Source organism: Veillonella tobetsuensis, from assembly GCF_002959935.1.
Lineage (GTDB): Bacteria > Bacillota > Negativicutes > Veillonellales > Veillonellaceae > Veillonella > Veillonella tobetsuensis.
The window spans coordinates 1-44057 of sequence record NZ_PPDF01000011.1; the positions used below are offsets into that span (position 1 = coordinate 1).

Annotated in this window: 16 protein-coding genes and 1 pseudogene; 16 read left to right on the forward strand and 1 reads right to left on the reverse strand. The window is 38.8% G+C overall.

What is annotated here, in order from left to right; all coding sequences use genetic code 11:
• The 12 genes and pseudogenes from VTHSUH11_RS05845 to VTHSUH11_RS05900 all read left to right on the forward strand — a co-directional run.
• Positions 1-2191, forward strand: a 2191-nt coding sequence (locus VTHSUH11_RS05845) for an autotransporter outer membrane beta-barrel domain-containing protein (RefSeq protein WP_105092973.1), incomplete at its 5' end; no start/stop codon positions are given.
• A 707-nt stretch (positions 2192-2898) separates the two neighbouring features.
• Positions 2899-3978: an acyltransferase gene (locus VTHSUH11_RS05850; RefSeq protein WP_105092974.1), complete on the forward strand. Its 1080-nt coding sequence runs from the start codon at positions 2899-2901 to the stop codon at positions 3976-3978.
• 159 nt (positions 3979-4137) lie between these two features.
• Entirely contained in the window at positions 4138-5352 is a 1215-nt protein-coding gene (locus tag VTHSUH11_RS05855; protein ID WP_059360974.1) for a Fic family protein, read from the forward strand.
• A 102-nt stretch (positions 5353-5454) separates the two neighbouring features.
• Positions 5455-6045, forward strand: a complete 591-nt coding sequence (locus VTHSUH11_RS05860; RefSeq protein WP_105092975.1) for a hypothetical protein — start codon at positions 5455-5457, stop codon at positions 6043-6045.
• 361 nt (positions 6046-6406) lie between these two features.
• A complete protein-coding gene (locus tag VTHSUH11_RS05865) occupies positions 6407-7549 on the forward strand; it encodes a glycoside hydrolase family 3 N-terminal domain-containing protein (protein WP_105092976.1) in 1143 nt (380 codons plus the stop codon).
• Positions 7550-7753: 204 nt separating this feature from the next.
• The gene (locus tag VTHSUH11_RS05870) at positions 7754-8791 is read left to right on the forward strand and encodes an ATP-binding protein (protein WP_105092977.1); all 1038 of its coding nucleotides are present in this window, start codon (positions 7754-7756) and stop codon (positions 8789-8791) included.
• 243 nt (positions 8792-9034) lie between these two features.
• Positions 9035-9766 carry a sigma-70 family RNA polymerase sigma factor gene (locus VTHSUH11_RS05875; protein WP_105092978.1) on the forward strand — a complete coding sequence of 244 codons (732 nt, stop codon included), beginning with the start codon at positions 9035-9037 and terminating at the stop codon, positions 9764-9766.
• 172 nt (positions 9767-9938) lie between these two features.
• A complete protein-coding gene (locus tag VTHSUH11_RS05880) occupies positions 9939-10544 on the forward strand; it encodes a hypothetical protein (protein WP_005379131.1) in 606 nt (201 codons plus the stop codon).
• A 35-nt stretch (positions 10545-10579) separates the two neighbouring features.
• Positions 10580-11956, forward strand: coding sequence for a YadA-like family protein (locus tag VTHSUH11_RS05885; protein ID WP_105092979.1), 1377 nt, complete (start codon positions 10580-10582; stop codon positions 11954-11956).
• 262 nt (positions 11957-12218) lie between these two features.
• Positions 12219-13937: pseudogene (locus tag VTHSUH11_RS05890) on the forward strand (S-layer homology domain-containing protein).
• 182 nt (positions 13938-14119) lie between these two features.
• Positions 14120-15571: an AAA family ATPase gene (locus tag VTHSUH11_RS05895; protein WP_105092980.1), complete on the forward strand. Its 1452-nt coding sequence runs from the start codon at positions 14120-14122 to the stop codon at positions 15569-15571.
• Positions 15553-16233, forward strand: a complete 681-nt coding sequence (locus VTHSUH11_RS05900) for a toprim domain-containing protein (RefSeq protein WP_244899995.1) — start codon at positions 15553-15555, stop codon at positions 16231-16233. The genes VTHSUH11_RS05895 and VTHSUH11_RS05900 overlap by 19 nt, the downstream gene beginning before the upstream one ends.
• Positions 16234-16310: 77 nt before the next feature.
• Here VTHSUH11_RS05900 and VTHSUH11_RS05905 read toward each other — a convergent pair whose 3' ends face one another.
• Positions 16311-17939: a class I SAM-dependent methyltransferase gene (locus tag VTHSUH11_RS05905; RefSeq protein ID WP_105092981.1), complete on the reverse strand. Its 1629-nt coding sequence runs from the start codon at positions 17937-17939 to the stop codon at positions 16311-16313.
• A 683-nt stretch (positions 17940-18622) separates the two neighbouring features.
• Between VTHSUH11_RS05905 and VTHSUH11_RS05910 the strand changes: the two genes are divergently transcribed.
• From VTHSUH11_RS05910 to VTHSUH11_RS05925, 4 genes are all read left to right on the forward strand, one after another.
• A complete protein-coding gene (locus VTHSUH11_RS05910) occupies positions 18623-29320 on the forward strand; it encodes an ESPR-type extended signal peptide-containing protein (RefSeq protein ID WP_105092982.1) in 10698 nt (3565 codons plus the stop codon).
• Between the two features lie 97 nt (positions 29321-29417).
• Entirely contained in the window at positions 29418-30221 is an 804-nt protein-coding gene (locus tag VTHSUH11_RS05915) for a hypothetical protein (protein WP_105092983.1), read from the forward strand.
• Positions 30222-30913: 692 nt separating this feature from the next.
• A complete protein-coding gene (locus VTHSUH11_RS05920) occupies positions 30914-42430 on the forward strand; it encodes an ESPR-type extended signal peptide-containing protein (RefSeq protein ID WP_105092984.1) in 11517 nt (3838 codons plus the stop codon).
• A gap of 78 nt (positions 42431-42508) precedes the next feature.
• Positions 42509-43309 carry a hypothetical protein gene (locus tag VTHSUH11_RS05925; RefSeq protein WP_105092985.1) on the forward strand — a complete coding sequence of 267 codons (801 nt, stop codon included), beginning with the start codon at positions 42509-42511 and terminating at the stop codon, positions 43307-43309.
• The last annotated feature ends 748 nt before the right edge of the window (positions 43310-44057 follow it).

Below are 44057 nucleotides of genomic sequence, written 5' to 3' on the forward strand. Positions count from 1 at the left end.
GGCCTATACCGCTCCGTATACTGATAATACAGATTTTGTAGCTAACAGTGATGATATGATACGTGTATTCCCAGAATACGATAAAAATATATCTTCTATAGTAGCGAATGGTGGTATGGTTATTATTGAAGATGGATATTCTAATATTGGCTATGGTCATAGTGCATTTGCTACCAGTAAAAATGGTGGAGACATTAAATTGAAAAAAGGTGTATATAATTCTGGTAGAGTGAGTACACCTGTTGCCCTTGCTCAAGGGGGTACAATTAATATAGGTGTTCATGATCATCACGGCGAATTTACGGGTGATAAAATATTCGTTGAAGGCGATGTTATAGTTAAAAATGATCCAAATTATAGCTCAACCATTAATATCGGTATAGATGGTGAGGAATCCAATTGGTCTGGGCTAGCTTTCAATTTAGCTGATGAAAATAGGCGAAACTATAATCATATCAATGTGTTCCTTGGTGAAAGAGGGGATTGGGAGCTATTATATCAAGGTGGCCTTGATGGTACCAACCTTGATAGTAGTACTATGCCTAGCCGTGTACATCGACTCGTTGGTTCTACGAATCGCAATTTTCAAAATATGGTAGAACAAAATGAGCACAATAAACTCTATATTGATAAACTCGAAGGCCATGTGAATTTTATTTATGATCCTAATGATGAATATGCAGATACCGAGGATCCAGAATATACACCGCCAACCACAACATATAATGGTTTAACGGCTGATTCTTTCTGGGGTGGTGACATTCATATTACAAGCGCAGCCCCTAATGCTGGCGCTCATCTATACACTAGCCGCAAGGGATTAGACTTGTCTACTGAGGATAATGTAAACAAGGTTTTAGATAATCTTGCACATAAGGTGTATTACCATAACTATGTGACTGGTGAAAGAAACCTTGAAGGCACAGTAGCCATTGCTTCTGAAGGTGCTGAATCTGGCCGTTTCAAGGTAGTAACGTCTGGCTATGCTAAAGAAGGTGCTATTACATGGCAAGCGGATCAAAATGGTCAAGGTAAATATGTGTACGGTAATACAACAGTAACACCTGCACCACAACCAGTGCCAACACCAACGCCAACACCGGCACCAACGCCAACACCGGCACCGCAACCAGCGCCACAACCAACACCAGCACCGCAACCGGCGCCACAACCAACACCAGCACCGCAACCAGTTCCTACTCCAACACCGGCACCACAACCAGCACCTACTCCAACGCCGGCGCCACAACCAACACCGGCACCACAACCGGCACCAACACCAACACCTTCTCAAACAACGGCATATGATACCCCTCATATGCGTGGCGCTCGTTCTGCGATTATGAGCAATATCAACGGCTGGCGCACATTAACAAATACTTACCGTCCTCGTGCATTGCAACAAGGCGCAACAACAGGTATTTGGGCCCATATCGGTGGCGGTCAATATAGCTATGGTGCACAAGGTATTGATACGGACACAACCTATACACGCATTCAAGGTGGTTACGACGCTAAAACTAGCAGCGGTTGGACTGTAGGCGGTCAAGTATCTTATCTTCGTGGTCATGATGATTATGTATTCAATGGCTCTGGCAAAGAAAAGGCCTTTGCTGTTGGCGCCTATGGTTTGAAAGACCTCGGCCGAGATCAATATATTCAACTTGAATCCCAAGTTGGTCGTGTAACGAATACTTTCACAGCTCGTAATGAAATTGGTGAAATCCTATCTGGCGAAACGAAGGCTAATGCATACACTATTGGCGCTCGCTATGGTAAAACTGTGAAATTACAAAATGGTGTATACATCGAGCCGCAAGCGCAATTGAGCTATACCCGCTTTGGTGGAGATAGCTTTAATGCAGGCACCATGCATGTAGACCAAGCTGGCGTAAGCAGCACTGCTGGCGGTCTTGGCCTTGAAATTGGTAAGACCTTTGGCTCAGGGAGTATCTATACTCGTGTCGGCGTTAACCATGCCTTCTCTGGCTCGGTAAAAACTACATACACAAGTGGTTCTACTGTGAAATCCACAGAACAAGACCTTAAAGGGACATGGACTGACCTTGCATTCGGTGGCCGTTATGGTATCAACGCTAACAACAGTATCTACGCTGATATTAGCAAAGGTCTATCTGGCGACTATAAAGCAGGATGGTCTGTGAACGCTGGATTTACGCATAAATTCTAAGATATATTTACCTAAAGCAATCTGAGAATATAGTCGATATATAAAATAGCCCCCGAGTACTAATAGCTGTATATATTAGTACTCGGGGGCTTTCATAATTTAATTCGTATATCTGTATTTATAGATGCTTATTGATTAAAACAAAAGCTCTCTTTATAATTGAGCTAAGATAGTCGGCGAGGTTGGGCCTCTCTTCGTTAATAGAGGGAGGGGTGCTCTATGAGTGATTATGAGTTAATCATGATAATTCTAGAGGTAATGACTGTTGTCATTGCCTTTGGTGCACTTGTGGCTCTTATTTGTCTTGGAAAAGACAAATAGCCCTTCGTTATCCTAAGGTAACTAGGTAACTGAAAGGCCATTTCATCACGTTTATAATTCTTGAGATGAGCCTAACGGAACTACTCGCTTGGCTATCTTCTTTTATTATAAGGAAAATTATATATATCGTCAAATCCAAATGAACTTAATAAATTATATAGTGTCTCCAGTATGGTGTCTCAAGAATTAGAACAGGCGTGTACTAATTCTTGAGACACCATATCAACTTTATCCTAGTAATTACTACAGGTCTCTACTAATTCTTAGAAGAGGTATCAAGGGGCTTGTCCCATAGATAGTCATAAATTAATCATTTTGTTAGTATAACGTATATCGTATAAATAGTAATTTAAATTATTTTGAGAGAGTTTATGAGGTTTGAGAACATGAGAGAGCGACAGAGTAATATAGAACTTCTGCGGATTGTTGCCATGATTGGCATCGTGATGCATCATTTTTGTGTGCATGGTAGTTTTACCTTTACCCCTGATGTAACCGTTAACAAAATATTCCTTCAATTTTTCTCCCTTTTTGGCAAAGCAGGTGTGGCCGCCTTTGTCATCATAACGGGATACTTTATGATTAATGCAAAATTTAAACTGCATAAGTTTGCAAAACTAGTAGGCCAGATTTGGTTTTATAGTTTAGCTATGCTTGGGGTTGCTCTTGTTTTGGGTTTAGATACGGTGACATCAACAAATATCATCAAATCATTATTACCCATTGGTGCTATGAGTTGGTTCGGGCAGAACTTTTTAGTCCTCTATTTGTTAACGCTATTTATCAACCCTATCATACACCGTTTACAGCAGAATTACTTAAGACTACTTTTATTAATCGGCCTGGTTATTTGGTTCTTAACACCGACCATACTGAATCTATTTCCTCAATTACCACATACGACCTTTGGTTTTAAACATATATTTTCGTTTGTCTATTTTTACACCATCGGTGCTTATATTAAGTTATATGGTGAAAGCATCACCCAAAAGACAGGTGTTTTAGTAACTTCCATTGGTTTGGCAGGCTCCACACTAGGGATTATTCTAGTTGATATATTGGCGATGATAAATCCTATATATGTAACACAAACCCTTTATTTTTCGCTGAAGGACTACGGTGTATTCCTGCTCACTATAGGACTAGGTGCATTTATTCTTTTCTTGAAATCGAACATAGCTTATCGCTCTTGGATTAATACAGTAGCGGCAACGACCTTTGGTATTTACCTAATACATGACAATGGCTTATTTGCTCGTTATATGTGGGACCATATTTTTTATACCTATCAGTATTATGATTCTTTACTATTACCTATATATGCGGTATGTGTAGTAGCAATCGTCTTTGTGGTTGGTATGAGTATAGATTATTTGCGAATTCAATTTCTTGAGAAACCTCTGATGCAACACATTACACCCATACTTGAGCAAGGGCAAGAATGGGTGCAAAGGCATCTAGACTAATCTTGCATTTTTTATACACCATTGATATAATTTTGTAAACTGATGTTCAAAATTCGCTATTTTTGAACATCAAAATAAGAAAATGTGGTATGAAGTACAAAATTGCATTATTTTGAACATCATAGATTATATAGTATAGAGGCAGATAGGAGGGATAGCATGAAATTTGAACCAATGTATAAGATATATTACAGAAAAGGTGAAGATGAATGGAAACGTATACTGGATAATAGACGTTATTCTGAGAGTTCTATTGTTTTACCGATAGCTATTCATGAATATAACCGCCGTCATACTTATACAGCTTTTTTCATGTATCATCCTGAATTAGTGAATTTGCTTCTATCTATCGAACAGAAAAAACATGAATTTGTTAATTTGGCACAACGTGTGCCTCTAGTTATGTTATGGCATGTTATGAATGGCTTTTTATCTAGTGAAATTAAGGCGAGTAATGATATCGAAGGTGTACGCAGTAGTCGGCGTGAAATACAAGATGCCATACATAATATAGATAATAAGAAGTTACGTTTTTCTAGTATTATCACAAAATATAAAACCATTTTAGAGCAGCCTAGGCGTTTTATATATACCAGTAGTTCAGATATTAGGCGATTATATGATGATATTATACGTGATGAGATTTCAAAGAAGAATCAACCTGATGGAGCGATTTTTAGAAAAGATTCTGTAGATATCGTAAATCATCAAGATAAGATAATTCATCGTGGTACATTGCCTGAATCTAGTATTATTCAAGAAATAGATCAAGCTTTAATGATTCTTAATAATGATGATATACAATTACCTATACGTGTTGCGATATTTCATTATTACTTTGGCTACATTCATCCATTTTATGATGGTAATGGCCGTACAAATCGATTTATATCTACAGCTTACTTAGCAAAACATTTTCATCCTCTGATTGCATTACGCTTATCTGCTGTTATTAAAAATAATAAAAAACAATATTATGATGCTTTTAAAATGACAACAGCTGAAATTAACGGTGGGGATATAACGAATTTTGTTATGGAGTTTATATCTATTATTGAGAAAACAATTGATGATGCGATTGCTCTATTAGACAAGCGTATAAAACGTTTAGAAGATGAGCGTATAAAACTGAAAGCATTTTTTGAAAGTCATCAGATCACTGATCAAGTATTACAAAATATATACTTTTTGTTATTAGAGGCTCGTTTATTTTCCTTAGGGGCGGGTATTAGTAAAGCTGAGATTCTAAAAGCTTGTAATAAGAGTAGAGGCACAATTCATAATAGGTTCAAACAAATTCCGAATAAATACCTCGATACGGTAAAACAAGGACGTACTGAGTCTTATATGCTTAAGACGAGTATATTGGATTAGTTTTTATATATGATAAAGTGATATTTCATATTGACCTATTAAAATATGGTATAATAAGTTGTTAAATCGTATACAATCATTTTATACATATGAGGAGGCCTCATGTTACAACGTATGTGTGCAGTTATATTGTTTGTAGTAGCGCTGCTTATATCTGTTATACCTAATGCCGATGCACGTCAAGATATATATGCTTTCACCTATAATGGTAATAATTGGTACGTGGATCGTGATTCCATTGATCGCAGTAAACCGGACGGCTTGCTTCACTTTACGGTGTATACCATGATTGGTTTGCGCTATGATGTGGCGAGCGGTAGCGAATATTATAATGCTGATGTATATTACTATGATCAAAAATTATCTACCGAAGGTGGTCAATTACTATATCGTAACCCTGGAATCTTGGCGGCAGCACGGGTGGCACGTCAACAACCGGATGCGCCTAAACAAGCACCAAAGGCAGTAACTCAAATAGCACAAACAGCGCCTCCAGCTACAGTAGTAAAGGCCTTGTCTACGCCGCAAGAGGTGGCTGTACCAAAAAATGGCCCAGTACAAGTTAATACACAGGTGCCAATTACGTTCCCTGTGAAAAAGGTGGCGGCCAAAACGGTAATGACGAATCATAAAACACCGCATCAAGGACAAACTGATTCCCAAGATACTACAGATACAGAGAATCATCAGTAGGTTAAATAAAATCAACTGCAAGTCAAATAGAATTAATTGCAGGTTAAATAGAATTAATTGTAGGTTAAATAGAATCAACTGCAAGTTAGTTATATGCCAATTGAGAATAGCTTGATTGGATATACAGCTAGCTTGCAGTTTTTTTTATAGTTAGAAGGTTATCGTTCTCAAATTGTATGCATTATTTTTGGCTAGTATACAAAATTTGCAAGTCAGCATTTTAATGAGGCATTAATGAACTATATAGTATATAATAGATTAGAAATATCTGAGTGTTAGGATGGACGATTCTATAACTGGGAGGGGATAGGATCATACTACATCTATATTGAAATTGAGCTTGCAACAGAAAGAGAGAGCGATGAAGCAGTTCGTTAAAAGGTTTATATGTGGTGTATTGCTAGTAACAACGGTATGTGCTGTGGCCGGATGTTACAAAGATGAAGCAAAGACTGTAGCGGAAGAACGTACACCTACAAGTTTTAGGGCTATAGCCGCAACCAATGCATCGGTCGAGGATAAGGCGGATTTAATGGTGAAAAATATGTCTCGCGAGGACAAAATCGGCCAATTGATTCTCATGGGTCTCGACGGTACCACATTAGATGAGCCTCAAAAAGAAATGATGCGCAAATACCGTGTAGGCGGTATTTTATTAGATAATAATAATATGGAATCCAAGGAACAACTACGGGCTTTCACAAAAGGGATTCGAGATAATGCAAATATTGCGAGCCTAGCGCCTCCGTTCATCGCGATTCAGCGGGAACGGATGCCTTATCGCCCTAATGTGATGATTCCTTGGGTGGAACCTAACATTATCTCTAAAAAGGGCCTTGATGCGGTGGGTAGCCTCGCGACGCGTACCTCCATCGAGATGCGCGACCTTGGATTTAATCTAAATTTAGGGCCCATGGTAAATACACATTCCTTCTATTCCTATACACAGGATCTCGACCGGGCCGCACAGATTGGCGAATTGATTACGAAGCGATATGCGGCGAACCAAGTGTTCACGGCGTACCAATTTTTCCCAGGTGGGGCCGATTTTACCGTGCCTGGCATGCGAGTCGATGTATCGAAGGACGCACTGATGGACGATGATACGCGCGTTTTTGTGCAGCTGATCCAATCTACGGCACAGGAGCGACCTATGATTATGGTGAATTCTGTGAAAGTCACCTCTATGGATGCAAAAAATCCCGTTAGTTTGTCTAAACCGATTATCACCGATTGGCTGCGCGGTGAATTGGGCTTTACTGGCGTGGTTTTATCCGATGATATCGAAGTTGGTGCGGCCATTACCGGCATCGCCGTAGGTGATTATGCGGTACGTACCATCCAGGCTGGTGGCGATATGGTAGCCGTGTGTAAACACTCGAATCATATCAAGGAAATTCATACCGCCTTAACACAAGCCGTAGAAGATGGCACTATTACCGAAGCAGAACTCAATGCTGCGGTGCGGCGTATCATGATTATGAAATTTACCAACAATCAATAAAACTCTTTTCTCTTTTGGATATGTATCCCCTTTACTGCTTGTTCAGTGAAAGGGGGACATATCATTTGAGGAGAGAGTTTTTTTATGTGTAAATGATGAATTTATTATATATTTGTTAAAATACATAAAATATATTTTATAGATTATTTAGATTATGATATAATAGGTTCCTAAGGACTGAATTTAAGGGAGGTGAGATCTTATATGAAGTGTGTGAACCATGAGGCGGTAATTGATTCTATCATGGAACAATACGAGAAGGACTGTATGGATATGAGTGTTGTATACGGGCCTTATAGCGTAGGAAAAACCTATATTGCAAAGGAACTGCAAAATCGATTAACGTCGAATCATGTGGTTTACTTGCTAGGGCGACTAGCGAACGAATCCGTTCATATTCGATCCATTGAGAGAGGATTGGATATGCCATCTGGGTCATTTCGTACCCTAGAGGAGGCTTTGCGTAGAGTATTTCAAATGAGCGTTGATAAACATATGATGTTTATTATTGACGATTACCCGGCTCTAGTAGATACGGCACCACAGGTGCCCATCCTATTACGGGAATTGATGGAAACCTATCGGGACTATGGCAAGATGTTTGTACTCCTCATGGGGACCCATGTGGACGAATTAAAAGGGCGAATCTTGGGCGAATCTAGCTTGATTGCCCCATATATTCATAGTCACTTTAAGGTAGAACCTTTCACCCTTGATGATGTGAGAGCATTAAGGTGGAACTATACCGATGAAGATCTTGCGAAACTATACCATGTAACAGGAGGTATGCCAGGCAATCTAGTGCATATCGACCCTACTGCATCCGTAGATGATAATATTGTGCGTCTATTCTTTAGACCAGAAGGCGCCCTATATATGGAACCGCAACGACTACTCATGCGTTATATTCGTAATGCTGGGGCAGCCAATGCCATTTTATATGCATTAGCACAGCTAGATAAACCATTCTATACAGAGTTGTGCCATGCTAGCGAACTGAAAAGTGGTACCTTTGCGACCCGTATGGCCGACTTGTTAGACATGGCCATTATAGGCCGTCTCCAAGGGGGCAGCCGAGGTCCATTGCGCTATTCGGACTATCACTTTGTGAATACCATGTTCCAATTTTGGTTTGAATACGTATTCCCTTACATGGAGGACATTCATTGTGGGGATGGGCAGTATGTCTACGATACCATGGTGAAACCAGTATTCGCTAAGAATCTATCATTGGTGTACTAACTAAGTCTGGATTATCCTGTTGAAAGCTGTATATTAGCGCTAACAAAGATCATATAATCTGCGAAACAAGTAAATTCATATAATTGGCGTACTTTATTGAAAATGCGTTGAAATTTTATACAAATACATATTCGAAAACTAAAATTCCGCTGTAAATCTATGCATTTTCAGCGGAATTTCTTATTTGTCTAAATACTCACTTGGGTGTATATTTCAATTGAGCCTAGGCAGAAAGGAACGAATATGAATATGAAACATGTGGTATGTCCCCAAAAGGTATTACAAGCGGTGACAGACCTTAGTTTAGTACGCGTCTGCCAAGAACGCCGCGTATCTGTGCTCAGCACAGAACGGGCGGTGTGGCCCATCGAGGAACTCACCATCGATGCAGCACAAGTCGAGTTATGCCGGCGCTATCGGCCACTCATCATCAGCTATGCGAATCGATATAGCACCGAAGCACTGACGGACGATGTCGAATCATTTCTGTGGATTATCTTTATCGAAGCCATCTACAGCTTTCATACATCAGGTAAGGTACCCTTTTCAGGGTATGTGAAAGCCGCCGTTCGCTACGGTTATCTGAACTTTTACAAGCGGTCCGTTCAGCAATGGAAACGGGAATTGACCTTGCCGCCCTGCACGGGTGACGATGTATCTGAGCTGGCGATGGACCAATTTCCCGATGATGTAGATATCGAGCGAGACATCGTTGGCACCTCCAACGAGGACGAATTGCGCACTCGTTTGTGGACTGCATTTCAAAAACTACCGGTAGAACAACAAGAATTATTGTATGCCTTATATAAGGATGGTAAAAGCTGTGTCTCTATTGGTTGTGAATCGCACCAGTCGAGGCAGGCTGTGCAACAACGCCATCAAAAGGCCATCGACCAATTGCGATATTACATGATGGTGGCAGACAACAAAGAATTGGATATCCAAGATATGCAAAATATGCATAGTTATAAGTAGCTTTAAAAAATCTAAAATATTTTTTAATTTATATATTTACAGCTTGTAATTATAGGTATACAATTAACTCATAAGTGCTGCTAAAGCACATTTATATAACACGTGTTATTTATACAATTTTACAAGAGGAATTCCTTAGTTTTATTACTCATTAATCTTAAGAAAGGTTATAATGATGCATAATACAGCGTATCAAACGGTAAGTAATAAAGAATCAATTTCTTGTAATCCAAATGCGATATATGGCGATGTAGCTCACCATATATGTTGCTTAATCCCTGTTTACATAGATGGTGGTGACTGTACCGCATGTTACTATGTAGATGGTCGGCGTGATATCATTCACAAATCCATTAAAACGGTATTGCGAGAGATAGCACGACACGAGGGTGTTCTAGCAAACGGCATTCAATCAACAAGACGGTCAAAGCCCATGTATACGGATCCACGAACGTTAGGTCCTAACATGACATTTGCTTGTCTTAAAGCACGGAAACCAATTGCGCGCGATGTGGTGTATGGTTTATTCAATGTTATCATTCCATTTCAATACCACATTGAGCCAGGACCAGAACCACATACAACGTATATCATCATAGGAGACTTTGATCCTATACTCGTATTTCATTCCCCTGACCACGTGCAACGCAAACTACGAGATGCTTTGTTAGAGCATTTAGATTATACAAAACGGATACTTGCTAAATTGAGTACCTGCGGTAACCCTTATGTGGTGGCTGAAATCTATGGCGCATCGAGAACATTAGCGGGAGTATAGCAACACATTGTTAGAGAGTATGGGAGGGTCGTAATATGAATTACGCAACAAAATTATGTATTGTTTCAATGGTTAGTGTATTTAGTGTATCTTCTATAGGCCTAGTGCAAGCCGCCGATACACCTATCGTTTCAACTGGTGGTGCAGCCTATAATATCGGCATACCAGGAGATTCTAACTTTACTAATTCGGACAATGTATCCCTTGGTGGACAAGCGGGTACTAGTAATGGCAATCCATATCAAAAACCTAACGATCCTAATGCAAAGGGCAATAATATCGCCATTGGCCGGATATCGTTGAATGGATCCAGTGGTGGTGCCAATGTTGCACTAGGTTCAAAGACCTTTTTAAATGGTAAGGGCGATTATAATTTCCTCGGTAATTTTGCCGCTGGATTTAATTCGACTATATCCAATACGATTGCCATCGGTTCCTTCGCTGGTTCTGGTGCGACTGGTAATAAAAACGTATGGCTTGGCGCAGGCCAAGCTGGTGGCAGTAAGGGTAATAATACGGTGTTGATTGGCTCTAACTCAAACGTGAATGGTGATTTTAACTATGGCATGGGCCATGGCGTTATCTTTGAAGGTAACAAGAACTCTGCTATAGGTGCATACAATAAAATTGAGGGTAACCAATCTGGCGCCTTTGGTGTAGGTACGTATAATGTGGCTACCGTTAAGGGGGATAACTCCTATAGCGTAGGTAACAAGAATGAAATTGGTGCCAATAACACATTCGTAATGGGTAATAATGTAAAAACATCTCTAGATAATGCAGTTGTATTAGGTAATAATTCCACTGCTGAAAGTAGTGATGTGGTGAGAACCCCAAGCTACACTTATGCAGGTGGCACCGTTAACTTTGCCGGCACTGCACCGGTATCCACCGTATCCGTAGGCGCTACCGATCAAGAACGGACGATTACTCATGTAGCGGCAGGCCGTGTAAGTGCTGAATCTACAGATGCCATCAATGGTTCCCAATTATATGGTGCAAATCAACAAATCGATAATCTATATAACAAAATTAGCAACATTGGAAAAGAGGCTAATAAAGGCGATGCTCGTGCTGCGGCACTAGCTGCATTACATCCAATGCAATTTGATCCAGATAATCGAGTACAAGTGATGGGCGGTATTGGCCACTATAAAGATGCTAATGCGCTAGCTCTCGGTGTGGGGTATTATCCAAAGGAAAACTTGCTCCTCACAGCCGGTGCTACCGTTAATGACCACATCATGGCCAACCTTGGTGTATCCTATAAATTCGGTGAAAACAAAACGCTACAAAAAATCTCTCCTGCGTCCTATAATGCTCTCGAACAACGGGTTGATACATTGGAGGCTCAAAATAAAAAGTTACAAGAAACAGTAGATATGCTGGTAGAAAAATTAAATAATAGATAATATTGAGATGCTTAAATAGCTGTATAGTGTAAATAGATTTTTCATACAAACCTCAATACATAAGCGGATAGTTGGTCCATTGCGATTAGCTATCCGTTTTTATTATATTAATTATCTTATAAATCTGTTGATAAATTTAAGATAATTATAAATAAACTATTTACAAATATTTAAAAAATAATATAATTTATGTAAACATCATGAAGAAATGATGAGTGAGAGATCGTATTATGTATTTGTTTGTAAATGGAGAGGGAAGATTATGAACAAACGGAAACGCTTATTGGCGATATTGATTAATGGTATATTATTGTCTAGCTTATGTGTGGCTAGTGCAGCGGATGTTACGGTAGGATCTGGTAATGGTGTTGCTTATGGAATAGGTAGTAGTGCTCCAAAGATTGAAAATATGGCTGGTGGTGTTGAGGCTAGCTTTGCATTAGGTCAAACAATCTTTAGTGGTAGTTGGTTCTCTTCTGCAAGAATTCCTTCAGATCCAACAAAGGTAGTAGGTAGCGTAGCAATTGGTGACAATACATTTGCTCGTACTGGCAGTACCATGATTGGTTCCCATAACTATAAAGGTGATCTTGGTGATACCACAGTAGATACAGCGACTACTCGTAAAGATGCATTGAATGCGTATGCCACTACAGTAGGTGCCAATAGCTTTACTAATGGTGCATTTGCTACTAATACAGGTACTTATAATATCATTTCCAGTGGATATAATGGTGGCCGTATGGCAAATCCTGTTAAGAACTTGGAATCCACTATTAATGGTTCTTTAAATAGCATCTAATGTACAGCATTTGACTGCTATCGGTTCTAAGAACACCGTTTCTGATGCAAAGAATACAGTTATCGTTGGCAATAACCGTACCGTAACAGGTGCTAATCATGCTGTTATTATCGGCTCTAGCGACAATGGAACGACAACAGCTGTTCATGATGCAGTGGCTCTTGGTCATAACACAGACGTATCCACCGAAGGTGGTGTAGCACTTGGTAGTGGTTCTAAAGCGACAGTAGCCGCAGGTGCAGTTGGTTATGATATCCTTACTAATACGCCATCCATGGATACATCGTCTACATGGAAATCCACATCATCTGCTGTATCCGTTGGTGATGTAGCAAATGACGTAACGCGTCAAATCACATCCGTTGCAGCTGGTATAAATGATACTGATGCGGTAAACGTGGCACAACTTAAACGATTACATGACATGATATCCGTGAATGCATATAATACTGTCAACGTTCAAGGGGATGTAACGAATCTTAAAAAATATGTATCCCGCTTAGATCAACGCGTTAACAAGGCCGTAGCTGGTTCGGCTGCATTAGCGGCCCTTCATCCGCTCGACTTTGACCCTGATGCTAAATGGGACTTTGCCGCCGGCTATGGTCATTACCACAATGGCAATGCTGTTGCACTCGGTGCATTCTATCGTCCTAACGAGGACGTTCAATTGAGCGTAGGTTCTACATTGGGTAATGGGGAAACTGTTGTGAATGCCGGCCTTTCTGTGAAAGTCGTGCTCATAGCAATGTATCTCGTTCTCGCGTAGCCATCGGTAAAGAAGTGTTAGAACTTAAGAAAACAGTAGCACTTCAAAATGCACAAATCCAAAAATTGACAGCTCTCTTAAATGATGTAGCCGGTACTCGCATGAAAGCAGATCACACTACATTATTCCCTGATGTGGCTAGCAACCACTGGGCATATGAAGCAGTGAGTGACCTATCTCGTCGTGGTCTAGTAGAAGGATACCCAGATGGCACATTCGGTGGTGATCGTTTATTAACACGCTACGAATTCGCTCAAATCGTATACCGTGCTCTTCAAAACGGCGTACAAGTAGACGAACAACTGGTAACAGAATTTAGCCCAGAAATGGCTCTGTTCCGCGTTGACACAGTGGCAAGAAATAGCCAAGGTCAACCGACAATTGAACGTGTTAGAGTGAATAAAAAATAATATATAGAGAAAAAACCGATACGAACTTTAGCGATTAGTAGTAGAGTTTGTATCGGTTTTTTATTTGTGGTATTACAAAACGTAAATTAAAATAGTAAATCGTAATATAAAATATCGTTTTTGCAATTTGATTGAATATAAATGGTTGGTGTGTTACACTTAGCATACTAGGAGGTAAGTATATGAACACTACCAAATATATTCGTTTAACATCTATGACGATAGATAACCTAAAGAATATTGAACACGGGCGTATTAATTTCATAAATACCAGAAAGGACTACAAATCGAGTCTATTAGGCATATATGGTCAAAATGGTTCAGGTAAAACTGCTCTTATAGATGCGATTAGCATTTTAAAATTATTACTTACAGGCCAAAAATTGCCTTCTACAATTTGTGACTATATCAATATATCCTCTGCCTCGCATACTTGTGAATTAAATTTTGAATTGCTAATAGAGGATAATTATAAGCATGTTTTAGTAGATTACGAGGTTGAATTAGGCATTACCTCATCGATTACGGGTGAAAGCAATATAACGGATGATACTAGCGATAGAGAAAATCAAATTTGTATTACAAAAGAACGCATACAATATAAGATTGAAGGTGTAGATACCAATATTAGAAAAAGTATTTTAATTGATACTGATGTGCCTGCTAAGCAAATCTTTAAACCAAAATCAAAATTAGATCTATTAGTTGGTCGTGATATGGATGATATTACAGATTTAATCGTAAATAAGAAACAAGCGAAAGCGGAATCTCGGTCCTTTATTTTTTCTCCAGAGTTTATGAAACGTTTGTATATTCGTAATAAATTGATGAGTTCCAATAAAAATTTTGAGTTAATGTATTCGATTTTGACGGATTTGGTAAAATATGGAAATCATGATTTATTTGTAGTAACAACGGAACATAGTGGCTTAATTAGTCTCGATGCACTACCATTAGAGATTAACTATCGGGCTGATACGAGACATATTGTAGGTACGATTGGATTATCCTTAAATCAACCTAATGTATTTCCTATAGCCGTTGTACAAGATATTAGAGATAGTATAGCTATGATGAACCTGGTATTAACTCAAATTGTCCCAGGATTAACTATTGGCGTAGAAACATTGGGTAAAGAGAAACTGCAGGATAATCAGGATGGAGAACGATTTGAGTTAGTATCTTATAAATCAAATACATATATTCCTTTAAAATATGAATCTGAAGGAATACGTAAAATTATTTCTGTTTTAGGCTTATTAATTTCTGTATATAATAGAAAATCTATTACTGTTGCCATAGATGAGCTAGACTCGGGTATCTTTGAATATCTACTCGGTGAGATTTTACGTATTATTTCAGAGAAAGGTGAAGGTCAATTAATATTTACATCTCATAACTTAAGACCCTTGGAAACACTAGATAAAGGCTGTATTGCTTTCACCACAACTAATCCTAGCAATCGATATACACGAATGGTTAATGTAAAGACAAGTAATAATCTCCGTGACTTTTATTATAGAGATATCATGCTAGGAGAACAGAACGAAGAATTATATAAATCGACAAATAATGCTGAAATTTCTTATGCTTTTAGGAAAGCTGGTGCATATAAATGGCACGACGAAAAATAGTGCTTGTTATTGTTGAAGGACCCTCTGATGCGGATTCATTAGAATTGTATTTTTCTAAATTTTTTGATAGTAATACTGTACATATGAAAATTATGTATGGTGACATTACCTCCCAAAAAGGGATAAACCAATCAAATATTAAAGCACGATTATGTAATGAAATTAAGATATATGCTGAAAATAATCATTTTAAAGCTAGAGACGTTCAGCAAATTATACATTTAGTTGATATGGATGGGGCTTTTGTTAATGACTCCGCTATTATTGAGGATACGACAAAAGATAAATTTATATATACATTTGAAAATATTATAGCCCCAAATCGACAAGAGGCTATTGAGCGAAATGAGCGTAAGCGTGAGAATTTGAATGCCTTAAGTTCAAGGACCTCTGTAATGTGGAATAATATTCCTTATAAAATATATTATATGTCTTGTAACCTGGATCATGTGTTACATGATAAGCCCAATGCTACTGATGAGGAGAAAAAGGCTAACTCATTGGCTTTTACCAAAAGGTATTATGATGATATAAATGCGTTTATTAAATTTATAAGTGAGTCTACATTTTCTCAATGTACAGATTATAAAGAATCATGGGATTATATAAAACAAGATAATCACTCATTAGAACGTAATTCTAATTTAGGATTATGTTTTTAGATAAATAATGAAAAATAGCAGCTACCAACCCCCTTTAAGGGCCAGTAGCTGCTATTTTTATATGCCGAATAGGCTAATTATTTTCGAAAAAATCCCAATCCTTCAATATGTAGTAATTTTTGTTCTAAATATTCTTCGTTCGGTACGATGAATGTAGTTCCGTCACTATTGGTATGTTCTACCTTTAAATTGGAGTCCATAATAGCTATCATTGCTTCTTTAGTAGTTGGTTTTTCAAGCAATCTCATGATGAATAAGAGGCCGTGGTCCACAGTTTGATCGATTTGATTATACATATTGCCTACGGTCATATATTGTTGGCCACCACCTTCGGTGAGTGTTTCTATGTATTTAATAAATCGTTCTGGAATATATGTCTCATTTTCTATAAACGGCAATTGCTCGTATCTTTCACCAAGAACGTAAACCTGTCCCACGATAGCCAATAGGAACAATCGTTTATATATAGCATCCATATCGATATCGATATGAGGATGATGCTCTTTCACATAATTCACTACATCCTGTACATTGAATGGTTTTCTAAGGTCCATCAATTCCTTAATAGAAATAAATACGGGATTTGTCCATTCTGGTGGCGCTCCATTAAATTCATTGATGGCTGTATAGAAATAGAGTATGTTTAATGTGTCTATCGTAACGGTTTCGTTGCGAATAATTCTGTCTGCATTCTTTGGCTTAGTGAGTAAAGCCATGCGGAACTGTGTATCGTAGACATAGTCGTAATACTGCTCTTTATCCACATGATTTCCTTGGGATAAAGCGTTGATGTTTTCTACCACCGCATCGTCGAGCCATGTAATAAAGGAGCGTTGTAATGATTCGTCACCAACATAGGTACAACCTAAATGTTCGGCCCGTTCCACAAACTGTGATACGTATACAGGGTCATTGAAGGTTTCTAGATATTCGTGCCCTACATAATAGTCATTAGACTCGATTACACGGTTGATATTGTTGATCTTGTAATCAGATTGTACACGAGACCGTTCGTCCATCTTCATCGTTTCAGCGATGAGCTTTAACACATTCTTCGTATACACCGTGCGATCCTTTAAGGAATCATTAGGTGCATGTTTTTCCGAATAGAGCATGATGTCGCGCAGCTGTTCCAGACGTTTCCAACCAGGATACGTATTATAGGATATATAGGCGATACCGCGGTCAGATAGATTACGATTACAAATGGAGAGGATTTTATCCTTTACCACATCTGGTACCCAAGACCAAATGCCATGCACCAAAATGTAATCAAAGGTACCAAAATCGTCATCGATATCCATAATATTCTTTTCTAGCAATGTCACATTCGTAAGACCCATCGATTGAATGAGCTCATTACCATGCTGTACTTGCACTGGTGAAAGGTCGATGCCTGTGAAAGTCGCTTCTGGATAATATAACGCTTGGGGAATAATATTCCCACCGCAAGATGAACCTAGTTCTAACACGCGAGCCCCTTTGAGAGGTGCTGGGTTAAGCCCATATATTTTGCCCTTCGCTAGGAGTGAGTTAATATTCGTATTTGGAAAGGCTTTAGAGACATAGAGAAAATTGTCATATGAATCTTTTAACTCATCAATCCCCGCTTGCGCCTCGGTTATATCATGAGCTGGTGGTGCAATATGTTGCGCCGTAGTTGGCTCAGTTGTTTGTGTATCTAATTCTGTGTTTTTATTTTTCATATGAAAGTCCCCTTAGTACTAACCTCTTTATTTACTTAGTATACTACAAAGACAATTTTTACGCATAGGTAGGAAAGTAATTATATACTTATTATATATAGCTATGAATAGGAGCAGCAGACAGTCGATGTAATATATCGACTGTCTGCTATTTTTATGTACCAATAATTCCCTGTATATTTTATCGAAATAAACAATTTTATGAAATTTAAAAAATGAAAAAATAGCGAAATAACATAGTAACTTTGAAATTTGAAAATATGGATAATATATGAATTTTTATTATATCGATATTTTCTGAAGTAATTAAATCAATAAAAGAATAATTTATAAGTAAAACTGATACACTCATCGAAAAAAGTAGCAGTATATCGAAAATTATTGAAAAACTAATTATAAAGAACAAAAAAATACTCATAAAATGTATGTTTTTTATGTAAAAATATAAAATTAATATAAATGAAATTAAAATATTGAAAATAAGTGAGTGGAAAATGAAGAAAACTATTTACAAAAAGCCTTTTTTCTGTTATCTTATATATGACGCAAGATGAGTAAAAAATGAAATGCGGTAAAAATAATACTTTTTGCACTGCATTTTAATGTATATATAAAGACTCATCAAAAAATAAGGAATTTTTTGATTGTAATTGTGTCTAAAGAGAAAGGGGTTCATAGTTTCTATGAATAAGATTTTTAAAGTTGTTTGGAGCAAAACAAAAGAATGCTATGTAGTAGTTTCTGAAGTAGCGAAAAACAATGGTGGTAAGAAAAAAGTTTTGGCTAGCGTATTGGCTGGCTTAGCTATGGCTGGTATTGGTGCATCCGGTACACCAGTTTTGGCTTCTTATGATGATAGCGGTAGTAAAATCAATATCGCTCCAAATGCAAAAACTGGTAACTATGTTGGTACAAACTCTGTAGTAGTTGGTTATGAAAATGCAACTGATGCTGCCGCTGGCAACTTAGGTCGAATTATCTATGGTACAGCGAATATAGCGGCAGGTGATTCCACATTAGCTCTTGGTAATAGTAATGAAGCTAGAGGGACGGCAGTAGTAGCTGTTGGTCATGGCTCTGCTGCAAAAGCAAAACAATCTGTAGCGATTGGTAACGTAGCTCGTGCAGAAAAAGATGGTACAGTAGCAATTGGTACATATGTTAATGCGGAAACTGCTAATGTAGGTACTGCGGACAAACCTAAATATAATACTAAAGAAACAGGAGTATATTCTACAGCTGTAGGTGCATTTAGCTGGTCAAAAGGTGACTACTCCGCGGCTTATGGTTACCAAGCTGAAGCAACTGGTACTAATGCAGTTGCTATTGGTCGTGTGAGCAAAGCTACAGGTACTTCAGCAACAGCACTTGGTGTTAATAATAAGGCTCAAGCTGATGATTCTTCAGCAGTTGGTTCTTCTAATACTATTGCGGCAACTGCCACTCAAGCAAGTGCATTTGGTCGTGAGAATCAAATCAATCTTGCTGGTTCTTTAGCTGCAGGTTATAAAAATACTACAAACGGTGAACGTAACGTAGCCGTAGGTAGTGAGAATACAACCACTGGTGAAGATAGCATTGGTATTGGTACAAAAGTAATTGCTGGTACAGGTAAAACCATTGCTATTGGTAGTGTAGCAACTAACGATGGTACAACATTGCAAACTATTGCTCGTGGTAATGACACAATTAATAAGGCTACAGGTCAAGTAAATAATATTTTTGCACTTGCAATTGGTAATGGTGCGCAAGCAGATGGTAAAGCTAAAAGTGCATCTGGCATGATTGCTATCGGTCAAGAAGTAAAAGCTGATAATAACAATACAATTGCAATTGGTGTTAAAACTGAAGCAACAGGCAATAATGGTACAGCTATTGGTGGCTATGCACAAGCTATTGGCGCTTCCAGTGCTGCATTCGGTACACAAGCCGTTGCGAATGGTTTGGGTGCTACTGCATTCGGCCCTGGTGCAAGTGCAGGTACTGGTGATGCTGATGGAGAAGCTGAGGGTGCCGTAGCAATTGGTCGTAAAGCGTCTGTAGCGAAAGCTGCTTCTGGTGCTGCAGCTATTGGTTGGGCTTCAGAAGCAACTAAAGCTGATGCTACTGCAATCGGTCATAGTGCAACTGCTAACATTGCAGGTGGCGTAGCGCTTGGTTCTGAATCTAAAACAACTGTTGCGGCAGGTGTACAAGGTTACAATCCAGCATCTGATCGTACAGATAAATATAGCACTCAAGCTGGTGCAGTTGGTACATCCACTTTAGCAGCTGTTTCTATCGGTGATGGCTCTGCTAAAACCCGTCAATTAACAGGTCTTGCAGCAGGTACTGCAGATACTGATGCAGTTAACGTAGCTCAATTGAAAAACGTTAACTTGAAATATGCTGGTGATACTGGTAATAGTGATGTATTATTGAAAGATCATACATTAAACGTAAAAGGTAGCGATTTCATCACTACATCTGCTGATGGAACTGGTATTACAGTAAAAGCTAAAATTGGTGATGCTATTAATGCTAATGCTGCAGGTAAAGCGGTAGCTCCTACTACAAATGGTCTTGCAACAACTACAAATGTAGCTGATGCAATCAATGCTTCTGGTTGGAATGTAGTTTCTTCTAATAATGGTGGTAGTGTAACAGGTACTCAAGCAACTAAATTGGTAAATCCTGGCAGTAAAGTTACCTTGAGTGCTGGTAAAAATATTGTATTAGATCAAAATGATAAACAATTCACATATTCCTTGAATAAAGATGTTGATTTGACTAAAGATGGTTCTTTAACAATTGGCGATACTAAAATCACTAATGCTGGTATGACTATTACTGGTGGTCCATCCATTACTAAAACTGGTATCGATGCTGGTAGCAAGAAAATCACAAATGTTACAGCTGGTACAGCTGATACTGATGCAGTAAACGTAAAACAATTAAAAGATACTGAAAAACACATTAAACCTGGCACATATGCAGTAGCAAATGATGGTTCTGTAACATTAAAATATGTTGATGGTAATGGTGCTGAACAAACTGAAACAGCTAAAATTACTGGCATTGCTAAGAAGTCAAAAGTTATCAATGGTCAAAACACAACTGTTGAAGAAGGTACAGATACAACTGATAACAGCGTAACTTACAAAGTAAATGTGAAAGGTGATTTAGCTGATATCTCCTCCATCACAAATGGTACTGGCTCTGGTAAAATCTCCTTCGAAGGTGACCAAGTTGTAAAAGTTGGTGGCGATCATCCTATCTCTTTTGATGGTAAAGGTGGCTATGTAACTGGCTTACAAAATAAAGATTGGAATATTACTAACCCAACTGTTGTATCTGGTCGTGCAGCAACAGAAGACCAATTGAAAAAAGTAAGCGATGGCTTCAACAACACAGTTAAATTAACTGGTAATTCTGGTGCTACTGGCACACAAAAATTAAACCAAAATGGTGGCTTGAGCTTCGGCGTAGTTGGCGCAGATAATGGTAAATACATTACAACAACTGCTTCCGGTAGCAATGTTGTAGCAGATTTGTCCGATGATGCAAAAGCTAAATTAGAACATAAAGTTGTAGTAGAAGCGGGCTCTAAAAATGTTACAGTAGCGACTGATACAACTGATCCAAGCAAAACAGTTTACAAAGTATCTGTTGCTAACACACCTGCTGGTGCAGCTTCCACTGAAAGTGTAGTTAAGAAAGCTGTAACAGGCGATACAAACATTGCTGACATCACAGTAGCTGGTGGTAAAGCAACTGGCGATGCAGATGCTCAATACGAAGTTAATGTTTCCCGTAATGTAGTAAAAGATGCAGCTCGTGAAGCTGTAACCATAAACAATGGTGGTACAACTACAGGTGGTACATACACAGCTGATACAAATAATCCTATTACTGTTAACCCTGTGAAAGATGATACTAACCATAACACTACATACGAAGTGAAATTCGACGGTAATAAAGCAGCTAAAGTGATTCCTTTGACATACAAAGCTAATGGCAATGGTGCTAAAACTGTTACATTAGAAAAAGGTTTAGACTTTACAAATGGTACAAATACAACAGCAGAAATCGATAATGAAGGCGTTGTTAAGTACAATTTGAACAAAGATGTTGATTTGTCTAATGCTGGTTCCTTAACGGTTGGTGGTACTACAGTTAATAACGGTGGTATTACAATTAAGGCTCCTACAACTCCTGGTACAACTACAACTGATGTTAAATTGACTAATACTGGCTTAGATAATGGCGGTAACAAAATTGTTAACGTAGCTGAAGGTAAAGCTGATACTGATGCAGTTAATGTAAAACAATTAAAAGACGCTAAAACTAAACTTGAAGATGGTGAAAATACAACTGTTGAAGGTGATGGTACAACTGCAACACCTTATAAAGTAAATGTAAAAGGTGATTTAGCTAATATCTCCTCCATTACAAATGGTGCTGGCTCTGGTAAAATTTCCTTTGGTAATGACCAAGTTGTAACAGTAAATGGTGATCATCCTATTAGCTTAAATGGTAAAACAGGTGACATCACAGGATTGACTAACACTACAATCCCAACAGCAGCTGGTAGTGATTTTGCTACTAAAGGCCGTGCGGCAACTGAAGAACAGTTGAAAGTTGTGAATGATAAATTCAACAATAAAATCAACTTAGGTGCAGACACTAATGAAACAACTAAGTTCCAATTAGATAATGCAGGTGGTATCAAATTCAACATTAAAGGTGATGGTTCTGGTACAGGTGGTGCTAACCAATATATCAGTACAACAGCAAATGGCTCTAATGTTAATGTTGATTTAACTGCTGATGCTAAAGCTAAATTGAACAAAACATACACTGTATCTTCTGGTTCCACTAACGTAACAGTAACACCTACAACTGTTGGTGATAACACTGACTTCAAGATTACTGTAGCTAATACAGGTTCCACAACATCTTCCTCTTGGAATCTTAACTCTGGTGTAGTATCTGCTACAGAAGGTACTCATGCTGGTGATACTACTCAAAATATTGCTGACACTAAAACAGTAACAATGCAAGCTGGCAAAAACTTGACAGTTACACAAACTAATGATACTGCTGGTAATGCATCCGTTGCATACTCCTTAGATAAAGATATTTCTGTTGAAACTGTAACTGTAACTGGTCAAAACGGCAAAGATGGTAAAATCGGTATTAATGGTAAAGATGGTGTTGACGGTAAAGACGGTAAAAACCGTGTTGAAATCACTGTAGAAAAGGGCGCTAAAGGCGTTGATGGTACAGATGGTCATGATGGCGTTAATGGTCATAACGGCAAAGATGGCATGACTCGTATCGTATACGAAGATAAAGGTGGCAAACAAGAAGTTGCAACTCTTAACGATGGTTTGAAATTCACTGGTAATAATGAATCCACTGAAAACAAACATAAACTTAATACACTTGTAAAAGTTCAAGGTGAAGGTACTAAAGAAGGTACTGATGCAACTGGTACTAAAGAAATTCAAACTTCTGACGGTACTAAATTCGAGTCTGCTAAAGACAACATCGCAGTAGAAGCTAACGGTGCTGATACGTTAACTGTTAAGTTGAACAAAAACCTTAAAGGTTTGGACAGCGTAACAACTAAAGAAATCAAACTTGGTGATGCAAACGATAACATCTCCATCAAGAAAGATGGCGACCGCATTACATACACTACTAACAATGGTGGTACAACAACTACTAATAAAGTAGCTAACCTTGCTGATGAAAAACATATCACTCAAGGCAACTATACAGTAGGCGACAAAACTATCGATACTAATGCAGCTGATGATGAAGTAACATTAACTTACACTGATGGTAATGGTGATCTTGTTAAAGATACAGCTAACAGTCCTATTATGACTAAGATCAAAGGCATTGCTAAATCTGACCTTTCCAACATCAATGATGCTGGTAAGAAAGTCATTACTGGTCTTGGGACAATCGTAAAAGCTGGCGATAACGTAACTGTTACATCTACATCTGATACTAAAACTGGTCAAACAACTTACACTGTAAATGCTGTAACTCCAGCGGTTTACACTAAAGCTGATGGTACTAAAGTAGTTAAACGTCCAGATGGTACTTTCACAACTAACGTTGATGGTGCTCCTGGTAACGATGTACCTGCAAGCGATGTAATCGTATCCTTCCAAGATGCAGCTGGTAACAGAACTGGTGGTAACTCCATTGTTAATAATGTTGGTTCTGCAATCGATAAAACTGGTACATCCACTGGTGATACATTCTTAACTAAACTTGATAATGCAGCTACTAATACTCCAAATGCAGCTGTTAACGTAAAAGATCTTAAAAATACATCTGATGCAATCATCGGTAAAGGTTTGAAATTTGACGCTAACGAAGGTGGCGAAAAAACAAATAAACTTGGCTCTAAAGTAACAGTTCAAGGTTCTGGTGCTTTAACTGCTGGTAAAGCATATGCTGATGAATACAACACAGCTAATATTAGAACTAATATTGAACAAGGAACTGATGGTAACACAACAATCAATGTTGGTTTAGCTAAAGCATTGAAAGATATTAACTCTATCTCTAATGGCAGTTCTTCTATCACTATTAGTGATGTTCCAGCTGGTGCAACTACTCCTGCTGTAACTATCTCTGGTGGCAACTTGTCCATGGGCGATGGCACAACAAACAATAAGATTGTGAATTTGGCTCCTGGCACAGATGGCACTGACGCAGTTAACTTGAACCAATTGAAAGGTATGCGTACCGTTGTAACATCCACAGATAAATCTGTAACTGTTACATCTAATGAAAATTCTACAACAGGTCAAGTAACATATGACTTGAAAGTATCTACAACTGGTACAGTAGCAAAATCTACTTGGAATCTTAACTCTGGTGTAGTATCTGCTACAGAAGGTACTCATGCTGGTGATACTACTCAAAATATTGCTGACACTAAAACAGTAACAATGCAAGCTGGCAAAAACTTGACAGTTACGCAAACTAACGATACTGCTGGTAATGCATCTGTTGCATACTCTCTTGATAAAGATATTTCCGTTGAAACTGTGACTGTAACTGGTCAAAACGGTAAAGATGGTAAAATCGGTATCGATGGTAAAGATGGTGTTGATGGTAAAGACGGTAAAAACCGTGTTGAAATCACTGTAGAAAAAGGCGCTAAAGGCGTTGATGGTACAGATGGTCATGATGGCGTTAATGGTCATAACGGCAAAGATGGCATGACTCGTATCGTATACGAAGATAAAGGTGGCAAACAAGAAGTTGCAACTCTTAACGATGGTTTGAAATTCACTGGTAACAATGAATCCACTGAAAATAACCATAAACTTAATACACTTGTAAAAGTTCAAGGTGAAGGTACTAAAGAAGGTACTGATGCAGCTGGTACTAAAGAAATTCAAACTTCTGACGGTACTAAATTCGAGTCTGCTGCTGACAACATCGCAGTAGAAGCTGATGGTATTGATAAGTTAACTGTTAAGTTGAACAAAAACCTTAAAGGTTTAGACAGCGTAACAACTAAAGAAATCAAACTTGGTGATGCAAATGATAACATCTCCATCAAGAAAGATGGCGACCGCATTACATACACTACTAACAATGGTGGTACAACAACTACTAATAAAGTAGCTAACCTTGCTGATGAAAAACATATCACTCAAGGCAACTATACAGTAGGCGACAAAACTATCGATACTAATGCAGCTGATGATGAAGTAACATTAACTTACACTAATGGTAATGGTGATGTTGTTAAAGATACATCTAACAACCCTATTATGACTAAGATCAAAGGCATTGCTAAATCTGACCTCTCCAACATCAATGATGCTGGTAAGAAAGTCATTACTGGTCTTGGTACAATCGTAAAAGCTGGCGATAACGTAACTGTTACATCTACATCTGATACTAAGACTGGTCAAACAACTTACACTGTAAATGCTGTAACTCCAGCGGTTTACACTAAAGCTGATGGTACTAAAGTAGTTAAACGTCCAGATGGTACTTTCACAACTAACGTTGATGGTGCTCCTGGTAACGATGTACCTGCAAGCGATGTAATCGTATCCTTCCAAGATGCAGCTGGTAACAGAACTGGTGGTAACTCCATCGTTAATAACGTTGGTTCTGCAATCGATAAACCTGGTACAGCTACTGGTAATACATTCTTAACTAAGCTTGATAATGCAGCTACTAACACTCCATTTGCAGCGGTTAACGTAAGAGATCTTAAGACTACTGCTGATGCGTTGAAAGCAAATGAACTTCACATTGCACCTACATCTGGTGGTACTGATACTGATAAAGGTGGCGTAGTAAAAACTGCTGGCTCCACTGATATGGTATACAAATACGACTCAGCTAGTAAGACTATTACATTGACTTATAACGATGGCAATGGTAAAGCTGTAACTGGCCCTAAAGCAGTTCTTGATTTCACTGATTTGAACATCCCAGCAGGTGGCAATAACTTTGGTTTCAAAGCTAATGCAACTGCTAATGGTGGTACAGTAGCAAATGATGCTACAACTCCTGCAGCGGCAACAGCTGTTGAAAATGGTGGTACTGTTAACTTTGCAGCAGGCAAAAACTTGACTGTAAAACAAGATATTGATGCTACTAACAAAACTCAAACTTATACATTTAGCTTAGACAAAGATCTTACTAACTTGGACAAAGTTGTTGTTAATGGTAAAGATGGTATTGCTGGTAAAGATGGCGTAACTATCGTTGGTCCTCAAGGTGCTACTGGTGCCCCTGGCATTCCTGGTACAAATGGTATCGATGGTAAAGTTGGTATCTCTGGTAAAGATGGCAAAGACGCTGTATCTATCGCTGGTAAAGATGGCGTTGGTACAATCGGCTTAACAGGCCCTCAAGGTCCTGCTGGTACAAACGGCAAATCTGTAGATATTTCTACTGAAAATGGTAAACAAACTCTTGTGAAACCAGAAGCAAATAATGGTAATCAATCTCAACGTATTGTTTACGTACCAAAAGATGCTAATGGCAACCCATTGAAAGATGCTGATGGCAACGATATTAAACGTGAAGTAGCGACTATGGATGATGGCTTGCGTTTCACTGGTAACAACACTTCTAAAGAAAATAAACAACCAATGAATTCTCTTGTGAAGGTTCAAGGTGAAGGCGTTACTGAAAATGCAGCTGGTAAATTAGAAGCTAATGGCCAAGAGTTGAAATCTGCAGCTGGTAACATCGCAGTTGAAGCAGATGGTCAAAATACTTTAACTGTTAAGATGAACAAAGATCTTAACCTCACTAAAGATGGCTCTGTAACAATGGGTGATACTGTTGTAAATAACGATGGCATTACAATTAAAGCTCCTACAACTCCTGGTACAACTACAACTGATGTTAAGTTGACTAACCAAGGTCTTGATAATGGTGGTAACAAAATTACTAATGTTGCAGCTGGCACAGCTAATACTGATGCAGTAAACGTAAAACAATTGAAAGATAATGTTACAACTGTTACATCTTCTGATAGCTCCATCAAAGTAGTTGATAAAAACGACCCTACATCTGCAACTTATGATGCAACTAAAGGTCACCAATATGACATCACTGTCAACAACCAAGGTGTTGTAAATAATGCACAAACTCCTGTTGTGTATACTAAGGAAGATGGCACTAAAGTTTACAAACAACCAAATGGTACTTTCACAACAAACATTGATGGTACTGGTACAGTAGTTCCTGCAAACCAAGTGATTGCATCTATGAACAGTGCTGGTAACTCTTCTACAGATCCTACTAAGTTACAAAACGTTGGTTCCTCCATCGCTGATAAAACTGGTACTACATTCTTAGATAAGATTAATACAGCAGCAGCTGATCCTAATGCTAAGTATGGTGCAGTTAATGTAACTGACCTCAAATCTACATCTGATGCTCTTATCGACAAAGGCCTTGTATTCGATGCAAATAACGGAGATCCTAAGACAAATAAACTTGGTTCTAAAGTAACTATTGCTGGTACAGGCGCTCTCGGCACTACCGAAAACTTTACAGATAAATACAACACTGATAATATCAGAACTAACATTACACAAGATCCAACAACTGGTAATACAACTGTTGAAATCGGTCTTAACAAAAACCTTAAAGGTTTAGAATCTGTTAGCGTTCCTGGTAAAGATGGCGTTGATGGTCAAGACGGTGTATCCATTACTGGTAAAGATGGTGCGAATGGTGTTGACGGTAAAGTTTCTATCGGTAAAGACGGTAAAGATGCTGTATCTATCTCCGGTAAAGACGGTATCGGTCACATTGGTTTAACTGGCCCTGCAGGTAAAGATGGTAAAAATGCAACTGCTGACATTACTGTTAAAGAAGGCCAACCTGGTTTAAATGGTACTGATGGTATTACTCGTATCGTATACAAAGATAAAGATGGTAACGATCATGAAGTAGCAACTCACGATGATGGTGTAAAATACGCTGGTGATGACGCTCAAGGTACAGATAAAACTAAAGTTATCTCCAAAAAATTGAACCAAACTATCGATATCGTTGGTGGTGCAGACAAGACTAAATTGACTGACAATAACATCGGTGTGAATAACGACGGTGGTAAATTGAAAGTCCAATTGGCTAATGAATTAGGTGGTATCAATAAGATTTCCAACGGTGGTTCTTCCATTACGTTTAACAGCAATCCTGGTGGTGCAACTAATACTCCTGCAGTACAAATCTCTGGTGGCGACCTTAACATGGGTGGTAACAAAATTACTAATCTTAAGAAAGGTACAGCCGCAAGTGATGCTGCAACTGTAGGTCAATTGACTAAGGTTAAATCCTCTAATAACTCTGTAGGTATTACTGAATCTACAGATGCTAATGGTGCAAAAGTTTACGACTTGTCTGTAACTGGTGTTCCTGGTGCAGATCCTCGAGTTGATAAACTTGGTGAAGAAATCGGTCGTGTAGGTGCTCAAGGCGCAGCTCTTGCAGCGTTGAAACCTATCCAATACGATCCATTAGAACCAACTCAAATCATGGCTGGTTATGGTAACTACCGTGGTAACTCTGCCGTGGCTCTTGGCGTAGCTCATTACAAAAATGAATCTACATTAATCCATGGTGGCGTATCCTGGGCTGGTGGTTCTAGCCACATGATGGCAAACGCTGGTGTAACTTGGAAAGTTGGTAACCGTGATAGCGAAGCTGCAGTAGCAGATCGTTACCGCAAAGGTCCTATCAGCTCTACATATGCAATGCAACAAGAAATGGCAGCTATGAAAGCTCAAAATGCCGGATTAAAAGGCGAAGTATCTGATTTGAAAGCAGAAAATGAACAAATGAAAGCTCAAATTGCTGCAATGATGGCAAAATTAGGTTTATAATTTGATACTGTAAACTTTCACAGACACTGGGAAGGGGATTCTCAACACTGAGAATCCTCGGATCCCTTTTGATACGACATAGAAAAGAGGAATAGATATGAAAAAATCTACAATGCTTGCTTTCACAGCAGCAGTATTAATGAGTGCTGCATCCCTTACTGGTCACGCAGCTAGTGCACCTACATATGATGATACTTTAATCGTTAAAAACCCTGTTATGACGCCACAACTTGGTTCTGTTGTACTCGTTCCTGTAGCGAGTCCACAAACTGTGGCTGCTGTTCATGATTATGTGAAAGCTTGGCAAAATGCGGAAATCAACATCGCAAAAGCTAAGGTAAAACGCGATAATCATGAACAATTAACTAAAGCGGACGTAAAATGGTTACATTCTTATGACAAACATAATTATGCTGACTATTTCCGCACACATTCTATCGGTCGTGTGCATGGTCAAGAAGTATTCATGAACTGGAACGGTGAAAACCGCAACAAAAATGAATATGAATACTTTGATATGCCGAAATATAATGAACAAGATGGTTTTACTAATAGCTACGGTTACAATGTACTTCGTAGCATGGTAGACCAAATTAACGCAGTTATCCAAGAGCAAAAGAAAATCGGTGGTCCTATGACTGACGAAGAATCTCAAGCTTTGGAAGATGCAATTTTGGATATCATGGCTCATGATCAAGAACATGTAAATAACGATGAACTTCGTCATTACATGAACGACACAATCTGGTTTGCTTCAAAACAAACGGTGAAAAACAAAGCGAGTGAAGAACCTACTGTAGGTGATGACCATGAAGTAGATCTTCGTGCAGCGATTGCAAAAGCACCGGTTAATCAACCAGAATCACGTAAAGTTAATTTACGTGACGCTATTAGTCGATAAGACTAATAGAACAATTACAATCGTATATGGCCCTCATTGTAACTCTTACATCCCCCCCCTTTCTTTATGAGGGCCTATAAAAAAGACGCTCACACTATGGTGTGGGCGTTTTTTTGTGCATATGATTTTTTCATCTTTTATAGTAAATCGATTATTTTCTTTATAATAGAAACATATATTAATAGATATATATTAATTAATATTAAAAATGAGTAGTGTATTTGTTTAATATAAGAAGTCTTGCTATTACCCTTAAACCCCTGTATTTACTATATTATTACTAATTGTAAGTTTATTAAATTTATAGTTAATAGAAGCCCACATGTAGTCGTAAAACTGACTATCTTTGTACTATTTAACATATTTATAAACTAAAAAGAACCTACAAATATATGAAAAGTAGGTGAAGAAATTAATCTAAAATAAGGTATAAATGCTGTTATAATGTACTTTTATAGAAATGAGTTGATTTTTACACATATATATAAATTTCAGTTTATTTTCATCTGAAATATAAAATTTCATTAAATAATTAAGTCTAAAAGTATTTACAATTAGTTAATAAATTGATATTATTAGGTTATCATATATGAAGTGTGAGTGAATGAGAGAAATTCCACCCTTCATGAAGTGAACTAAAGTGTAAAAGTTACATTTATTATGTACTTATGAGAAAGGGGTTCAAAGGTTTTATGAATAAGGTCTTTAAAGTCGTTTATAGCAAATCTAAAGGCTGCTACGTTGTAGTACCTGAAACTGCGAAAAATAATAACGGCAAAAAGAAAGTCCTAGCTAGCGTATTGGCTGGTTTAGCTGTAGCTGGCGCTATGGGCGGCATTGCTCCTCAACAAGCAATGGCTGGAGTAGATACTGGCAATAGCCATGTTAATATCTGGGCAGATACAAGTCCAAAGAGCAATGGTCAAAACTATAATGTTGGTCAAAACTCTATCGTTGTAGGCTATCAAAATACTACTGATAACGTAGCTGGTCATGATGGCAAAGTAGCAATTGGTGCTAAAAATACATCTACAAATAACGCTTCTACAGCTGTAGGTAATGAAAATAAAGCTACAGGTGGTGCGGCAACAGCCGTTGGTGCTGGTAATACTGCTTCTGGTAAAGCTTCTGTTGCTCTTGGTAATGTGAATAATGCTGATGCTAAGGCTGCTATTGCTATTGGTACCTACAATAATGTTAATTACACCAAAGGCTCTTGGCAAACAACACCTAAACATGCAGGTGAATATTCTACTGTAGTAGGTAATTACTCCAGTGCAACTGGTACAAGTGCATCCGCTATGGGTGTGTATACTAATGCTACTGGTGCAGGTTCCTTTGCTGCTGGTTACAACAATAATGCAAATGGTCAAAACTCTGTTGCTATTGGTTCTGAAAATACATCCCATGTAGCAGACACTGTAACTTTGGGTCAATTTAATAATGCAAAAACAATGGGTGGTATTTCCATTGGTAAAAACAACTTGACTGATTCTTCTAATGATGGTCGAAATGCTGCGAATACTAGAGATGAAAACTCTCAAATCGCTATCGGTCGTGACAACGTTGCAACTCATTTAGATACGATTGCTATCGGTCGTGAAACAACTGCATCTGGTTCTGGCTCTACTGTAGTCGGTGCTCGTGCAGAGGCTTCTGGTGACAATTCTATTGCTATTGGTCAAAGTGGTAAAGGTTCCCCTAAAGTAATTGCATCTGGTGTAAACTCCATTGCTATTGGTATGCAATCTCAAGCTACTGGGGAAGCTGCCATCGCTGAAGGTGCTGGCTCTCGTGCAGGTGGTAAATATGGCGTCGCATTAGGTCGTACAACTAAAGCTAATGCAGAGGCTGCGACTGCTTTGGGTAATGCAGCAGAGGCTAACATTGCCAATGGTGTAGCACTAGGCTCTAGCTCTGTTACAACAACAGATAAAGGCGTTAAAGGTTACAATCCTTCCGATGACCATACACGTCATTACACAAACTTAGCTAACAATGTTCGCACAGCTACTACTGCTGCTGTATCCATCGGTAATGGCAGTACATTGACTCGTCAATTGACAGGTCTTGCTGCAGGTACAGCAGATACTGATGCTGTTAACGTAGCTCAATTGAAAAACGTGGGTGTTGCTGTAACTGGTAACACTGGTTCTAGTGATTTCTTGGCTGACGGTGGTAAATTAAACGTTATCGGCGAAGGTCGTGTATCTACTGTAGCGGCTCATGATGGTGCGAAAGATTCTAAAATCACTGTTGGCTTTGATGACAAAGGCATGGTGAAAGCTGGTAAAAACGTTAAGGTTGATGAAGTAACTGTAAACGGTAGAACTACTTACACAATTCATGCTGCTGACGCTGCTGCAAAATATGATTTCTTGACTAATGCTAAAGCTAATGGCGGTAAATTAGACGGTACTGCAACACCTACTAAGGTTGAAAGCGGCACTACTATTAATTATGCAGCTGGTAAAAATTTAACAGTTAAACAAGATATCAGTCCATCTACAGGCGAACAAACATATACATATTCCTTGAACAAGGATTTAAAAGAAATTACATCCATCACTAACAATGGTGGTACAACAATGAACTTTGGTCCAAACAACATCAGCATCACTGGTGGTAACTTGGATCTTGGTGACAATAACATTACTAACCTTAAATCTGGTGGCAATGTAATCAATAACGCTGCTAACATTGGCGACGTTATCCGTATCTCCAAAGCTAATGATTTACATATTGCACCTACAGCAGGCACTAACAACAATGTGACTGAATACACTGTAGACGCTAATAAAAAGGTTACATTGACTTACCAAGATGGTAATGGCAACACTGTTAACGGCCCTAAAGCAGTTATCGACTTGAGCGGTTTGAAAACTGGCGACATGAGCTCCTTCAACGTGAAATCTTCTGCTACAGAAGGTAAAGTGGCACAAGGTTCCGCTGGCGTTCAAGAAATTCGTGATGGCAAAACTGTGGAAATGCAAGCCGGCAAAAACATGACCATTAAACAAACTAATAAAAATGGTAATGCAGCTGTTGAATTTGCATTGAACAAAGACATCGATTTGACTCCAGATGGGTCTATCAAAATCGGGGACACTAACATCACCGACAATGGTTTGACTATCAACGGTGGTCCTTCCATTACTAAAACTGGTATCAACGCTGGTGGTTTGAACATTACTAATGTGAAAGCTGGTGTAAATGATAACGATGCAGTTAATGTTAGCCAATTGAAACAAGTTCGTGCTGACGAACGTCACATCAAACCTGGTGAATACGCAGTTGATAACAACGGTAAAGTAACAATGACTTACCTTGATGGTAACAACAAAGATGTTGCTAACGAAACGGCTGTTATCACAGGTATTGCTAAACAAGATCTTTCCAATATCAACAAGGGTGGCGAAACAGTCATCCAAAATCTTGCTAAAAAATCCATCGATATGGAAAATGGTAAGAATACAAAGGTGAGCAACCGTGAAATCAATGGCGTTAAAACTTTCAAAGTAGACGTTGAAGGTGATTTAAACGACATTACATCCATCACAAACAAAGCTGGCGATGGCAAGGTTGTATTCGGTGGTAACCAAACTGTTAACGTAGCAGGTGATCACAACATTAACTTGAATGCTAAAGTTGGTGACATCACTGGTTTGACTAATGTTACTTTGGATGCTCCGGACTTCGCTAAAAAAGGTCGCGCCGCTACTGAAGAACAATTGAAAATCGTTAACAATGGTTTCAATAACACAGTTGGTTTAACTGGTAATACAGGTGCTACTGAATTACAAAAATTGAACAAACAAGGCGGCTTGAGCTTTGGTGTAGTTGGTGCTAACAATGGTCAATACATTACAACAACTGCAGCTGGTAGCAACGTTGTAGCTGATTTGTCCGACAGCGCTAAAAACAAATTGAACAGCACTGTTGTAGTAGAAGGTAAAAATGCTGCGAAGGTAACTAGCAATGTAATTCAAAATGCAGATGGCAGCACAAAAACTGTATATACTGTAGATGTTAACAACGTAAAACCTACTGCAGCTTCTACTGAAAAAGTACAAGCTAAAGCAGACGTAGCTGGTTCTAGCGACAAAAATATCGCTAAAGTTGCACCTAAAGCTGGTGAAAACTTCGGTGATGCAGGCGCAACTTACGAAGTAAACGTATCCCGTAACGACGTAAAAGACGCAGCTCGTGAAGCAGTAACTGTAAATACTACAAACACAACTAACAACCCTATCACTGTGACACCTGTACAAGATGAAACAAACCATAACACAACTTATACAGTAACATTCGATGGTAACAAAGCAGCTACTCAAATTCCTTTGACATACAAAGCGAATGGCCAAAATGCTCAAACAGTTACATTGGATAAAGGTTTGAACTTCACAAACGGCAGAAACACAACAGCTTCTGTAGATGCTGAAGGCGTTGTTAAATACGATGTGAATAAAGATTTAGTTAACATCAATTCCATTTCCAATACTACAAATGGTCCAAAAATGGAATTTGGTCCTAACTCCATTAACATCACAAATGGTCCTATCAACATGGGTGACCAAAACATCACTAACCTTAAATCTGGTGGCGATGTAATCAACAACGCAGCTAATATTGGCGACGTAAAACGTATTTCTAAAGAAAACGATTTACACATTGCTCCTACAACATCTAATCGTCAAGGTGAAACAACTACATCTTACGCATACGATGCAGCAAGTAAATCTGTTACATTGAAATATAACGATGGTAATGGTGCTACACAAGCTGGTACAATCGCGAAAATCGACTTGTCCGGTTTGGCTGATCAAATCAAAGATGGCTACTCATTCTCCACAGATGCGAAAGGCAATGTAGTTGGTAATCACGCTGTTACAGCTGTTGGCAATGGTAAAACTGTATCCTATGCTGCTGGTAAAAATTTGACTGTTGAGCAAGATATCGATGCTACAACTGGTGAACATACTTACACCTATGCATTGTCCAACAACATCGATTTAACACCAAACGGTTCCTTGAAAATTGGTGACACTATCGTTAACAATGGTGGCTTGACTATCTCTGGTGGTCCTTCCATCACTAAGACTGGCATCAACGCTGGTAACTTGAACATTACTAATGTGAAAGCTGGCGTAAATAACACTGATGCGGTTAACGTACAACAATTGAAAGATGCTCGTACATTAGTAACTTCTAACGATAATTCTGTAACAATTAACAAGACAGAATCTGGTAACCAAATTACTTATGACTTGCACGTAGCTCCAGGTGCTGCACAATCTGTATGGAATGTGAAATCCTCTGGCAACACAACTGCTGATTCCGAAGCAACTGCAAAAACTATTACTGATGGTAAAACAGTTGAAATGGTAGCAGGCAAAAACTTAACTGTTAAACAAACTAGCAACAACGACGGTGCTAAAGTTGAATACGCTTTGTCTGATGACATCAAAGTTGGTAACGACGGTAAAGATGGCAAACCAGGTAAAGATGGTTCTATCGGCGTAAATGGTAAAGATGGTTCTTCCGTTGTCATCAATGGTAAAGACGGCTCCATCGGCTTAAATGGTAAAGACGGTAAAGATGGTCTTACTATGAAAGCTGAAAATGGCCAACCTGGCGTAAACGGTAAAGATGGCATCACTCGTATCGTATACGAAGATAAAACAAACACTAAGCATGAAGTGGCTACGTTGGATGACGGTTTAAAATTCACTGGTAACAACACTGATACAGTGAACAACCATAAATTGAACAGCCTTGTAAAAGTTCAAGGTGAAGGCGTAGATAAAACAACTTCTGCTACTTTCAAGAGCGCTGCTGGTAACATCAACGTAAAAGCTGATGGTACAGATACTCTCGAAGTTCAATTGAACAAAGATTTGAAAAACATCACTACGATTAAGAATGATGGTCCTGCTACATTGACAATTGGCGGCAATGAATTCAAATTCAGCGGCGGCAATGTGAATATGGGCGACAACAACATCACAAACCTTAAATCTGGTGGCGATGTAATCAACAACGCAGCTAATATTGGCGACGTAAAACGTATCTCCAAAGAAAATGATATTCATATCAAAGACAAAACATACACAGTGAACGCTGATAAAACAGTTACATTGGAATATGTTGATGGCAATGATAATACAATTAACAAAACAGCTAAGATCGACTTGAGCAACTTGCCTACAGGCGATAAAGCTGCTGTTGAAAGCGTAGTTAAAAAATCTGCTGCTGCAGGCGACACTAACATCGCTGACATCACTGTAGCTGACGGTAAACAAACTGGCGATGCAAACGCTAAATACGAAGTGAATGTATCCCGTAATACTGTTAAAGACGCAGCTCGTGAAGCGGTAACTGTAAATACTACAAATACAACTAACAACCCTATTACTGTGACACCTGTTCAAGATGAAACAAACCACAACACAACTTACCAAGTAACATTCGATGGCAACAAAGCAGCTACTCAAATTCCTTTGACATACAAAGCGAATGGCCAAAATGCTCAAACAGTTACATTGGATAAAGGTTTGAACTTCACAAACGGTTCCAACACAACAGCTTCTGTAGATGCTGAAGGCGTTGTTAAATACGATCTTAACAATAATATCGATTTGACTCCGAATGGTTCCTTGAAAATTGGTGACACTATCGTTAACAATGGTGGCTTGACTATCTCTGGTGGTCCTTCCATCACTAAGACTGGCATCAACGCTGGTAACTTGAACATTACTAATGTGAAAGCTGGCGTAAATAACACTGATGCGGTTAACGTACAACAATTGAAAGATGCTCGTACATTAGTAACTTCTAACGATAATTCTGTAACAATTAACAAGACAGAATCTGGTAACCAAATTACTTATGACTTGCACGTAGCCCCAGGTGCTGCACAATCCGTATGGAATGTGAAATCCTCTGGTAATACAACTGCTGATTCCGAAGCAACTGCAAAAACTATTACTGATGGTAAAACAGTTGAAATGGTAGCAGGCAAAAACTTAACTGTAAAACAAACTAGCAACAACGACGGCGCTAAAGTTGAATACGCTTTATCTGATGACATCAAAGTTGGTAACGACGGTAAAGATGGCAAACCAGGTAAAGATGGTTCTATCGGCGTAAACGGTAAAGATGGTTCCTCCGTTGTCATCAATGGTAAAGACGGCTCCATCGGTTTAAATGGTAAAGACGGTAAAGATGGTCTTACTATGAAAGCTGAAAATGGCCAACCTGGCGTAAACGGTAAAGATGGCATCACTCGTATCGTATACGAAGATAAAACAAACACTAAACACGAAGTGGCTACGTTGGATGACGGTTTAAAATTCACTGGTAATAACACTGATACAGTGAATAATCATAAATTGAACAGCCTTGTAAAAGTTCAAGGTGAAGGCGTAGATAAAACAACTTCTGCTACTTTCAAGAGCGCTGCTGGTAACATCAACGTAAAAGCTGATGGTGCTGATACTCTCGAAGTTCAATTGAACAAAGATTTGAAAAACATCACTACGATTAAGAATGATGGTCCTGCAACATTGACAATTGGCGGCAATGAATTCAAATTCAGTGGCGGCAATGTGAATATGGGCGACAACAACATCACGAACCTTAAATCTGGTGGCGATGTAATCAACAACGCAGCTAACATTGGTGACGTAACTCGTATCTCTAAAGCTAACGATTTACATATTGCACCTACCACATCTGACCGTGCTGGTGAAACAACTGCAACATATGCATATAACACTGCAGATAAATCCGTTACTTTGAAATACAACGATGGCAACGGCGCTACACAAACTGGTACAATCGCGAAAATCGACTTGTCTGGTTTGGCTGATCAAATCAAAGACGGCTACTCCTTCTCTACAGATGCAAAAGGCAACGTAGTTGGTAACCATGCTGTAACAGCTGTAGGCAACGGCAAAACTGTATCCTACGCAGCAGGCGATAATTTAACAATTGCTCAACATATCGATAATGCAACTGGTGAACAAACTTATACATATGCATTGTCTAATGACATCAAAGTTGGTAACGATGGCAAAGATGGCAAACCAGGTGTTGACGGTAAAATCGGTGTAAACGGTAAAGACGGCTCTGCTGTTGTGATCAACGGTAAAGATGGTTCCATCGGCCTCAACGGTAAGGACGGTAAAGACGGTCTTACTATGAAAGCAAAAGACGGTCAACCTGGTGTAAACGGTAAAGATGGTATCACTCGTATCGTATACGAAGATAACAGCAAGAATACACAAGAAGTGGCTACTTTGGATGACGGCATGAAATATGCTGGCGACGATGCACAAGGCGCAGATAAATCCAAAGTTATCGCTAAGAAATTGAACGAAACTATGGACGTTGTTGGTGGTGCAGATAAATCCAAATTGACTGATAACAACATCGGCGTGAATAACGTAGATGGCAAGTTGAAAGTTCAATTGTCCAAAGAAGTTAACTTGACTCCGTCTGGTTCCTTAACAATTGGCGATACTGTAGTTAATAACAATGGCTTGACTATCTCTGGTGGTCCTTCCATCACTAAGACTGGTATCAACGCTGGTAATAAAACAATTGTTAACGTAGATGCTGGTGTAAACGACACTGATGCAGTTAACGTACAACAATTGAAAAAAGCTAAAACAGAAGTTAAGGCTGGTAATAACGTAACTGTAGACACAACTTATGGTACTGACGGTCATACAATTTACACTGTTAATGCGAACGACGTAGCTCTTGGCGATGCAGTATTGAAATACTCCGCTAACGGCACTAATACGCAATCCGTTAAATTGTCTCAAGGCTTGAACTTCGTTGACGGTAACTACACATCTGCTTCTGTTGATGCAAATGGTCAAGTTAAATACGACGTAACAATCGGTAAGGTGAAAGACGGCGTTGACGGTAAACCAGGCGTAGATGGTCAAGATGGTATCGCAACAGTTAAAACTGTAGTTGATACAATCAACAACTCCGGCTGGAAAGGTGATGTTACTGGTAATACAGTCAATAACCATGCTGCAACAATCGTTAAACCAGGTACAACTGTAAACTTTGGTGCAGGTAAAAACTTAACTGTAGAACAAATCGTTGATCAAGTAACTGGCAACCATACTTACAACTACGCATTGTCCGACGACATCAAGGTTGGTCATGACGGTAAAGATGGCAAACCAGGCGTTGACGGTAAAATCGGTGTAAACGGTAAAGATGGTTCCTCCGTTGTCATCAATGGTAAAGACGGCTCCATCGGCCTCAATGGTAAAGACGGTAAAGATGGTCTTACTATGAAAGCTAAAGATGGCCAACCAGGTGTAAACGGTAAAGATGGTATCACTCGTATCGTATACGAAGATAACAGCAAGAATACACACGAAGTGGCTACATTGGATGACGGCATGAAATATGCTGGCGATGATGCTCAAGGCACAGATAAATCCAAGGTTATCGCTAAGAAATTGAACCAAACAATGGATATCGTTGGTGGTGCAAACAGCACTAAATTGACTGACAATAACATCGGCGTGAACAACGTAGATGGTAAATTGAAAGTTCAATTGGCTCAAAACATTGACTTGACTCCAGCAGGTTCCTTGACTATCGGTGGTACTAGCATTACTGATAATGGTTTGGTAATCAACCAAGGTCCATCCATTACTAAAGGCGGTATCAATGCTGGTAATCAATTTATCACTAATGTAAAAGCTGGTGTGAACAACACTGATGCAGTTAACGTTGCTCAATTGAAATCTGCTAAAACAGAGGTTGAAGAAGGGGACAACGTAAAAGTAACATCCCGTATAGGTGCTGATGGCCAAACTATCTACAAAGTAAGTGCAAAAGCAGTTAACCTTGGCGATGCAGAATTGAAATACTCTGCAAACGGTACAAACACTCAATCCGTGAAATTGTCTCAAGGCTTGAACTTCGTTGACGGCAACTACACAACAGCTTCCGTTGATGCAAATGGTCAAGTTAAATACGATGTAACAATCGGTAAAGTGAAAGACGGCGTTGATGGCAAACCAGGCGTAGATGGTAAAGATGGTATTGCAACAGTTAAAACTGTAGTAGATACAATCAACAACTCTGGCTGGAAAGCTAATGCTACAGGTAATGTTGTAGGTAACTCCACTGCAACTATCGTAAAACCTGGCAACACAGTAAATTACGGTGCAGGCAAAAACTTGAACGTAAAACAAACTGTGAACGGCGATGAACAAACTTACGAATTCGCATTAGATAAAGATTTGAAAGAGCTTAACAGCGTTCAAACTAAGAATATCTACTTAGGTAGCCCAACATCTCATACAACTATTACATACAACAATGATAATAGCCGTATCGAGTACACAACTAAGGAAGGCGACAAAAAACAAGTTGCTAACTTAGATGATATCTGGACTATCCAAGCAAATGGTACAGACGTTAAACCTGTAGGTGGCAAAGTTAACGTAGTAGGTGGCGATCACATCAAAGTTTCCACAGATGCAGCTGGTAAAATGACTATTAGTGCTGACGGCCTTGGCACTATGAACGGCTTTAACGTGAAATCTACTGGCAATACAACTAGCGATTCCGATAAAACAGCTAAAAACATCACTGATGGTAAAACTGTGGAATTCTCTGGTGGTAAAAACCTCACTGTTAAACAAACTAACACTGCTGACGGTGCAAAAGTAGAATTCGCATTAAACAATAACATCGACTTAACTCCAAATGGCTCCGTAACAATTGGTGATACAGTAGTTAACAACGATGGTTTGACTATCACTGGTGGTCCTACTATCACTAAGAACAATGTTGATATGGGTGGCCAACAAATTCACAACGTGAAATCTGGTGGCGATGTAGATTCCAATGGCGCTAACATTGGCGACATCAAACGTATCTCCAAAGCTAACGATACTCGTATCAAAGATGGTAACTACGAAGTTAGCCAAAATGGTACTGTTGAAATGACTTATGTTGATGGTGCTGGTAAACAAGTGGTAGATGCTAACGGTAACCCTGTGAAAGCAACTATCTCTGGTATCGCTCGTCAAGACTTGTCTAACATTACTAACGAAGGCAAAAAAGTTATTACTGGCTTAAGCAGCATCGTTAAAGGTGGTAACAACGTAACTGTTGATACTTCTGTTGACAACACAACTGGTCAAAAAACATACACTGTAAACGCTGATTTATCTGGTGCGAAAGTGAATGCATCCGTTGGTGCTGATGGCTCTGGCGTAGCTAAAGGCCTCAAAAATCCTGTAAAAGTAGAAAAAGGTACTCAATACATCGCTGGCGACAACATGGTTGTTGAACGTAAACCAGTTGAAGGTGACGATAAGATTGATAACTCCATCACTTACAGCTTGGCTCATGACTTGACTGAAATAAGATCCATTAGCAATGGTGGTGCAACACTTAGAATCAACTCCAACCCTGGTAGTGTTCCTGGTGATCGTGCTCCTGTAACCCCTGCATTTGAAGTACATGGCGGTAACTTGAGTTTAGAAAACAATAGAATTGTAAATCTTGCTCCTGGTATTGCTGGTACTGATGGTGTTAACGTTGACCAATTGAAAGGTTCCCGTACTACATTAACTTCCGAAGACAACTCTGTAACATTAAACAGAACAGACAATGGTCAAGGCGGTTACAACTATGACCTTTCCGTTAAAGGTGTTAACGACCCTCGTGTAAATATCTTGAATGAAGAAATTGGTCTTGTAGGTGCACAAGGTGCAGCATTGTCTGCATTGAAACCTATGCAATATGATCCAATGGAACCAACTCAAATCATGGCTGGTTATGGTAACTACCGTGGTAACTCCGCATTGGCATTGGGCGTAGCTCATTACAAAAACGAGTCCACAATGTTCCATGGTGGCATTTCCTGGGCTGGCGGCTCTAGCCATATGATGGCTAACGCTGGTGTAACTTGGAAAATTGGCAACCGTGATAGCGAAGGTGCAGTAGCTGATCGCTACCGCAAAGGACCTATCAGTTCCACATACGCAATGCAAACTGAAGTGGCTTCTATGAAAGCTCAAAATGCCGGATTAAAAGGCGAAGTATCTGATTTGAAAGCTGAAAATGAACAAATTAAAGCTCAAAATGCTGGCTTACAAAACGAAGTAGACCAATTGAAAGCTCAAATGGCTGCTATGATGGCTAGATTAGGTATGTAATAAGATACAAAGGTCGAAGGGTTCCGTAAGGAATCCTTCCACCATCGCTTATATTCGACAATGAAAAGAGGAATAGATATGAAAAAATCTACAATGTTTGCTTTCACAGCAGCTGCAATTATGAGCGTTGCATCCGTTACTGGTTATGCTGCGGGCGCTCCAACATATGATGATAATTTAATCTTAAAAAACCCTATCATGACTCCGTCTGTAGGTTCTGTAGTTCTTGTACCTGTGGCTAGTCCGCAAACAGTACAAGCATTACATACATATGTGGATGCATGGAGAAATGCAGAAGTTAATTACACACAAGCTAAAGTTAAGCATGATAATCATGAAAAATTGACTAAAGCTGAAACTAAATGGTTACATTCCAAAGATAAACACAATTATGCGGATTACTTCCGTACACATTCTTTGGGTCGTGTCCATGGCTTTGAAGTCGCATTCAATTGGAATGGTGAAAACCGTAACAAAAATGAATACGAATTCTTTGATATGCCAAAATATAATGAAAAAAGTGGTTTCGTAAATAGCTACGGTTTCAACGTATTGCGTGGTATGGTAGACCAAATCAACGCTGTTATTCAAAGACAAAAAGAAATCGGTGGTCCTATGACTGCTGAAGAAGCTAGTGCTTTGGAAGACGCTATTTTGGATATCATGGCGCAAGACCAAGAACATGTAAACAATGAAGATCTTCGTCACATGATGAATGAAACAATTTGGTACGCAGCTAAAGAAACTGTTAAAAACAAAGCAAGTGAAGAACCTACTAAAGAAGAAGAAGCTAAAGTAGATCTTCGCAAAGCGATTAATGAGCCAATGGAACCTTCCGCGCCTCATACTATTGATTTGCGCAAAGCAATTCAGCAGTAATATCGCAATCGTATATCTTTATACATATGAAACAATATATGGCCCCTCATATGGTGATATAGGGGCCGTATATCCCCTAGAACCCCTAACTAGGGCATAAATAATCCTTATACAAATAACGCCACCTTCTGGTGGCGTTATTTGTTTTATATAGACGATGTAATAAATATAATTAGTGCGAATCACTAAAATAGCATATATTGTATTTATAGACTATAGAATGAGATTAAATGATAGTTTATTGTACTACATATAGTAGATTGAAAATAATTAGATACATTATACGGAAAACATGTAAAAAGTTTCAATTATTTTAAAATTAAGGGTTGCACTGATTCTTTGTTTGTACTATAATAACCATACAGTCGTTGAAGCGACTGTTTCTTAATGAGGAAACAGTAGATAACATCTAGGTTTTCCATTAATCGATTTTAGGATTTTTATGTAATCCCCTCAAACGATGGTGATTACAAAATTCTAAAAAAGATTATAAAAAGGTGTTGACATGAAAGTGACAACATGTTATTATAATCTAGTCGCCAGTTGACGAAACGCTTTAAATAAAAAGTGCTTCCGAGCTAGATAATATCTGGTGTGGCTGGTACAGATCTTTGAAAACTGAACAATGATAGGTAATCAATCAATATGATTGAACATATGCCAGAGTGCGGGTTTTGACAAAGTCAAAACCAACCATAATTCAAAGTTACATACATGTAACGACAACAAATAATGAGCTATTCAAATA

Bases quoted from the DNA above. Each gene is read 5' to 3' on its own strand.
- VTHSUH11_RS05850 (WP_105092974.1), top strand. From the start codon at position 2,899: ATGAGAGAGCGACAGAGTAATATAGAACTTCTGCGGATTGTTGCCATG.
- VTHSUH11_RS05855 (WP_059360974.1), top strand. From the start codon at position 4,138: ATGAAATTTGAACCAATGTATAAGATATATTACAGAAAAGGTGAAGAT.
- VTHSUH11_RS05860 (WP_105092975.1), top strand. From the start codon at position 5,455: ATGTTACAACGTATGTGTGCAGTTATATTGTTTGTAGTAGCGCTGCTT.
- VTHSUH11_RS05865 (WP_105092976.1), top strand. From the start codon at position 6,407: ATGAAGCAGTTCGTTAAAAGGTTTATATGTGGTGTATTGCTAGTAACA.
- VTHSUH11_RS05870 (WP_105092977.1), top strand. From the start codon at position 7,754: ATGAAGTGTGTGAACCATGAGGCGGTAATTGATTCTATCATGGAACAA.
- VTHSUH11_RS05875 (WP_105092978.1), top strand. From the start codon at position 9,035: ATGAATATGAAACATGTGGTATGTCCCCAAAAGGTATTACAAGCGGTG.
- VTHSUH11_RS05880 (WP_005379131.1), top strand. From the start codon at position 9,939: ATGATGCATAATACAGCGTATCAAACGGTAAGTAATAAAGAATCAATT.
- VTHSUH11_RS05885 (WP_105092979.1), top strand. From the start codon at position 10,580: ATGAATTACGCAACAAAATTATGTATTGTTTCAATGGTTAGTGTATTT.
- VTHSUH11_RS05895 (WP_105092980.1), top strand. From the start codon at position 14,120: ATGAACACTACCAAATATATTCGTTTAACATCTATGACGATAGATAAC.
- VTHSUH11_RS05900 (WP_244899995.1), top strand. From the start codon at position 15,553: ATGGCACGACGAAAAATAGTGCTTGTTATTGTTGAAGGACCCTCTGAT.
- VTHSUH11_RS05905 (WP_105092981.1), bottom strand. From the start codon at position 17,939: ATGAAAAATAAAAACACAGAATTAGATACACAAACAACTGAGCCAACT.
- VTHSUH11_RS05910 (WP_105092982.1), top strand. From the start codon at position 18,623: ATGAATAAGATTTTTAAAGTTGTTTGGAGCAAAACAAAAGAATGCTAT.
- VTHSUH11_RS05915 (WP_105092983.1), top strand. From the start codon at position 29,418: ATGAAAAAATCTACAATGCTTGCTTTCACAGCAGCAGTATTAATGAGT.
- VTHSUH11_RS05920 (WP_105092984.1), top strand. From the start codon at position 30,914: ATGAATAAGGTCTTTAAAGTCGTTTATAGCAAATCTAAAGGCTGCTAC.
- VTHSUH11_RS05925 (WP_105092985.1), top strand. From the start codon at position 42,509: ATGAAAAAATCTACAATGTTTGCTTTCACAGCAGCTGCAATTATGAGC.